Below are 56,237 nucleotides of genomic sequence, written 5' to 3'. Positions count from 1 at the left end.
GCGCCGGCCAGCGGCTGCGACGCCGCGTACTCCCGCCGGATCGACATCAGACCGGGCATCTCGTGCTCGGCCAGGGTGATCTCCTTGCGGCCGAACGCGGCCAGGGAGATGTCGGCGACCTTGAAGTCGGTGAATTCGGCGGTGGCGGTGGTGTCGGTGGACTGGCTGGGCATGGACTACTCCGGAGTGTGGGCGGCAGCGTGCAGCGTCAGTTGACGTTCAGGTTCTGGTGGATCTCTCGGGTCGCCGTGGAGCGGTTGAGGGTGATGTAGTGCAGGCCGGGCGCGCCCTCGGCCAGCAGCCGCTCGGCCATGGCGGTCGCGTACTCCACCCCGATGGCGTGGCCGGCGGCAGCGTCACCCGCCACCGCCTCCAGGCGGCTCGCGAGGTGTTCGGGGAAGTGGGCGTCGCTCAGCTCGGAGAAGCGGCTGATCTGCCGTACGTCGGTGGCGGGCATGATCTCGGGGATCACCGGGGTGAGACAGCCGACGGCGGCCAGCCGGTCGCGCAGCCGCAGGTAGTCCTCCACCTGGAAGAACATCTGCGTGATCGCGTAGTCGGCGCCCGCCCGGCACTTGGCGGCGAAGTGCCGGATGTCCTCGGTCCAGCCCGGTGAGCGCGGGTGGCGCTCGGGGAAGGCGGCCACGCCCACCGTGAAGTCGCCGAGCCTGCGGATCAGGCTGACGAGTTCGTGCGCGTGCGTGAAACCGTCCGGGTGCGGGGTCCACACCCCCTTCGGGTCGCCGGGCGGGTCACCGCGCAGGGCGAGGACGTCCCGGATCCCGGCGTCCGCGTACTGGCCGATGATGTGGCGCAGTTCGGCGACCGAGTGACCGACCGCCGTCAGGTGGGCCACCGGGCGCAGCGTGGTCTCGGCCGCGATCCGCTTGGTGACCTCGACCGTACGGTCGCGGGAGGAGCCCCCCGCGCCGTACGTGACGGAGACGAAGGACGGCGAGAGCGCCTCGATGCGCCGGATCGCCTTCCAGAGCGTGCGCTCCCCGGCCTCCGTCTTCGGCGGGAAGAACTCGAAGGAGAACGAGCGCCGTCCACTGGCCAGCAGCTCGCGCACGTCGGGACGGGCCGCGGGTACGACCGCGTTTGTGGACTGGGTCGCGGGCGGGCTCGCGGGCGCGGTCGCGGTCGCCGGGGGCGAGAGCGCCGGGTGCTGGGTGAGGACGGCTCCCATGCTCGATCCTTTCCGTTCTGTACGGGTCAGCGCGCGTTGAAGTACGAGGCTTCGGGGTGGTGGATGACGATGGCGTCGGTGGACTGCTCGGGGTGGAGCTGGAACTCCTCCGAGAGGTGCACGCCGATCCGCTCCGGCCGGAGGAGGTCGGCGATCTTCGCGCGGTCCTCCAGGTCGGGGCAGGCGGGGTAGCCGAGGGAGTAGCGGCAGCCCTGGTACTCGGTGCGGAACATGCCTGCCATGGACGTCGGATCCGATCCTGCGATGCCCAGTTCGGTACGTACGCGGGCGTGCCAGTACTCGGCGAGGGCCTCGGCGAGCTGGACGGAGAGACCGTGCAGCTCCATGTACTCGCGGTAGGCGTCGGCGGCGAAGAGCCGGGCCGTCTCCTCGCCGATCCTCGAACCGACGGTGACGACCTGGAGGCCGACGACGTCGGTCTCGCCGGAGTCCTCCGGGCGGAAGAAGTCGGCCAGGCACAGCCGGCGGCCGCGGCCCTGGCGGGGGAAGGTGAAGCGGGTCCGCTCGGAGCCGTTGTCGTCGAGGATGATCAGGTCCTCGCCCTTGGAGACGCACGGGAAGTACCCGTGCACGACGGCCGCTTCGAGCAGTCCGTCGGTGTGCAGCCGGTCGAGCCAACCGCGCAGCCGGGGCCGGCCGTCGGAATCGATGGTGTCGGCGTCCTTCAGACCCCACTGGCCCTTGAACAGGGCGGTCTCGTCGAGCCAGGACGCGTACTCCTTGAGCGGGATGCCCTTGACCACACGCGTGCCCCAGAACGGCGGGGCGGGCACCGGGTTGTCCACGACCACATCGGACCGGCCTCCCGGATCGGGCTCCGCCACCTGGAGGGCGGCCGTGTCCCGCTTGGCGACGCGGCGCTGCTTCAGAGGCGGCAGCTCGACTCCGGGGACTCCGCGCTTGACGCCCATGAGCGCGTCCATCAGGCGCAGGCCTTCGAAGGCGTCGCGGGCGTAGCGGACTTCGCCCTCATAGATCTCGTGGAGGTCCTGCTCGACGTAGGCGCGGGTGAGCGCGGCGCCGCCGAGGATGACGGGGTAGTCGGCGGCCAGCTTGCGCTGGTTCAGCTCCTCCAGGTTCTCCTTCATGATCACGGTCGACTTCACGAGGAGACCCGACATGCCGATGACGTCGGCCTTGTGCTCCTGCGCGGCCTCCAGGATCGCGGAGACCGGCTGCTTGATGCCGATGTTGACGACGTTGTAGCCGTTGTTCGTCAGGATGATGTCGACGAGGTTCTTGCCGATGTCGTGGACATCGCCTCGGACGGTGGCCAGCACGATCGTGCCCTTGCCCTCCGCGTCCGACTTCTCCATGTGCGGCTCCAGGTAAGCCACCGCGGTCTTCATGACCTCGGCCGACTGGAGCACGAACGGCAGCTGCATCTGGCCCGAGCCGAAGAGCTCACCGACGACCTTCATGCCCTCCAGCAACGTGTCATTGACGATCTCCAGAGCCGGGCGCTCGACGAGTGCTTCATCGAGGTCGGCTTCGAGACCGTTCTTCTCGCCGTCGATGATGCGGCGCTGAAGGCGCTCGTCCAGCGGCAGGGCGAGGAGTTCCTCGGCGCGGCCGGCTTTCAGGGACTTGGTGTTGACGCCCTCGAAGAGGGCCATCAGCTTCTGCAGCGGGTCGTAACCCTCGGCGCGGCGGTCGTAGATCAGGTCGAGCGCGGTGTTGACCTGCTCCTCGTCGAAGCGGGCGATCGGCAGGATCTTCGAGGCGTGGACGATCGCCGAGTCCAGGCCGGCCTTCACGCACTCGTCGAGGAAGACCGAGTTCAGCAGCACACGGGCGGCCGGGTTCAGACCGAACGAGATGTTCGACAGACCCAGCGTGGTCTGGACGTCGGGGTGGCGGCGCTTGAGTTCGCGGATCGACTCGATCGTGGCGATGCCGTCGCCCCGGGACTCCTCCTGACCGGTGCAGATCGTGAACGTCAGGGTGTCGATGAGGATGTCCGACTCGCGGATCCCCCAGTTGGTGGTGAGGTCCTCGATGAGGCGCTCGGCGATCGCGACCTTGTGCTCGACCGTCCGGGCCTGACCCTGCTCGTCGATGGTCAACGCGATCAGCGCCGCACCGTGCTCCCGCGCGAGGCGGGTCACCTTCGCGAAGCGGGATTCGGGGCCGTCGCCGTCCTCGTAGTTGACCGAGTTGATGACCGCACGGCCACCCAGCTTCTCCAGACCCGCCTGGATCACCGGGACCTCGGTGGAGTCCAGGACGATCGGCAGCGTGGAGGCGGTCGCGAACCGGCCGGCCAGCTCCTGCATGTCCGCGACGCCGTCACGACCCACGTAGTCCACGCACAGGTCGAGCATGTGCGCGCCCTCGCGGATCTGGTCCCGCGCCATCTCCACGCAGTCGTCCCAACGCGCCTCCAGCATCGCCTCGCGGAACTTCTTCGACCCGTTCGCGTTCGTCCGCTCACCGATCGCCATGTACGAGGTGTCCTGCCGGAACGGCACCGTCTGGTACAGCGACGCCGCACCCGGCTCCGGCTGCGGGGTCCGTGCGGTGACCGCCGCCCCGCGCACCCGATCGACCACCTGGCGCAGGTGCTCCGGGGTGGTACCGCAACAGCCGCCGACCAGCGAGAGCCCGTACTCGCGCACGAAGCCCTCCTGGGCATCGGCCATCTCGGAGGCCGACAGGGGGTAGTGCGCCCCGTCCTTCGTCAGCACCGGCAGGCCCGCGTTCGGCATGCAGGAGATCGGCACGCGCGCGTTGCGGGCGAGGTAGCGCAGGTGCTCGCTCATCTCCGCCGGGCCCGTCGCGCAGTTCAGACCGATCATGTCGATGCCCAACGGCTCCAGCGCGGTCAGCGCCGCACCGATCTCCGAGCCCAGCAGCATCGTGCCGGTGGTCTCCACCGTGACCGAGCAGATCAGCGGCACGGACATTCCGAGGGCGGCCATGGCGCGGTGGGCGCCGATGATGGCCGACTTCGTCTGGAGCAGGTCCTGCGTGGTCTCCACGATCAGCGCGTCGGCTCCACCCGTGAGCAGGCCCTCCGCGTTGACCTGGTAGGCGTCGCGGATCTGGTCGTACGTGATGTGGCCCAGCGTCGGCAGTTTCGTCCCCGGCCCCATGGAGCCGAGCACCCAGCGCTGCTGACCGGTCGAGGCGGTGAACTCGTCGGCGACCTCGCGGGCGATCCGGGCGCCCGCCTCGGACAGCTCGAAGTTGCGCTCCGCGATGTCGTACTCGGCCAGCGCCGCGTAGTTCGCACCGAAGGTGTTCGTCTCCACGCAGTCGACGCCCACCGAGAAGTACGCCTCGTGGACCGTGCGCACGATGTCGGGCCGCGTCACGTTCAGGACCTCGTTGCAGCCTTCGAGCTGCTGGAAGTCCTCCATCGAGGGGTCCTGCGCCTGGAGCATCGTTCCCATGGCTCCGTCGGCGACGACCACGCGCGTGGCGAACGCCTCGCGCAGTGCGTCGACCCGGTTCATGAGGTGCCTCCCCGCGGGCCCAGTACGGCTTCCAGCTGCTGCTCGGCGTCGCGCCCGTACACCGTCCGCACCGTGCGCAGCAGTTCGGCGTGGTCGGCTTCGTACGACTGCGAGCCGACGGCCCGCAGCACCAGCGCGGCCATCGCGCAGCCGAGGCGGGCGGCCGCCTCCAGCGGCAGGTCCTTGGCCGTAGCGGCGAGGAAGCCGGAGCGGAAGGCGTCCCCGACGCCGGTCGGGTCCTCGGCGGGGACGTCGGGGATGGCGTCCACGACGACGGCCGGGACGCCCTGGCGTTCGATGCGCACGCCCTTCGAGCCGAGGGTGGTCACCCAGGTGTCGACGCGGGCGAGCACCTCCTCCGCCGTCCACCCGGCGCGTTCGCGCAGCAGCGCGGACTCGTACTCGTTCGTGAAGAGCCAGCGGGCGCCCTCGACCAGGCTGCGCACCTCGTCGCCGGAGAGCCGGGCGAGCTGCTGGGAGGGGTCGGCGGCGAAGGGGATGCCCAGGGCGCGGCACTCCTGCGTATGGCGGACCATCGCCGCCGGGTCGTTGGGGGACACCAGGACCAGGTCCAGGGGGCCGCCGTCGGCGACGAGCCGCCGCAGGTCGATGTCGGCGGCCTCGGCCATGGCGCCGGCGTAGAAGGAGGCGATCTGGTTGGAGTCCTGGTCGGTCATGCACATGAAGCGGGCGGTCTGGTGGTCGGCGGAGACGTGCACCCCGCCGGTGTCCACACCGTGTTCCTTGAGCCAGACCTCGTACTCGCCGAAGTCCGGGCCCACGGCGCCGACGAGCAGCGGGGCGAGCCCGAGCACTCCGAGGCCGTAGGAGATGTTGGCCGCCACCCCGCCCCGCCGGACCTCCAGGGAGTCGACGAGGAAAGACAGCGAGACGTGTTCCAGCTGGTCGGGAAGGAGCTGGTCGACGAACCGGCCCGGAAAGGCCATGAGGTGATCCGTCGCGATGGATCCTGTCACCGCAATACGCACGGGTTCTCCTGGGGCGTGTCGGGCCGGGCTCTCGCTGTCGGCGGGGTGGGGCGGCGGCGGAAGGGGAGAAAGGGTGGACCGTCAGCGGGCGGCGGCGGCCTTGAGGGCTTCGGCGCGGTCGGTGCGCTCCCAGGTGAAGTCCGGCAGCTCGCGGCCGAAGTGGCCGTAGGCGGCGGTCTGGGCGTAGATCGGGCGCAGCAGGTCGAGGTCGCGGATGATCGCGGCCGGACGCAGGTCGAAGACCTCGGAGATCGCGGCCTGGATCTTGGTGATCTCGGTCTTCTCCGTGCCGAAGGTCTCGACGAAGAGGCCGACGGGCTCGGCCTTGCCGATGGCGTACGCGACCTGGACCTCGCAGCGCGAGGCGAGGCCGGCGGCGACCACGTTCTTGGCGACCCAGCGCATCGCGTAGGCGGCGGAACGGTCGACCTTCGACGGGTCCTTGCCGGAGAAGGCACCGCCGCCGTGGCGGGCCATGCCGCCGTAGGTGTCGATGATGATCTTGCGGCCGGTCAGGCCCGCGTCACCCATCGGGCCGCCGATCTCGAACCGGCCGGTCGGGTTGACGAGCAGGCGGTAGCCCTCGGTCTGGAGCTTGATGCCGTCCTCGGCGAGCTGGGCGAGGACGTACTCGACCACGTGCTCCTGGACGTCGGGGGCCAGCAGCCCCTCCAGGTCGATGTCGGCGGCGTGCTGCGAGGAGACGACGACGGTGTCGAGGCGGACGGCCGTGTCGCCGTCGTACTCGATGGTGACCTGGGTCTTCCCGTCCGGGCGCAGGTAGGGCAGCGTGCCGTTCTTGCGGACCTCGGAGAGCCGGCGGGAGAGCCGGTGCGCGAGGTGGATGGGGAGCGGCATCAGCTCGGGGGTCTCGTCGGTGGCGTAGCCGAACATCAGGCCCTGGTCGCCGGCGCCCTGCTTGTCGAGCTCGTCCTCATCGCCCTCCACCCGGTTCTCGTAGGCGGTGTCGACGCCCTGCGCGATGTCCGGGGACTGCGCGCCGATGGAGACGGAGACGCCGCAGGAGGCGCCGTCGAAGCCCTTCTGCGAGGAGTCGTACCCGATCTCCAGGACCTTCTCGCGGACGAGCTTGGCGATGGGCGCGTACGCCTTCGTCGTCACCTCGCCCGCTATGTGCACGAGGCCGGTGGTGATGAGGGTCTCCACCGCGACGCGCGAGGTCGGGTCCTCGGCGAGGAGCGCGTCGAGGATCGTGTCGCTGATCTGGTCGGCGATCTTGTCGGGGTGGCCCTCGGTCACGGACTCCGAGGTGAACAGACGGCGGGACATGTCACTCCTGGTGGTTGGGAACGGAGGGGACTGAGGGAGCTGAGGGGTCTGAGGGGTCCGGGGGCCGCGTCTGCGGCACGGCAGCCGAGGCGGAGGCGGCGGACGTGAAGCGCGGACTGCGCACCACGGCCGCCAGCGCACGGGCCAGCGTCCGCAGCGGGCCCGGGCCGCCGTCGGCGGCCCCGGCGATCGCGACGGGCGGTGCGGGCCAGCCGTGTGCGGCGACGCGTTCGGCGGCCTGCCGGGCGGCGTCGCCGGCTCCGGAGAAGCCGCCGAGCAGCACCGGTTCGCCCCGGGCGAGCGCGGGCCGCAGGGCCCGCAGGCACCGGACCGCGTCCTGCCCGTCGGGCGCGCTGCCCAGGGTGGCCAGGGCCTGCGGGCCGTCGTAGAGCTCGGGGAGCCCGTCGTAGCAGCCGGGCGGTGCACCCGGCGGCGGCAGCAGGCAGATCGTGCCCGCCCCGGGGCGGGCGGCCGCCCGCAGGATCCGCGCCGGAGCGGCCGGTCGGGGCCGTGCCAGGGGTACGGGCACGCCGTCGAGCAGCTCCAGCGCCCCGGCCACGTCCTGGGCGGTCCGCCCGTCGGGCAGGGAGCCGATCAGCATGGCGGCCTGGGCGAGCAGGGCGGCCGCGGCGGCGTCCGGGAGGCCGTCGCGGTCGTGGATGCCGGTGAGGAGGAGCCCGCCCCCGGAGTCGTGGTGGGCGACGAGGGTGAAGGGCACGGCGGCGTGCCCTTCGATCACCTCGGGCGCGTCGACCCGTACGCCCTCGGCGGCGAGTTCGTGCGCGACGGCGTCGAAGGCGGCGTCGGTCCCGTACCCCGGTTCGAGGACGACGAGGGATTCGACGGGCGGCGTGGCCTCCGTGCCGTCGTGCCGGCCCGCCCATTCCTCGATCTGGCCCGCGGACACCCATTCGTACGCCGCCCGGTCCAGTGCCTGCCCGCCGAGCTCCTCCAGCAGCAGCGTCAGCGGCGTCGAGGCGCGCATGCGCACCGAGAGCGGGAGCGAACTGCGCAGCGTTCCGGAGAGCAGCTCGGCGCCGGCGAGGCCGATGCCCCGGCCCGAGACGGCCGCGGAGAACGCGACGGGCACCGGGTCCGGGTGCCCGCCGTCGACGGCGGCCCGGTACAGCAGCAGCGCCCACACCGCGTGCAGGGCCGTCGACTCGCTCGCCCCCCGGCCGGCCGCCCAGGCCCGCAGCCGCTCGGCCTCGGACCGGGTGAGCCGTTCCCGGCTCCACCCGTGGCCGGACCGGTCCGGCTCTCCCGCGAGCGCGGAGCGCAGCGCGGGCAGGGTCGCGGACCCGGGCGGCGGGGCGGCCCGGGACCAGAACTCCCGGGCGGTGGAGGTGTCCTGACGGGCAAGCCAGTCAGCGTGGTCGCGTACGTCGGGACGGCGCTCGCCGCCCAGCGGGCGGCCGTCGGCGAGGTAGGCGCGCAGGAAAGCCCGCAGCAGCCCGCGCACGCTGCGCCCGTCGAGGAAGGCGTGGTGGTAGGTGAACAGGATCCGCGTGGCCCCGGGCGGCGCGGTCCCCTCCAGCAGCAGGATGCGCAGCTGCCCCGGCCGGCGCAGGTCGAACTCCCTCAGCCGCTCCTCCTGGACGAGGGTGTGCCAGTCGGCGCCGTCCGGGTGCGCGTGCGTGATCCGGGGCTCGACCCGCGGATGGACGGCCATCGCGGGCAGCCCGCCGGCGGGGTCGGCGAGCGCGGTGCGCAGGGCGGCGTCCGAGTCGTGGAGCGCCTGCCAGGCCGCGGTGAAGCGGGCCGCGTCCAGGGGCCCGTACCAGCGCACCAGCAGCTGCCCGGTGTGGACGCCGGCGCCCGGGCGGACCAGCGTGTCGAGCAGCAGGTCCCGTTGGAGGGCCGAGGCGGGGACGGGCAGCGGGCGCGGGCCGGTGCCCGTGCGGAAGCTCTGGCGAGCCGCGCTCATCGCGTTCATTCCTCCTCTCCTGTCGGGATTCCTGCCGGTTTTCCTGTCGGCGCGTGGCGATCGCGGTCTCTGGGGGGTCTCGGGGGTCTCAGCCGGCTTCGAGTTCGGCCTCCACGGCTTGCATGAAGCCCTCGTCGAACATCGTGTCGACGGCCGTGTCGCCGGCGGGGTCCAGTCCCGCGTCGGAACAGGCCGTGCTGAGCAGGTACCGCCCCAGCACGTGGTGCGTGGCGAACCACCAGGAGGCCTCCCCCGCCGCCGGCCGGCCGTCCGGCCCGAGGAACGCGCCGTCGGACAGGCCGAAGCCGAACTCCGTGAACCCCAGCCTCAGTCCCTGTCCCAGGGCCTTGGTGTAGGCCTCCTTGAGGGTCCACAGCCGCAGCATCTCGGCGGCCTGCCGGTCCGGGGGCATCCGGCCGAGTTCGGCGGCCTCGGAGGGGATGCACACGCGGTCCCGCAGCAGCTCGAAGGACATCCGCCTGCCGGCCGGTTCGACGTCCACGCCGATCCGGCCGATCCGGCTGAGCCCCACCGCGATGATGTCCTCGGTGTGGCTGAGGCTGAGGTCGATCTGGCTCATGCCGCGGATGTACGGGCGTCCGCCGATCCGGTACGACAGGTCGAGCGCGGCCGGTTCGGTGCGCAGCGCCGCGGCCGCCGTGTACTTGACGACCATGCGCGAGGTGACGAAGCGGTAGCGGACCGCCGCGTCGGGGGTGCGCCGGTAGCGCTGCCAGTCGCGGCCGAGCAGCGGGCGCAGCGAGGTGTCGGCGAGGGCCGCCGTCAGCCACTCCCCCCACGTCGCGTACACGACGACGCTGCCGCGCGACTCCAGCCCGGCGGAGACCTCTTCCCAGGGGCCGCCGGGGCCGGTGACGTGGACGGGCGGCGCCGCCGCCAGGTTGACCGGTGCCGGACCGACGAACGCCGGATCGACGAATGCCTGATCGACGAGCGCCGGATCGACGAGCGCCGGATCGGCGGGTGCGGGGTTCATCGGACGAGCTCCGTCCCGTCCAGGTCGTAGCTGCGGCCCGCGAGGTGGCGGCGGATCAGCTCGTCGAGCACCTGGGCGAGGCAGCCCTCGGGCAGGTCGGGCACGGCGATGCCGAGGCGGCTGCCGATCCGAGTGAGCGCGAGCACCGCCCACGCCGGGTCGGCGAGGAAGGCGTCGGAGCCGTCCTGCGCCTCCCAGATCCCGAGGACCGAGGCGGCCGCCAGGACCAGCGCGTACCGGTCGGCGAGCACCGCCACTCCGGGGCCGGCCTGTGTGGCCCGGCCCGACGGCAGGGCCGCGCACCGGGTGCGCAGTTCGCGCAGCTCGGCCACGAACCCGTCGGCGAGTTCGGCGAGCGCGGCCATCTGGCCGCCGAACGGCCGGGCCCCGCCGAGCCGGTCGGCGGCGCCGACGAGGGTCGCCGCCAGGAAGTCGTCGCCGCCGGCGATGCCCAGCTGCCGGTAGTCCAGGGCGGGCAGCTGCGCCCCGCCGCCGAAGAGGCCGGGCGGCGGCTCGGGCATGCGGAACCAGGAGCGTTCGGCGAGGGTGCGCAGCTGGGGCACGATGACGGCCTGGCAGGCGGCGGTCCCGGCGTGGCCGAGGCCGGCCACCGGAAGGTCGCGCACCAGCTTGTCGAGGGCCCCGTACTGGGCGTCGCCGCGCACGTATCCGTGGCCGCCGAGGACGCCGGCCAGTTCCTCCAGGTCCTCCCGGATCATGTCGGGCACGACGTACTTGACGGCCGCGGCCAGTACGTTGACGTGCTCGGGCAGCAGGCTGAGGGCGCGCAGCGACACGCCGGCCATGCTGTCGGCGGCCAGCAGGTCGGCGAACACCCCGGCGAGCGGCTTGTGCCAGCGCCGGGCCAGGGGTGCGGTGCGGCCCTCGGTGACGGCCCGTACGGCGGAGTGCAGGACGGTGTCCGCCGCGGCGACCGCCAGGGAGGGGATCAGGCAGCGGTTGACCTGGAAGGTGCGCAGTGCCAGGGCCACGCCCTGGCCCTCGGCGCCGACCAGGGCGTGCCCGGGCAGCGGGAAGTCCTCGAACCGCAGCCCGGAGAAGAGGCCCCCGCGCATGCCGTTCATGGGGACGCGCGGCAGATGGGTGAGCCGGCCCGCCGCGCGGGCGTCCGCGATGGCGTCCGTGCCGAGCAGGAAGACGGAGTGGCTGCGCGGGCCGCGGGCCGGGGCGGTGCGCGCATAGACGACGTACGCGCCGGAGCGGGCCGCGTTGAGGATGACGTCCTTGCTGCCGCCGAGCCGGTAGCCGCCGGCGGGCTCCGGTTCGGCGGTGAACTCGTCGCGCAGGATGCCGTTGGCGTGGGCGAGCTCGTGGTGCACGATCGACGCCCGGCCCCCGCCCAGCAGCACCGCCGCGAGTTCCGCGCGCTGCTCGGCGCCGCCCTCGGCCCATACGGGGGCGGCGGCGAACAGCGAGGTGATGCCGTACCCGAAACCGAGGGCCACGTCGCGCCGGAACACGGGGCGCAGCACCTGTGCGAGCAGGTCGGCGCGCGTGAGCCGGCCGCCGTCGCCGGCGGGCACGAACTCGGCGCCGAGCCGCGCCCCGGCGAGCAGTTCCTCGGTGGCGGCCGGGGGCGTGCGCCGGGCGTCGGCCTCGGCGAGGGCCGCGATCCCGTGCGGGTTGGCCGGGTCGTGCGGATCACCGAGGAGCGTTTCGAGGCGGGCGGCGCGGGCGGCCGCCTCGGGGGCGCCGAGCTGCCCGGCGAGGGTGACGGGCGGGCGGGCGTGCGGGCCGGCGGGGGCCAGGGAGGTCGTCATGTGCGGAGCTCAACTCCCCGGTCAGAGGCTGCGGACGGCGGATTCCGCGTGCTGTGCGGCGACGGCCAGCGTGGCCGTGCTGTCGCGGCCGAGCGCCCGGCGGACGTACGCACGGGCGTCGGCGAGGTTCGCGCCGGGGCCGAAGACCGCCTCGACGGCTTCCTCGCGCAGCAGGACGCTGTGCCGGGAGACGGCGGTGACGCCGGTCTCGTCGGGGAACAGCGCCCACTCGCCGGTGTGCGCGGCGAACAGCGGGGTGGCCGGGGTCTCCTTGTAGACGAGCCGGTAGGCGGCCGGGAAGCAGATCCGCACGGATTCGGTGGTCTGCCGGACGCCGTCGGCGCCGATGGTGTCCGTGGTGAGGTGCTGGATGCCGGGGGCGTCCTCGGTGACCTCGGCTCGGGTGACGTGGGACAGGTGCGCGGGCCAGGCGTCGGCGCGGTACAGGAAGTCGTAGACGAGCTCCGGCGGCGCCTGCACCTTGATCTCGTCCTCGAAGGTGAGGACGAGGTCGTCGAGGCGCTCCCAGCGCTCGGCGGCCTCCTTGATCCGGTCCAGTTCGGCGCGGCTGTTGGTGTCGGTGGCGAGCCCCACCCAGGCGGCGTCGTCGGGCCGGTCCTCCGCCACGGTGAAGTCGTGGTCGAGGGTGAGCCTCGACCGGCCGGCCCCGAGCTCCTCCACGGTCCAGCGGCCGCCCAGGCTGAGCGCGGGCGCCGCGGGGGTCTCCTGGCGGAACTCGACGCGGCGGCCCACGGGGTCCATGGCCCGGCGGGAGAACCACGACTTGACCTCGCCGTTGGCGGTGACCCACATCTGGAACCGGTCCTCGGTCCCATCGAAGTCGAGCCGTTCGACGTGCACGCTCGGAGGCATGAGCAGGGGCCACTGGGTGGTGTCGGCGATCAGTCCGTACACCACGCCGGCGGGTGCGTCCATGTCCACCGTGTAAGCCCTGTGATGTGTCCGCTCGAGTGACATCGGTCCACCTCTCTCGCCCTGGGGTCACGAATGTGCCGGAGCGCGCCGGAAGGCGGCTGGAAGGCCGCTCGAGGACCGTTCGGTGAGGGGTCGACGGCTGTCCGGGCCGACCCGGCGGTCAGACGGAGGCCCGCGAAGCGGCCAGTGCCCGGTTGACCATGTCGAGGTAGCGGCGCGGGGTGTACGCCTCGTCGAGTTCCTCCTCGTCGAGTACGACGGCGTGGTCGCGCTCGACGCGGCCGGTGGTCTCCAGCATCGCCAGCGAGTCGTAGCCGAGGTCCCCGAACGACGTGTCGAGGATGTCGCCGTCGAGGTCGGCCCCCTCGGCCTCGCCCGCGCATTCGCGCAGCAGCCTGACCAGGTCCGCCAGTTCGAACTGCTCCTGTCCCATGGAACTGCCTCTCTTCCGTTGCGTGTGTCGTGTGTCAGGCGGCGCGGACGACGGCCGCCGCGTTGAAGCCGCCCCGGCCGCGGGCCAGCACCAGCGCGGTGCGCAGCGCCTTCCCGGTGCGCGGGGTGCCGGTGACCAGGTCCACGGGGCAGTCGGCGGCGGGCCGCACGGTGCCGGTGGTCGGCGGGATCACCTGGTCGCGCAGGGCGAGCAGGGCGGCCGCGAGGTCGAGGGCGGCGCCGCCCGAGGAGAGCCGTCCGGCCATGCTCTTGGGTGCGGTGACGGGCACCGCGTACGGGCCGAACACGGCGGCGATGGCCTCGGCTTCGGCGCGGTCGGCCGCCCGTTCGCCCGCGGCGTCCGCGAAGACCAGGTCGACGTGGGCGGGTCCGATCCCGGCGTCGGCGAGCGCGAGTCGTGCGGCGTCGGCGAGGCGCGGCTCGTGCGGGGAGGCGTCGAAGGTGGCCGCGTGCCCGGCGAGGCTGCCGTACACGCGGGCGCCGCGGGCGGCGGCGCTCGCGGCGTCCTCCATGACGAGCAGCGCACCGCCCTCGCCGACGACGTGGCCGGAGGCGTCCTCGTCGAAGGGCAGGTAGGCCCGGGCGGGGTCGGCGACGGTGCTCAGGGAGCCGCCGGCGAGGTGGGCGGCCCAGCCCCAGGGGCACAGGGCGGAGTCGAGGCCGCCGGTCACCACGAGGCGGGCTCCCTTGCGGAGCTGGCGGCGGGCGTGCGCCACCGCGTCGAGGCCGCCGGCCTGTTCGGAGACGACGACGCCGGAGGCGCCGCGCAGCCCGTGCTTGATGGAGATCTGGCCGCTGTTGACGGCGTAGAACCAGGCGAAGGACTGGTACGCGCTGACGTGCTGCGGGCCCTGGCTCCACAGGGCCTGGAGTTCGCGGTGGCCGAACTCGAAGCCGCCGGAGGAGTTCGCGGTGACCACGCCCGCCGCGTACGGGGGCAGGGCGGTGATCTCGGCGCCGGAGTCGTCGATGGCTTCCTGTGCGGCGGCCAGCGACAGCCTGGTCACCCGGTCGGTCTGGGGCAGGAGCCGGCTGGAGACGTGGTCCTCGTCGACGAAGCCGGGCACTTCCCCGGCGATGCGGACGGGGTACGGGGAGGCGTCGAAGCGGGTGACGGGCCCGATGCCGCTCTCGCCGCGCAGGACGGCGGCCCACCAGGCCCGGGTGCCGAGCCCTCCGGGGGCCGCGACTCCGATCCCGGTGAAGACGGCGGTGGTCGCGGGCGCTGCGAGGACGGCGTTCATACGGCTGCCTTCAGGCTCGGGCGGGTCAGGATCATGGCGCTCTGGAAGCCGCCGAAGCCGCTGCCGACCGTCAGGACGGTGTCCGTGCGCTGTTCGCGGGCGGTGAGCGGGGTGTAGTCGAGGTCGCAGGCCGGGTCGGGTTCGTGCAGGTTCGCGGTCGGCGGGACGACGCCGTGTTCGATGGTGAGGGCGCAGGCGGCCACTTCGAGGGCGCCGACCGCGCCGAGGGAGTGCCCGATCATCGACTTGATCGAGCTGACGGGTACCTGGTGGGCGCGTTCGCCGAGGCTGCGCTTGAAGGCGTCGGTCTCGTGCCGGTCGTTCTGCTTGGTGCCGGAGCCGTGGGCGTTGACGTAGTCGACGGCGCTCGGGTCCAGCCGTGCCTCGTCGAGGGCGAGACGGATCGCCTCGGCCATCTCCGTGCCCTCGGGGCGCAGCCCGGTCATGTGGTAGGCGTTGCTGCGGGAGGCGAAACCGGCGATCTCGGCGTAGACGTGCGCGCCGCGCCGCCGGGCGTGTTCCAGCTCCTCGATGACGAGGACGGCCGCGCCCTCGCCGAGGACGAATCCGTTGCGGGTGCGGTCGAAGGGCCGTGAGGCGCCGGCCGGGTCGTCGTTGCGGGGCGTGGTCGCCTTGATCGCGTCGAAGCAGGCCAGGCTGATGGGTGAGATCGGTGCCTCGGCGGCCCCGGTGACCACCACGTCGGCGCTGCCCTCGCGGACCAGGTCGACGGCGTGCCCGATGGCGTCCAGGCCGGAGGTGCAGCCGGTGGAGACGAGGGAGACCGGCCCCCGGGCGCCCGCGGCGCGGGCGACCTCGGCCGCCATCGACGAGGGCACGAAGTAGTCGTAGAGCTGCTCGGCGGCCCGGGCGTGGTCCACGAGCCACCGTCCGCCGCGGTCGCTGACGGTGGCGTACTCGCGTTCCAGACCGGTGGTGCAACCCAGTGCGCTGCCCAGGGTCACCCCGCACCGGGTGGGGTCGAGCGTCCCCGCCACCCCGCTGTCGGCCAGCGCCTCGCGTGCGCTGACCAGGGCGAACTGCACCGCCCGGTCGAGCCGATGGACATCCGACGGTCCGAAGCCGTGCTCCAGCGGGTCGAAGTCTGCCTCGGCGGCGACCTGAGAGCGGTAGGGGGCGGGGTCGAGGAGGGTGATGGTGCGGGTCGCGGTGCGCCCGGACGTCAGCAGGGACCAGAACTCCTTGGTGCCGGGCTTGCCCGGGGCGACGACCCCGATGCCGGTGATGACCACGCGTCTCATCGCTGCCCCCCGCGAGTTGGTTGCCCGTACCGGTCTTCGAGCGTCGACGACCGCACTGGAGGACGGCTGGAGCCGCCGCCGCCCTCCGGCAACAGACCCGCTAGCGGCCCTCTGCGTACCGCTTGGCGAAATTGAGCGTGGCGGTGCTGTTGCGGCCCAGTGCCGTACGGACGTAGGCGCGCGCCGAGCGCAGGTCGGCGTCCTCCCCGAGCACGGCGGTGATGGTGTCCTCGCGCAGGACGACGCTGTGCCGGGAGGTGGCGACGGTGCCGTGCGCGTCGCCGGTCACGGTCCAGGAGCCGGTGTGGGCCTCCATGAGGGCGGGGGTGCGGGTCTGCTTGTAGACGATGCGGCCGGCCTCGGGGAAGCAGACGCGCACCGAGTCGGTGGTGTGCGCGGAGCCGTCGGCGGTCAGCGTGTCCATCGACATCACCTGCACCGGGCCGTCCTGCGTCACGTCGAGCCGGGAGACGTGCGGGAGCAGCTCGGGCCAGTCGCCGACCTTCTCCAGGAAGGCGTAGACGTCCCGGGGGGGCGCCGCCACGTGGACGGTGTCCTCGAAGGACATGACGAGGGCGTCGAGCCGCCCCCAGCGCTCCCCGAGGCGGGCGATGTTGCCCAGCTCGGCGCGGCTGTTGGTGTCGGTGGCCCGGTTCACCCAGTCCACGTCCTCGGCCCGGTCGCCCGCCACGGAGAACTCGTGGAGCAGGGTCAGCCGGGAGCGTTCGGCGCCCAGCGCCTCCACGGCCCAGGTGCCGGTCATCGCCGACAGCGGGGCGGCGGGCACCTCCTGGCGGAACTCGATCCGGCGGGCGGCCGCGTCGAGGAGGCGGCGGGAGGTCCACGACGTGGTCCGGCCGTTGGCGGTGGCCCACACGGCGAGGTGCTCGTGCACCCCGTCGAAGGCGAGCCGCTCCACGTGGACGTTGGGCGGGAAGTACAGCGGCCACTTGGCGGCGTCCGCGATCAGGCCGTAGACCACGCCCGCCGGGGCGGCGACCTCGATCGCGTGCGAGGTGCGGTGCGGGCGCCCGGTCTCCGAGAGGGAGGTGGTCATCAGAAGTTCCCCAGCCCGCCGCAGACGTTGAGCGCCTGGGCCGTGATCGATGCCGCGAGCGGCGTGGTCAGGTAGCCGACGAGGGCGGCGACCTCCTCGGGGGTCGAGTAGCGGCCCAGCGGGATCTTCGCCTCGAACTCCTCCAGGACCTCCTCCTCGGTCTTGTCCCAGACGCCCGCGTACCCGGCGCGCACCCGGGCGGCCATCGGCGTCTCGACGTATCCCGGACAGACCGCGTTGACGGTGGTGCCGGTGGTGGCGAGCTCCTTGCCGAGGGACTTGGTGAAGCCGACGACGGCGTGCTTGGAGGCCGTGTACGGAGCGCCGAGCACCACGCCCTGCTTGCCCGCGGTGGAGGCGATGTTGATGATGCGGCCGTGGGCGCCGGTGCCGAGCCCGCCGCCGCGCAGCGCCTCCCGGGTCACCAGGAACACGCTGTTGAGGTTGGTGTCGATGATGTCGTACCAGAGCTCGTCGGCGAGTTCGGCGGTGCGGCCGCCGCCGCTGCGCCCGGCGTTGTTGACGAGGACGCTGATGGGGCCGAAGGTCTCGACGGCCGCCGCGACGAGCCGTACGACGTCCTCCTTCACGCGGACGTCGGCCGCCGTGCCCTCGACCTCCAGGCCCTCCGCGCGCAGGTCCTCGACGGTCTGCTTGACGGCCACCCGGTCGCGGGCGCACAGGAACACCCGGTGGCCGCGCCGGCCCAGGTCCCGGGCCACGGCCAGGCCGATCCCGCTGGTCGCACCGGTGACCAGGGCCACGGGGGTGGCGGGCACCGCGTCGTCAGTCGTCGCCGTCATCGTCGTCCCTCCAGGACTCGGGTGGTTGTCCTGACCGTGTCCCGATCCGCTGGGGAGGCGTTCGAGGAGCGGTGGAGGAGCGCTGGACCGAGCACCGCCAGGGCGTCCTCCAGCCGCCGCGCGGTGAGGCTGCGGCCGCTGGAGGCGACGTAGCCGTCGGGGCGGATCAGCACCCAGCCGCCGGAGGCGAGGCCCAGTGCGTCGCGCAGCCTGCCGTCGGGGTCGGGCAGCGGCCAGGGCGCGCTGCCGGCGGTGGCGCCGACGGCCCGGACCGAGAGCCAGTCCCGGGCGCCGGCGGCGGCGCCGTCGGCGGCGGCGCTCGCCTCGTCGCCGTCGGGCGCGTACAGCAGGGTCCAGCGGATGTCGCGGAGTTCGGCGTGCAGCGCGGTGGCCGCCGGGCCCGCGGGGAGGGCGGCGGCGACGGCGGCGGCACGCGATCCGGCGGGCACCCGCAGCCCGTCGTCGCCGGCCGCGTTCAGGGAGGAGTCGGGGTAGCCGAGGAGCAGCCCGGACATCCCGCCGAGGACCTTGCGCTGGATCTTGCGGCGCAGCGGCGGCGCGCCGCGCACGACGGAGAAGACGGCCGGGAGCATCACCCCGGCCAGGTTGTTCTTGAGTTGGACGAGGAAGGTCGCCTGCTTGGTGGAGCCGAGGAGCCTGCGCCCGACGGGCACCCGTTCCTCCGAGTACGTGTCGAGCAGGGCCCGCCCCGCGCGGCCGTGCGCGGTCATGGCGAGCTTCCAGGCGAGGTTGTAGGCCTCCTGGATGCCGGTGTTCATGCCCTGGCCGGAGGCGGGGCTGTGGACGTGCGCGGCGTCGCCGGCGACGAAGACGCGGCCTTCGTGCATGCGGGGCACCATGCGCTGCTGGAAGGTGAAGACGGAGGTCCATTCGGGCCGGCCGACGCGCACCTCGCGGCCGAGGCCCGCGCTGAGCCGGGCGGAGAAGCGTTCGGCGCTCGCGAGGTCGTGGGCGGCTCCGGTGGTGCCGGCGCGGGCGGTGGGCGCGGTGTCGAGCAGCCGCCAGTGGCCGTCGCGCAGGTAGGGCACCATCATCAGGGCCTGGCCGCCGGTGTGCACCCAGTAGATGGTGTCGGGCGGCAGGTCGAAGTCGACCTGTGCGTCGGCCAGTTCCCAGGTCTCGCTGGATTCGCCGATCAGCTCGAGCCCGATCTCCTTGCGGACGGTGCTGTGGCCGCCGTCGCAGCCGACGAGCCAACCGGTCGCGTACTCCTCGGTCCGGCCGTCCGCGTGCTCCAGGCGGGCCCGCACCCCGTGCTCGTCCTGGCGCAGGCCGGTCAACCGCACGCCCCATTCGGGGGTGACGCCGAGCCGTCCGCAGGCCTCGCGCAGCAGTTCCTCGGTGCGGGTCTGCTCGATGACGACGGTGAACGGGAAGCGGGTGGGCATCGAGGAGTAGTCGGCTTCGAGCCGCACCAGGCGTCGCCCGCCGGCGTACATGGTGAAGGCCTTGTTGTGGCGGCCGCTCTCCAGCACCGGCCCGGCGACGCCCATCTGGTCGAAGGTCTCCAGGGTGCGCGGGTGGACCGCGACCGCCCGGCTGGTCGCGGCCGGTCCGGGCGCCGCGTCGACGAGCCGTACGCGGATGCCCCTGCGGGCCAGTTCGTGGGCGGCGGTGAGGCCCACGGGCCCCGCTCCCACGACGAGCACCGAGGTCTGGTCGGACATCACCATGGCGGTCCCTCTCTCTCCGGGCGGTGCATGCGGCTCGAAAAGCGGTACGGCTCGTACGGCGTTCAGACGGCGGCTTCGAGGGCGGCCCGGCTGTGCAGGGCCTGCCGGAGCCGGCGCCGCTCCGGCTTGCCGACGGGTGTGCGGGGCACGGCGTCGACGACCTCGACGCGGCGGATCCGCTCGAAGCGGGCGAGGCGCCGGTTGGCGCCGTCGACGATCGAGTCGAGGGTGTCGAGGAGGCGCGGTGCGTAGGGTTCGCGCAGTACGATCCCGGCCCAGGTCACGGCGCCGTGTACGGGGTCGGGCCAGCCGGTGACCACGCAGTCGGCCACCCGCGGGTCCTCGGCGAGGACGCTCTCGACGGTGGTCGGCGAGACGAGTTCGTTGTCGTACTTGAAGACGTCCCCGATCCGGTCGACGAGGAACAGCTCGCCGTGCTCGTCGACGTATCCGATGTCCCCGGTGGACAGCCAGCCCTCGCCGTCGACACCCGAGTCCTCTTCCGGATCCAGGTATCCGGCCATCAGCTGGGGTCCGCGCACCTGGACCTCGCCGGTGGCGCACGCGCCCAGCGGCTGCCGGCCCTCCAGGTCCACGACGCGGCATTCGGTGCCGGGCACGGCCCGGCCGACGGAGCCGGCCGGGCCTCCGTCGGGGCTCTGGCTGTGCGAGAGCGGCGACAGTTCGGCCATCCCGTAGCCCTGGACGACGGGTACGCCGAGCCGCGCGGAGAGCGCCGCGGCCGTGGCGGGCGCGAGCGCGGTGCCTCCGGAGAGCACCGCCGTCAGCGCGGGCCCGGCGGGCACCCCCTCGGCCCACGGGCCGGCCTGCGCGAGCTGCCCGGCGAGCCGGTGCAGTCGGGCGGGCAGCCCGTAGTAGTGGGTGGCTCCCGTACGGGCGGCCAGCGCGAGGGAGGCCAGCGGGTCGGGGCTGGTGCACAGCACCTGGGTGGCGCCCGCGAACACGGCCGAGTTCAGGTGCATGGTGTGGAAGAGCGGCAGGTGGTTGAGGGTGACCGATCCGCCGTCCAGCCGGTGCGCGGCGGCGGTCTGCGCGGCGTTCACCACCAGGTTGCGGTGGCTGAGCCGGACCCCGCGGGGCCGTCCCGTCGTACCGGTGGTGAACTGCACGCAGGCGTCCGCGTCGAGATCGGCCACCGGGAACGGGGCCGTGGACGGCCCGCCGGGAAGCCCGTCTCCCTCCGGCCCGACCACGACCACCGCGCGCAGCGCCGGCAGCCGTTCGCGCAGGGCCCCGAGCAGCGCGGCGGTCGCGGGGGGCACGAAGGCGACCTCGACGGCGGCGGCCGCGAAGACGTGCAGCAGCCCCGCCTCCTTGATCAGCGGGTTGACCAGCACGGCCGTGCCGCCGCCGCGCACGGCGCCGTAGTAGGCGGCGGGGAACTCCGGCCCGAGGGTGTTCGCCACCCCGATCCGGGCTCCCGGCCGCCCGGTCAGATGGGCGACGCACGCCGCGAACCGGTCGGTGAGGGAGTCGAGTTCGGCGAACGTGAGCGCGCCCTCGGCGGTCCTGAGGGCGCAGCCGTCCGGATCGCGCTCGGCGGCCCGGCGCAGCAGCCCGTCGAGGGGGAGCCGCGGGTACGTGATGGAATTCGGCACGGCAGGGCCCTCCTCATCCTCCTCATCGGACGTGCCCCACCCTCGGCCGGGGCGCTTGAGAAGGATTCGAAGCGGGCTCGATGTCCGCTGCAGAAGCTGTGCACCATGACCCCGACCACGACGATCGACGCGATGGACAGATCCGCGCGGGAACAGGTGGAGTTCGGCGTCCTCTATGCCGGGATCCAGCAGTTCTACGCGCACCAGATGCAGCTCTTCGATGCGTTCCGGGCCGAGCAGTGGGCCGCGACGTTCACCGAGGAGGCCGTCTTCGACGTCCCGACCCTGCCGGAGCCGGTGCGCGGGCGGACCGCGCTGGCGGCGTGCGTGCGCCACAACGAGGACGTGGCGCGGCGCACGGGCGAGCGGCTGCGGCACTGGCTCGGCATGCTCGACGTGGAGCAGCGCCCGGACGGCACGGTCCGCACCCGCGCCTACGCCCTGGTGTACATGACCCCGCTGGACGGCGTCCCGAAGGTGCACCGGGTGTGCGTCATGGAGGACACCCTGGTCCGCTCCCGCGGCCGCTGGCGCACGGCGCACCGCCTGGTCTCCCGCGACGACCTGCCGTAGCCGGTCCCGGCCCCCGTCGCGACGCCGCGGCGATGCACGTCAGCCGGTGATCCGCCGCAGCGGAACGACCACGCGCCGACCGGTGGCCTTCGCGCCGAGACGGAAGAACTTCACCTGACCCACCTTGTGCGTGAACTCCACCCACCCCTCCGCCTCCAGCTCGCGCCGGCTCCGGGAGAAGTGCGAGGCGGGAATGCCGACGATTTCAGCCAGCTCTGCGGCCGTCATCTCCACGGAGTGGTCCATCCCGCCGAAGATCGCGTACGTCATCAGCAGGTTTTGCTTGAGGTGCGACAGTCCGCTTATCCGCAGACGCAGAGCTTCGAGCTCGGGGTACGGGCTTTGGCGTGACATGGTGTTCGTCCTTCGGTGCTGCGTCGGGTCTCCCCGGGAGAGTAGGAAGGTGGTAGGCGGCGGCTGCGTCCGACTGTTCTTCCCCACTGAGGCTGGACACGATGTGGGGGCTGGCCCGGTACTTGATCGTGCGACCCACGGTCTCGGCGACGAGGAAGATCCTGTTCTCCGCCAGCTTCTTCGCGATCCTCCTGGTCCCCTGCGGTGTCAGCCCAAGGTACGCGGCGGCCTCGCCGGCCGTGGCACCGCCCCGCTCGTACGTCTGGATCGCGCAGTAGAAGAACACCCGGAAGTCGTCACCGGTCAGACCGGAGTCCTTGCCCAGCATGGCCATGATCCGGGCGAAGGAGAACTGCCCGAACCGGCCGCCGAGGTTGTAGGAGCGGCGCGAAGGCTCGTCCTCCCACAGCTCGTGCAGTTCACCGGTCTGCCTGTTGACCAGCTCCCGGCGGGTGCTGCGCGGATTCCTCGGCAATTCCGACCCCCGACCTGTGCGATCCGACCCCTTCAACATTACCCCAGGCGTCATGTCGCCAGTGGTAACTGAACGAATCCTACGGTTCCTTCGCTTACCGCTGACGACATGACCACACACGCCATGTATCGGCATCCCAGGATGCCGATATAGGCATCCCAGGATGCCTATCCTCACCACGTTTTTGCAGGTCATAGCCATGCGGGGGCTGCGTCCTCTAGGGGCGTCATCAGGAACCGATAACCGCCGAGCAGCTGGGGCTGGGATGTGGGGGCCGGCCCCGCACCTCGGCCAGGGCCACGGCCCCGGCAGGCGGCTGCTCGCCCCATCGCTCCGCGAAGGCGCTCCCAGGTGGGTCCACCGCCCGTCGGCCACCGGTGCCCGCCGGGTCGGCGCGGGAGGAGGCGAATCAATTGGCGTGGCTGGTACCGGGGCTGGCTGATGCCCACATTGCTACCGGAGGTCGCATGACGGGCATCGTCGTGGCTCGCTTTCTGTGGTTGCTGTTCGACCCGGCGCAGGGGGTGCTTTCCCAAGCTGGACCGGGCACGGTCGTCGACTTCGTGCGCCGCGCGACCGACCTGGCGGAGCGTACGGGCCGAGGCCGTGGTCGAAGGGCCGTCAGACCCGGGTCACCAGCAGCGCGCTGTGCGTGCCGCCGAAGCCGCTGCCCACCGTGAGGGCCGCCCCGACGCGCTGCTCGCGGGCGGTGACCGGGGTGTAGTCGAGGTCGCAGACCGGGTCGGGTTCGTGCAGGTTCGCCGTCGGCGGGACCACCCCGTGCTGGACGGCCAGCAGGCAGGCGGCCACGGCGAGGGCGCCGAGCGCGCCCAGCGAGTAGCCGATCATCGAGGCGACCGCGCTGACCGGGACCCGGTGGGCGTGGGCTCCGAGGGCCCGCTTGAGGGCGACCGTCTCGTGCACGTCGCCGCTGCGGGTGCCCGAGCCGTGCGCGGCCACGTGGTCGACGGCGCCCGGGTCCAGGCGCGCCTCGTCGAGGGCGGCCCGGACGGCTTCCGCGAGGTCGGCGCCGCCGGTGCGCAGCGCGGTCATGTGGAAGGCGCTGCTGCGCGAGCCGAACCCGGCGATCTCGCCGTACACGCGGGCCCCGCGGCGCCGTGCGTGTTCGAGTTCCTCCACGACGAACAAGGCCGCGCCCTCGCCCAGTACGAACCCGTCTCGGGTGCGGTCGAAGGGCCGGGCGGCGCCCGCCGGGTCGTCGTTGCGGTGGTGCGAGGCGATGCGGACGGCGTCGAAGGAGGCCAGCGTCATCGGGGAGATCGGCGCCTCGCTCGCCCCGGCGACCACCACGTCGGCGGTGCCCTCGCGGATCAGGTCGAGGGCGTGCCCGAGGGCGTCCAGGCCGGAGGTGCAGCCGGTGGAGAGCAGGGACACCGGGCCCTGCGCGCCGACGGCGCGGGCCACTTCGGCGGCCATCGAGGAGGGCACGAAGTAGTCGTAGAGCCGCTCCGCCGCGCGCGCGTGCCCGAAGGTCGTACCGGCGGCCGTCGCGGCGGTGGCGAACTCCCGGTCCAGGGAGCTCGCGCAGCCGAGGGCGCTGCCCAGCGAGACCGCGCGGCGCATCGGATCCGCGGCTCCGGCCGGCCCGCCGCCGACGAGGCCACTGCCGGCCAGTCCGCTGTCGATCAGCGCCTCCCGTGCGCCCGCCACCGCGAACTGCGCCACGCGGTCGAGCCGCAGCGCCTCCGTCAGGCTCAGCCCGCGGCCCAGTTCGTCGAACTCGGCCTCCGCGGCGACCCGGGAGCGGAACCCGGACGGGTCGAAGCGGGTCAGCGCCCCCGTGGCGGTGCGCCCGGCGGTGAGCAGGTCCCAGTAGCCCCGCACCCCGGTCCCGCCCGGGGCCACGACGCCCAGGCCGGTGACGACGGCCCGCCTCACCGGCCCCTCACCACGGCGGACGCGGGCCCCGTGACCCGCTCCACGACCCGCGCGGCCCGTCCGATCAGCCCCGGCAGGACCCGGTCGCGTACGAAGAAGTGCCCGCCGGGCACCGTGCGGTGGACGAACGGGCCCGTGGTCCAGCGGGCCCAGCCCGCCACCACCTCGGGGGTGACCAGCGGATCCTCGCGTCCCGAGACCGCGAGGACCGGCACCGGGAGCGGATCCCCGGCTTCCCTGGCGGCGGTGCGCAGCGCTCCCGCGAGCCGGAGGTCGTCGCGCAGGACGGGGAAGACCATGCGGTGCCAGATGTCTCCGGGTCCGGTGCCGTCGGGCACCGCGTCGAAGGTGTCGAGCAGCGCGAGCAGGGCCGCGTCGGGCAGGTCCGCGGAGGCCGCGAGCGCGGCGGGTCCGTCGGGCGGCGGCACGGCGCCGAGGGCCAGCAGGGCCGGCAGCGGCAGTCCGCGCTCGTGCAGGTGCCGGGTGAGGGTGTGGGCGACGATCCCGCCGAGGCTGTGCCCGTACAGCACGTACGGTTCCTCCGCCCGCGCGAGCGAGGCGACGAGCGGCTGGAGGTCCTCCAGGAGCGCGGCCCGGTCGGTGACGCGTGCCTCGCGGCGGCGCCGGTCCCGCCCGGGCAGCGGCCACGCGTCGGGCTCCACGCCCGGCCCGAGCAGCCTCGGCCAGTGGTGGAAGGCCGAGACCCCGGCCCCCGCGTGCGCGAAGCACCACACACGTACGCCCATCGTCGTGCCCCTCCCGTGCCGGATCGGGCCGCTCAGGCCGCGTACAGGTTGAAGGTCGATCCTCCCCGCGGTCCGGCGACCACGTCGAGCGCCGGGTCGACGGCGAGCATCGCGTGGTGCAGCCGCTGGAGCTGCGGCGAGGGCTCCACCCCGAGGTCTTCTATCAGCCGGGCCCGCATTCTGCGGTAGATGTCGAGTCCGGTCGCCTGGCGGCCCGAGCGGTAGAAGGCCACCATCGCCTGCGAGTGCAGCCCCTCGTGCTGCGGGTGGCGTGCGATCAACTCCTTGAGTTCGGCGAGGAGTTCGGTGTGCCGGCCCAGGCGCAGGTCGGCGTCGATGCGCCGCTCGGTGGTGACGAGCCGGCTCTCCTCCAGGCGCATGACCTCGATCTCCAGGATCGGCCCGACGCGCACGTCGACGAGCGCGTTGCCGTTCCACAGGCCGAGGGCCTGGCGCAGCAGGGTGGCCGCGGTCTCGTCGTCCCCCTGTTCGAAGGCGCTCTGGCCGCGCGTCACGAGCTGCTCGTACTCGTGGACGTCGACGGACTCGGGCGCGATCTGCAGGAGGTATCCGCCGTGGCGGGTGGCGAGCACCTCCTTGGCGTTGCCCGGGGCCCCCGGCCCCATGGCGGTGCCGAGGCGCCGGCGCAGCTGGAGTATGTAGGTCTGGAGGGTGGTGAGGGCGCTGTGCGGCAGCTGCGTCCCCCATATCTCCTCCATGAGCGTCGGTACGGGCATGACCCGGCCGGGGTACAGCGCGAGCAGTGCGAGGATCTGGCGCGGCTTGCGGGCGGTCGGAACAATCGAGCCCCCGTTGACCTCGGCGCTCAAGGGACCCAGAACCTGAATCTGCATGGTCTCCTCCGTCACTTTCGTCGAGTTCCCCTCGATTTCCAGCCTTGACCCGTGCACGGTAGCGGGACTCCGCGAATAACCTCCGGAAGCTTGAGCAGCCGTCGAGCGCGCTTCCAATTTCCCTGTCGGACAAGGGAGTTGATGCTGGCGAAGGCCGTTTACGCAAGGGCTCGCACCCCGATTCCGCATTGCCACGAGCCGTTCGAACGACGCTTGAACGCCCCTGGAACGAGGGACTGTTTCAAGTCACGCGAGCGGTGCAGGTCAGGTCAGGCGCAGCACCCGGGACGCGGGACGCGCCCACGGGAAGCCCTGCCTCAGGTGCACGGGCGGCGGGCCGCCCGCGGGCCGTTCGATGCGCACGGCGACCGCGGCGAGCGTCTCCGGCACGGGCTCGAACTCCAGGAAGCACCAGCGGTCCTTCCCGCTCTCCCCGAGCCCGTCGCCGTCCACGGTGAAGGCGAAGGCGCCGCCCTCGTCGGCGCGCGCGAAGGTGTACGTCGACGGGGACGCGGTCGGGTCCGGTGCGGCGCCGCCTTCCGCGCACGCCTTCGCGTACGCCTGCCGCAGCGTCCACAACCGCATGGCGCGGCGGGTGCGCGCGCGGCCCCGGGGCGCCGCGCCGATCCAGTCGCGCTCCGCCCGCGGGAAGCCCTCGACGATGCCGTCCAGGGCCGCCGTGCCCCGACCGAGGTGCTCCACGTCCACGCCGATGCGGTGGCCGCGGGCCACGCCGACGAGGGTGTGGCCGGGCGTACGGGCGAGGTTGAAGTCCAGAGCTGCGCCGCCGCGCGGGAGTCCGCCCGGCGGCGGCATGAGGTGGGGCCTGCCGTAGGGGGAGCGCCGCAGGACGGCCTCCGCCTCGGGGATCCCGGTCTCCATGGCCAGCACCCGGCGCAGCAGGGTGTGCGCCACGAGGTACTGGCGCCGGTCCCGTTCGAAGAGGAAGCGGGAGGCGGTCTCCCTTTCCTGCTCGTCGAGCCAGTGCGCGGCGAGGGTCGCCGAGACCGCCGGGGCGAGGTCGGCGTCGGGGCAGAACCAGAGGCTGATGCTCACCGGCCGACGCTCACCGCGCCGGCAGCCACAGCGCGGTGCGCAGCAGGGCGGACGGCGGGATCGGGACCGATACGGCAGCGGCGCCCGACGCCGCCTCCAGCGCGGCCCAGTCCACGTCCACCCCGGTCAGCCACAGGTCGCGCAGTTGCCCGAGCCGACCGCCGCGCCACAGGGCGGCGAGGTAGTCGGCGCTCTCGGGGGCCTCGCCGAGGCGCATCGGGTCCCGGCGCCCGCCGCGCAGGTCCGCGCACGGCGCTTCCGCCTCCTCCAGGAGGCGCCCGAGTTCCTCCACGCCGTGGACGACGAAGGCGATGCGGCAGTCCATGGCCGCGCGCCCGGTCCGCAGTCCGCGCGCCACCGCCGCGAGGCCGGGCACCTCACCGCCTCCCGGCACCTCACCGCCCGCCGGCACTTCGTGGCCCGGCGCCCCGTGGCCCGGCGCCCCGTGGCCCGCCCGCAGCCACTCCCCGAGCCGCCGAGCCGTGGCCCGCGCGTGCTCCGGGGTGGGTCCGGAGACCAGTACGAGTTCCGCACGGCCGGCCGGGAGCGTCCGCACCGCCGGCACCGGGGCCGCGTACTCCTCCAGCACCACCTGGGCGTCCACCCCGCCCGCGCCGCGCAGGCCCGCGACCACCCGCCGGGGTACCGCGGGGTCCGTCGGGTCGGGGCGGCCCCAGGGTTCGGCGGCCTCGCGACCCGGCCCGGGGAGCAGGACGCCGTGGCGCAGCTGGAGGACGGCCCGGGTCAGCAGTGCCAGTCCGGTGGCCGGGCCGCCCTCCCCGACGGAGGGACGCGCGCACGGCGCGGTCTCCCGCAGGCCCGGTTCCTGCTCGGCGAGCCCGGCCCGTTCCAGGGCCGCCGCGAGGGCCGCCCCGCCCCGGGCGTGGACCGCCGCGCTGCCCCGGACGACGGCGTGCACGGTGTCGCCGTCGGCGAGGGCCCGGTCCAGCGGCTTCAGCAGCAGTGCCCCCACCGCCTCGCCGGCGCCCGGCCGTCGGCTCCAGGGGTGCAGGAGCAGGTGGACGCCTCCGACGAGGGCGGCCGTGCACTCCCCGCGTTCCAGGGCGGTGAGCGCGAGGTGCAGCGCCGTCGGCACGGAGGCCTCGGCGGTGTCCACGCACTGGCTGGGGCCGGTCAGGCCGAGCACCCGGGACACCCCGTTGGCGATGTCCCACTGGCCGCCCCGCGAGTCCGCCCCCGCCTCGGCGGCGAGCAGCGGCCAGTCGCCCGCCCCCGCGCCGACGAACACCCCGACGTTGCGGGGCGTACCGTCCGGGGCGCGCAGCGCGTCGAGCCGGCTGCCGGTGCATCCGCCGTCCTCGAAGGCCTCCCAGGCGGTCTCCAGCAGCAGCCGCTCCCGGGGGTCGGTCAGCGCGGCCTCCTTCGGGTCGAGCCCGAAGAACTCCGCGTCGAACTCCCCGACCCGCTCCAGGTAGTGCCCCGGTTCACCGCCGGGCCGGCCCGGCGGCGGCGGCGCGACCGTGTCCCGACCGTCGCGCAGCACGCGCCAGAACGCCGTCAGGTCGGGGGCCCCGGGGTAGCGGCCGGCCATCCCCACGACGGCCACGGGGGCCGCCCGCAGGGGCAGTTCGCGCACCGAGGGTCCGTACGGCGCCGAAGGCTCGACCGTCACGACCATCCCGTCGGCACCGCCGAAGGCGTCGATGGCATCGACACCGTTAACGCCGTTGACGCCGTTGACGGTCCCGAGCGTGCCGACGGGGCCGACCGGGCCGACGGCCGGCGCCAGCAGGGCGACCGCCTGTCTCCGGTCCAGGGTCCCGTCCTTGAACCGGGTGAGAATCTCCCGCTCGTCCATCCCGGCCCGTCTCCCCGTCAGACCTGGGCTCGGCGCGGCAGCAGCAGGAGCGCCTCGGCGACGCTGAGCCGCCCGTCCTGCAGGGCGTCCAGCAGGAGTTCGAGCTCACGGACGGCCGGCGGGGCCGTCCGGACCCCGGTCTGCCGGGCCACGTACGCGGCGAGCGCGTCCAGCGTCTGGTACTCGTGCAGCACCACGGCCCGCTCGCTCAGCCCGAAGACGCGGTTGACGACGGAGACGAACTCCGCGCCGAGGAGCGAGTCCACCCCCAGCCTCGGGAACGGTGTGTCCGCGTCCACGTCCCAGCTGTCGCAGCACAGGATCGCGGTGAGCTGCTCGCGCAGTACGTCGACGATCTCCATGCCCGGAACCGGCGGAACCGGCGCAGCCTGCGTGACCGCCGGAATGAGGTGACCGGCCGGAACCACCTGCAGCGCCACCGGCTCGGCCGCCCGCACCACCTCCCGGGCGAAGGCCGCCGGAGTGGGGTGGTCGTAGAGGTCGCTCGGGCACAGGGAGGTCCCGTACCGGGCGTTGACCACGGCCACGAACTCCGCGATCAGCAGCGAGCCGAGGCCGAGGAACTGGAAGGTCTGCTCGGGGTCGATCTTCTGCGGGTCCACCTTCAGCACGTCGCCGAGCACCCCGATGATGTCGGGCAGCACGTCGGCGGAGCGTGGTGGAGCGGAAGAACGGTCGTTCGTCATCGGTGACTCCTCCAAACCGGCACCGCTGCGGGTCAGCCGGCGCTGCCCGAGAATCCGTGTGCGTACGCGGCCCTCGGCGCCGCCGTACGGAAGCCGCCCGCCGCGCCCTCGGGTACGAGGCCGGGCAGCAGCAGCGTCCACAGAGCGGCCACCCTGCGCTGGAGCTCCGCGCCGGGCATTCCGGTGCCCGCCATCACCTCGATCCCGCACACGGTCGCGGCGACGAGCGATTCGGCGCTCTCCCAGGAGCAGCCCTCGCGCAGTTCGCCCGCGTCCCGGGCCCGGCGCAGCAGCCCGCAGGCCGCCGAGACCCAGACGCGGTGGAAGTCGGTGAGGCTCGGCAGGGTGTCCGCGCACTCCTTGGTGAGCCGGAAACTGGCGGGCACGGCCGGCTCGTCGTGCAGGGCCCGGGCCAGCCAGTGCGTCGCGTCGACCAGCGACTGGAGCGGGGAGAGCCCGGAGGCCTCCAGGGCCCGCAGGGATTCGTCGAGCAGGGCGCGGCCCCGCTCCTGGACGGCCACGGCGAGTTCGTCCTTGGAGGCGAAGTGGAAGTACAGGGCCCCCTTGGTCACTCCGGCCGAGCCGGCGATCCCGCCGAGCGTCGCATTGGCGTAGCCGTGGCGGTGGAACCACTCCGCTCCGGCGTGCACGAGCTTGCGGCGGGTCCGCTCCGACCGCTCCTGCACGACGCTGCCCTCCCGGCCCGCGCTCCGGCCCCGAGGCCGTGCCGCGACGCGTACCGCGGTCCGGGCCGTCGTACGGGTCGTGGTCTGGGAGATCGTACGGGCTGCCGTCCGGTCGGCGGTGCGGTCCGTCGCGCGGTCCGCAGTCTGAGGTGTCGCCCTCACGCGCGCGGCCATGTCAGCCCACGCGTACCAGTCGTCCGCCACCCGCCTCCGGCACCTCTGCCAGGCCGTCGGGGCTGGCCATGAGGATGGAGCGCTGGAGCCGGCGCAGCGAGGTGGAAGGTTCGAGGCCCAGTTCCCGTACGAGCGTCGCGCGCAGCCGCTGGTAGACGTCGAGGGCCTCGCCCCGGCGGCCGGAGCGGTGCAGGGCCAGCATGAACTGGCCGTGCAGGTTCTCGTGCGTGCGGTACTGGCTGACGAGCACGGTCAGTTCGGCGAGCAGCTCGCGGTGGCGGCCGAGTCTGAGGTCCGCCTCGATGCGCTGGTCGAGGGCGCAGAGCCGGGTCTCCTCCAGCCGCCGGGTCTCCATGTCCAGCTGGATCCCGCCCTGCACGTCGGCGAAGGCGGGGCCGGACCACAGTGCCAGGGCCTCGCGCAGCTTGCGGGCCGCGCCGGGGAAGTCGCCGGCGTCCATGGCCCGGTAGCCCATTCCGGAGAGCCGTTCGAACTCGCGTATGTCACTGAGGCCGCCGCCGCTGTCGAGCAGGTAGCCGCCGGGCAGGGTGACGAGCACGTCCTTGGCCGTGCGCCGCCGGCCCCCGTCCTCGGCCTCGCCCTCGACGGGCGGGCCCTGCTCCAGGGCCGTCGCGATGAGCGTCCTCAACTGCAGTACGTAGGTCTGGAGCGTGGTCCGGGCGCTGCGCGGCGGGGTGCCCGCCCACAGCTCCTCGATGAGTGCCGACACCGGGACCACCTGGTCGGCATGGAGCGCCAGTATCGCCAGTACCTGTCGCGGCTTGGGGGCGGTCGGCGTGACGGAGATCCCCTGTTCCCGCACGGCCAGTGTGCCCAGTACTTCGATGTCCACGCCGTACTCCCCTGTCCTTGGATGAGCCGATCCCAGTTAAAAACAGGACCCACGGTTTGTCAATAGAAAACCGACCGTGCTGTTTTCAGTTCATCACCTACCTGGCGATCCCGCAAACATCCCTCTGACCTGCATATATGCCATTCATGCACCCATCGACGGCCGCCACAGAGAGACTCCAGGGGTGCTCCAGAACGGACCGATACGCTCAAAAACAAACCGGATGAGCTGTACTGACTACGCGGTTCGGGTCCCTCCGGCCACCAGCTCCCCGAGCAGCTCCGGCGCGACGAGCGTCGGCAGCAGCAGCCGCCAGAACCCGGTGACCGTGGAGCCCGAGAGCCATTCCGCGTCCCGCGCCCCGAGCACCTCGAACCCCACGGTCGCGGCCACCACGGCACCACCCGCGTCACCGGCCGCCACCTCCGGACGCAACTCGCCTCCGGTGGCGGCCCGTTCCAGCATTTCCTCGACCCAGTGCCGCCACCACCCGCGCAGGTCGACCTGGGGCGCGCGGGACACCTCACCGCTGAGCTCGAAGCCGGCCCGCAGCACGGCGTCCGCGCGCAGCGCCGCGGCCAGTCCGTGGGTGACGTCGATCAGGAGCTGCATCCCACTCACCCCGGACGGGGGCTCGACGTCGGCGACGGCCATCAGCCGGGTCAGCGCCGCCGTCTCGACCGCGTCGGCCAGTGCCGCCTTGTTCGCGAAGTGGAAATGCAGCGCTCCGTTGCTCACCCCGGCCAGCGAACTGATCGCGGTGAGCGACGCGACCGGGAAGCCCTCCCGATCGAAGATCTCGGCCGCCGACCGGATCAGGGCTTCGCGCGTACGTGCCGCGCGTTCCTGCTTGACCATGGACTGCTCCGTCACTGCGAGAGAGTGCCGCGCCCGCCGGGAGGTGGGCATGGCGTAGATGCCGCGGCGCCGCGCGGGAGTGCGGTCCCGCTCAACAGTCCAGCCTAACAAACCGCTTGTGCGGTTTTTAAGACGGGGGAGATCACTCCGTTTGGCCGGCCAGGCAGATCGACCCGCCCGGGGCGCTCGGCAGCCTCGGTGCCGACGCTCGAGGACGACTCGCACCCCGCTCGACGGGCCCGTCGGCGGAACGAAGCCCGGAGCAGGTCGGATCAAACCGGGGTGGAACGCAGGAAGGCTCTTCCGACCAGGGTCGATGGGTGAACCGAAGAAGATCGCTCCACTTCACCCGATAACGGAGGGTCGAGAACCGCTAGAAATTAAACCGGCTGGTCTGTATCTTCCCGGCTCAGAGACACCGCAGCCCTTCTAGCCACCGAAGCCCAGGGGGAGCAATGTCCACGAGCACCTTCCGCGTCGAGCGCAGCACGATGAACCACACCCGAGCCGGAAGCTCCGCGGCTCCCATGCCCCGGCCTTACGACTTCCCGTCCCTGACCGTCACCGTTCCCAAGGAACTCGTCCACCGGGCTTCCGTCGCCGAGGTCCTCCTCACCGACTGGCAGCGCATGGACGAGGACCGCTTCCTCGTGACCGCGCAGTGGCCCCGCGCCCACAGCTTCTTCACCCCGGTCGCGGGCGGCTACCACGACCCCCTCATCACGTGCGAGACGGTCCGCCAGTTCAGCATCCTCCTCGGCCACGCCGAGTTCGGGATCCCGCTCGGCCACCACTTCCTCATGCGGGAAGGCGGAGTGTCGGTACGGCCCGAGTTCCTGCACGTCGGCTGGTCGCCGGCCACGCTGCACATCGAGATCACCTGCACGGAGGTCGAGCGCCGCGGCAAGAACGTGTCGAAGCTCGGCTTCGAGTCCGTCTTCTGGCGCGACGGGGACGTCGTCGCCACCGGATGGGGCTCCTTCTCCTGCCTGGCGCCGGGGGTGTACAGACGCCTGCGCGGCGACCACACCCTCGACGGCGACTGGAACCCGCTCCCGCTGATCAGCCCGGCGGCGCCGCAGGGCGTCGGCCGCATGTCCCCCATGGACGTCGTCCTCTCCCCCACCGCCCAGCCGGACCGCTGGCAGCTGCGGGTGGACACCCGGCACCCCGTACTCTTCGATCACCCGGTGGACCACGTCCCGGGCATGGTGTTCATGGAGGCCGCCCGGCAGGCCACGGCCGCCGTGCTGGGGCGCTCCTCCTACCTCCCGCTCAGCATCTCCAGCCGGTTCAGGCGGTACGGCGAGCTGGACGCGCCCTGCATGGTCCAGGCCCGCCGCGTCGCCGGGGGCCCCGACGACGGGGGCGCGGTCCTGGTGACCGCACATCAGGACGGCGCCCTCATCTTCGACTCCGTGGTGACCGCGGGGTCACACGGCTCCTGACCCGGTGTCCGCGTCCACCGTGCCCGGATCGGACACGAACGCGCCCAGGTGATCCGCCGCCCAGTTCCGGAAGGAACCGGCCGGACGCCCCAGCAGAGCGGGAACCGTCTCCCCCACCTGGCCCTTGGCCGCCTCGCACTGACGGCTCGCCCTGTACAGCAACGCCTCCACCACCGCCTCGGGATGGCGCCGCCCCATCTCGACGCGCGCCTGCTCGGGCCCCAGTTCCTCGCAGCGCAGAGAACGCCCCAGCAACTCGGCCAGTTGAGCCGTCTGCTGAACCGCCGTCATCGGCTCCGGTCCCGTCAGGGTGTAGGTCATGCCCGCGTGCCCGTCCTCGGTGAGGGCCCGCACCGCCACTTCCGCCACGTCCCGCGGATCGACGCACGAACTCGCCGCCGAGGGGTACACGGCCCTGACCACTCCGTGCTGCCGGATGGACGACCGCCAGGAAAGGGTGTTCGACATGAACGCGCGAGGGCGCAGCAGGGTCCAGGCCATACCGGATCCCCGCACCAGTTCCTCCTGTGCGCGCTGGGCCCTGGTGACCAGATCGTCGGCTCCGCGGTCGGTGACCGCGGCGGCGGACAGCTTCACCACGTGGCGCACCCCGGCCGTCCGCGCGGCATCGATGAGGCGGGCGTCGTCCTGTCCTAACCGGTTGGTCAGGAGGAAGAAGGCCCGCACCCCGTTCAGGGCCCGCTCCAGCGACCTCGGGTCCTCGTAGTCGCCGTACACGATCCGGGCCCGCCCCGACGCCCCCGTGACGCACTCCGGACGTCTGGCCATGATGCGTACCGCCGCGCCGGCGGGGAGCCGACGGACGATTTCCCGCCCGATCGTCCCGGTGGCTCCAGTGACAAGGATCATCCGACTTCCCTTCTGCACCACATTTCCACCGGCGCCCTCGGCCGACGGCCATTACTCGCTGTAAGATACGAACTCGGCGGTTTTTTTACCGACCCCCAGTACTCGTCGACCCTGAGGAGGGAGGAAGCGGAATGGCTGAACAGGTCCGTGCCGTACGCACGCGCAAGGCGATCCTGTCCGCGGCGGCCAAAGTGTTCGAGGACCAGGGCTACCAAGCCGCCACGATCTCGCAGATCCTCACCGAGGCCGGGGTGACCAAGGGGGCCCTGTACTTCCACTTCCAGTCGAAGGAGGACCTGGCCCAGGGGGTGCTCGCCGAGCAGGACCACCGCCTCGTCCCCCCGCCCCGGGCCTCCAAGATCCAGCAGATCCTCGACGGGGTCATGATGCACGCGTACCGCCTGCAGACCGATCCCATGGTGCGGGCGGGCGTCCGGCTGTCGATGGACCAGCAGGCGCACGGCCTGGACCGCAGTGGCCCCTTCCTGCGATGGAGCGAGGTCACCGTGCCCTTCTTCCAGGAGGCACGGGAACAGGGCGAGCTGCTGCCGCACGTCGTGATCACCGAGACCGTCGACGTCATCGTGGGATCGTTCGCCGGCATCCAGGCCATGTCCCAGGCCATCTGCGACTACGGCGACCTGGCGATCAGGGTCTCCGCCCTGATGCGCCATCTGCTGCCCAGCGTGGTGGTGCCGTCCGTCCTCGCGTCGCTCGACCTCTCCGAGGGCAGGGGGGCCATGGTCTACGCCGAGGCCCTCAAGGCGGCCGACGAACTGGAGTTGGCGGGCCGGCCGGGCTGAACGGCCGTACGCGCCCCGCTCGCCGCGCCGGCGCCGTCGACGACGTACCCGGACAGGGCGGCCGACAGGCCCGTCGCACCCGGTGTCCAGGCGATGTAGCCGTCCGGCCTGACCAGGAGGGCGTCGTAGGGCACGTCGGACGCGCGCCGCGCGCGCACCACGTACAGGGTCTGCCCCCACGAGCGCGCCTCGTCCTCGAAGGCGGCACCCCGCTCGCCCAGCAGCAGCAACAACGGGCGGCCGTCCCGCAGGAGCCCGATCACATCGGTGTCGCCCGACTCGGTGTGGAGCGCCACATTGCGCAGGAACGTTCCGGCTCCGGGCGACGGCCGGCCGGCGCCCGCCGGGAGGACCGTGTCCTGCGCGCTGATCATGCCTCCGAGTAGCCTGCGGCCGCCGTCCGCGGCCAGCACCTCGGTGAACACCGAGCGCAGGGCGTCCGATTCGGGGCCCGGCCGCATCAGTGCGAGCTGGGCCCGGGTGTTCTCGACGACGCGCCCGGCGGCCGGCCGGCGCTCCGCGTCGTAGGTGTCGAGCAGCTCCGGGGCCGCCGTGCCGCGCACCGCGAGCGCCAGCTTCCAGGACAGGTTGAGGGCGTCCAGCACTCCGGTGCTGAGGCCCTGGCCGCCGATCGGGAAGTGCACGTGCGCCGCGTCCCCCGCCAGGAAGACCCGCCCCTGCCGGAAGGTGCGGGCCAGCCGGGAGACATCGCTGAACCTGCTCAGCCAGCGCCCGTCCTCCATCGCCACGTCGTGTCCGACGATCCGGGACACCTCGCGCCGCACCTCCTCCAGAGTGGGCGGCAGCTGCCGGTCGGCGTGGGCGCCGGCGCAGTCGAGCGTGCGGATGTGCATCCGGCCCTCCGCGTCCCGCTTGGCCGCGATCCAGCCCCGCTCCGTGCGCAGCCAGCCCTGCGCCAGCGAGTCCGGGTCCGTGACCGTGACCGTGCCCATCAGCGAGGCCACCGTGGCCGGCTGGGTGTCGCAGGCGATGCCGGTCCGCTCGCGGACGGTGCTGCGCGCGCCGTCCGCCCCCACCGCGTACGCGGCGGTGCAGGCGATCGTCCCCCGCGGCCCGTCGGCCGTGACCCGCACCCCGTCCGCGTCCTGGACGACCTCCGTCACCCGGTGCTCGCGCAGGATCCGCGCCCCGGCCGCCCGGGCCCGCTCCTCGAACCGCCGCTCCAGCTCCGCCTGGGGGCATTTGAGGATCGGCTGGGGCTCGGTCTCCGGAGCCTCGATGAGCAGGCCGGGCATCCCCGCGAAGTGGAAGGCGCCGCTGCCGGCCGCACCGGCGGGTGCGACCGCCGCCGTCGGCAGGTGGCCGCGCCTGGCCAGGCTCTGCACGGCCCTTGCGTGGAGCGTGGTCGCCTTGGGCCAATCGGCGACCCGGGCCTCTGGTTCGAACAGGACGACTTCGACCCCGTACGCGGCCAGCTCTGCGGCCACCAGCATGCCGACCGGCCCCCCGCCGACCACGACCACGTGCGCCTGCGTGTGATGTAACCCCTGCACAGCGGTGCCCTCCCCATCGACAACCCGTGCCCGTGTCCATCCGGAGCCGAAAATATACCGGCGGGCCCGTTTGTTTTCCAAGTGCCCAGGCCCATGCGATCCGGCGAACTCCCCTCTCTTCGACCGGAGTTCGTACACGACCGCTCAAGACGCACTGGAGGGCTGCTCGAATCCTCCGCGCCCCATGGGACCTACCCCCGTATAGTCGCCGTGCCTTGACTATTTGATGACCCGTTCCCGAAGAACCGATGACCCAGGGGGAGACCGTATGGAGACCGCACGCCTGGCCTCGCTCATCGCCGCGACCGTCACCATGGGCCTGGTCAGCGGCTTGTTCTACGGCTTTTCCGTCTCCGTGATGCCCGGTCTGAAGCGCTCCGACGACCGGACCGTCATCGAGGTCATGCAGCACATCAACAAGGCCATCCTCAACGGCTGGTTCGTCCTCGGCTACATCGGCGCGTTCCTCTTCACCGCCCTGGCCCTGGCCCTGCACGTCCCGTCCGACGGCCGTGACGTACTGCCGCCGCTGATCGCCGCCCTGGTCTGCTACATCGTCTCGATGGGCGTCACCAACAAGGTGAACATCCCGCTGAACAACGCCTTGGAGAAGGCCGGCCCGGTCGCCCGGATCGCCGACCCGGCCGCCGTCCGGCGCGCCTTCGAGGGCCCCTGGGTCCGCGCCAACGTCTGGCGCACCCTGCTGTGCACCGCCGCCGTCGGCTTCCTGGCCTGGGCCCTGTACCTGAACGGCCAGACGGTCTGAGCCGGCCGGCCCGGCCCGACCGGACGACGCCCGAACGCACGAAGTCCCCCGGTCGGGTGGGCCGGGGGACTTCGTTTCGCAGCGTGGGGGGATCAGGACCGGCGGGGTCGGTGGATCAGCGGGTGGCCCTGCCGAAGAGGATCAGGGCGCGGGCCATGGCGGTCAGGCCCAACGTGCACAGCAGGGTGCGCAGGATGTTGGTGGAGACCCAGGTGGTCTTGAACTTCTCGACGATCGAGAAGTCCGTCAGCTTCGCCGCGTCGCCGACGTCGGCGAGTTCGTTGTTGAGCGGGATGTTCACGGAGAAGGTGATCATCAGTACGACGAAGTAGGCCAGAGCCGCGGCCCCGACCCAGATCGCCACGTTGCGCCGGCCCTTGCGGAACTCGATGATCGCGGAAGCCGCGGACGCGAGCAGGGCGACGATGAACGCCATGCCGAAGAGTCCGTTGCCGTCGATCTTCGAGTTGAAGTTCTGCATGGCGGTGACGTACGTGTGCTCGTCGCCCGCGGCCAGGCCCGGCATGACCGAGACGTCGAAGGCGAAGAACAGGCCCGCCATCAGGCCGATGAGGACCGTCGAGACGATCAGCAGGGAGGTGGCGAGCCCGGAACGCTCGGCGGACGCCGGCGCGGGCTGCTGGGGCGGGGCGTAGTAGCCGCTGCCGGCCGGATTGGAGTTCATGGGACATCCTCATCTGGGGTGGTGGGAGTAGTGCTCGCCCTCGGCACGGACATCCGATCGTGGCACTCCCCGCCAATGCCCTGCCATGGGTTTCCACCAGTGCTTGAGCGGGGCTCAAGCGGCCGTACTCGTACACGTGGACTCATGCGGAGATCCGTGGGGGACACGGCCGGACATGGTCTGTTGCACAGATTCTCGCGACGCTCCCTCGGCTCGCCCTTGAGCGTTCGTCGAGCGGGGCGACGGCCCGGCCGCGCGCCCCGCCGGACGGCGGCCGCGCGGGCTCAGCGCACCCGGAAGTTCGCCATCATCCCCATCGCCGAGTGGTCCAGCAGGTGGCAGTGGTAGACGTACGTCCCCTTGTAGGTGTCGAAGGTGGCGTGGAGCTTCACCGTCTCGCCGGGGAACAGCCGGACGGTGTCCTTCAGCCCCGCCTCGGCCGGGGCCACCGGGGCGCCGTTGCGCTCCAGCACCCGGAATTGGATCAGGTGCATGTGGAAGTTGTGCGGGATGATCTTGTTCGCGTTGGTGACGGTCCAGATCTCCGACGTGCCGTGCGCGATCGTCTGGTCGATGCGCTGGTAGTCCCACTCCTGGCCGTCCATCAGGCCCCTCGGCTCCGCGCGGCCGTCCTCGTCCATGCTGAGGACGATGTTGCGCTGGACCGTGGCCGTCCGCATGGCCGGCAGGGTGCGCAGCTGGTCGGGCACCCTGCTCGGGTCGGCTGCCGTCCGCACGACGTCGAAGCGCAGCACCTTGCCCACCTGGTCGGGCGTCCCCGGGCCCAGGGTGTTCTCCAGGACGATCTTCGTGCCGACCGGGTAGCGGGAGAAGTCGATGACCACGTCGGCGCGCTCCGCCGGGGACAGCCCGACGGTGTCCGTGGTGAAGGGGCGCTCCAGCAGTCCGCCGTCCGTGCCGATCTGGATGATCTGGCCGCCGTCCGACAGGCGCAGCTGGAAGAAGCGCATGTTGGAGGAGTTGAGCAGCCGGAAGCGGTACTTGCGAGCGGCGACCTCGACATAGGGGGACGGGCGGCCGTTGGCGAGGATCGTGGTCCGGCCGAAGACGTCGTCCATCTGGTAGACGAGCTGTCCGGCCTCGTCGAAGCGGGCGTCGCGCAGCGCGATCGGGACCTCGTACTGCCCGGCCGGCAACGGCAGCGCGCGCTCGGTCTCGTCCGAGAGCAGGTACATGCCGGACAGGCCGCGGAAGACGTGCTCCGACTCCATGTGGTGCGCGTGGTCGTGGAACCAGAGCGCGGCGCCCGGCTGCTGGTTGGGGTAGCTGTAGGTGCGCGAGGTGCCCGGCCCGAAGGTGTCCATCGGGCCGCCGTCGTTCTCCGGTGAGACGCTGCCGCCGTGCAGGTGCACCGAGACCGGCATGGTCAGGTTGTTGCGGTGCCGGATGGACACCTTCCGCCCGCTGCGGGCCCGCAGCACCGGCCCCGGGAAGTGGCCGTCGTACGTGAGGACCTTCGTCTGCACCCCGGGGATGATCTCGCGCGCCACCTCCTTCATGGTGACGGCGTACGTGTCCTGGCCGCCCAGCACGGACGTCGGCGAGAGCACCGGCAGCGTGGGCATCCGCACGGTGAACGGCGCCGGGACGGCGACCGCCTCCGTGGCCTGTGCGGACCCGGCGTTGAGCAGCGGCGCCAGCCCGCCGGTGGTGAGCAGGCCGGCACCGGCCGCGCCTATGGCGCCGCCGAGCACGCTGCGTCTGGTGACCATGGGTTTCCTCCTGGGACGGGTGGGGACCGCGCGGGTGTCGCGCCGCGAGTGGAACAGAGCCGCCTCGCAGGTCGCTCGAGCCCGGATGGGGTCAGGTTGCGCGGGCCTTGCGGGGGCCGGGCAACCCTTACTCGTGCGTACGTACGACCGCGTACGCACGACTTGTGCCGCCCTGCCCGGCGGCCGCTGGGGGAGGCTCCCGTGGACCTGAACGACCTGCACGACTTACGCGGCTGGCTGCCGCGCGCCCTCGGGGTGGCCGAACGCTGGGGCGGCCAGTTCGGTCCGTACGAGACCCACGACGCCCACCGGACCGACCCCGACGCGTTCACCGAGGCGTTCGACCGCCTCGCGAAGCGGATGGACCACAACTATCCGTTCTTCCACCCGCGTTACGCCGGACAGATGGTCAAGCCCCCGCATCCGGCGGCCGTCACCGGCTACCTCACCGCGATGCTCTTCAACCCGAACAACCACGCCGCGGAGGGCGGCCCCGCGACCACCGAGATGGAACGCGAGGCGGTCGCCGAACTGGCCGCCATGTTCGGCCTCCCCGCGCACGTCGGGCACCTCACCACCAGCGGCACGATGGCCAACCTGGAGGCCCTGTACGTCGCCAGGCAGCTGCACCCGGACCGCGGCATCGCGTACAGCAGCGAGTGCCACTACACGCACGAGCGGATGTGCCACGTCCTCGGCATGGAGGGCCACCGCATCCCCGTCGACGCCCACGGCCGCATCGACCTCGACGCCCTGGAGGACGCCCTGCGCGGCGGGCGGATCGGCACGGTCGTCGTCACCACCGGCACCACCGGCCTGGGCGCGGTCGACCCGGTCCACGAAGTACTGCCCCTGGCCCGGCGCTACGGCGCCCGCGTCCACGTCGACGCGGCGTACGGCGGCTTCTACGCCATCCTGGGCCGCTCCGCCACCGGCGACATCGACCCGGCCCCCTGGCGGGCGATAGCCGAATGCGACTCGGTGGTCGTGGACCCGCACAAGCAGGGCCTGCAGCCCTACGGCTGCGGAGCGGTCCTCTTCCCGGACCCCCGGGCCGGCCGGCACTTCGCGCACGACTCCCCGTACACGTACTTCACCGACTCGGACCTGCACCTGGGCGAGATCAGCCTGGAGTGCTCACGCGCGGGCGCCGCGGCGGCGGCCCTCTGGCTGACCCTGCAACTCCTCCCCCTCACCCCGGACGGCTTCGGCCGCATCCTCGCCGCGAACCGCCGCGCCGCCCTCCAGTGGTCCGACCTCCTCGCCACCAGCGCCGACCTGACCCTCTACCAGCACCCGGACCTGGACATCGTCACCTACTTCCCGACGACCGCCGACGGTTCCCTCTCCTCCATCGACGCCGCCTCGGACCGGCTGCTGCGCGACGGCATGACCGCCGAGGCCGATCCGGTGTTCCTCAGCGTGCTGCGCGCGGACGCCGACGCGTTCGTACGACGCCACCCGCGCGTGGTGCGCGACGCGGACGCGGCCCGGGTGATCCGCAGCGTCCTGATCAAGCCGGAGCACGAGCACTACCTGCCGGTGCTCCACACCCGTGTGGCGGAACTGGCCGCGCACGGCCGTGCCTGACCGAACACGCCCTCCCATCCCATCCCACAGGAGGCCCACCTTGTCCCCGACCACCGCACTCACCCCGAACCGGCTGAGCCGGTCCCGGATCACCCACCTCTCCGCCCTCCTCGCGGACGCCTTCCACGAGGACGCGTTGACCCGCTGGATGATCCCCGACGAGCGGCTTCGAGCCGAGCTGCTGCCCGGGTTCTTCCGCGTGTTCGTCGAGCTCTCCGCCTCGTACGACGCGGTGCTCACCACCCCGGACGGCGACGCGGTGCTGCTCTTCCTGCCGCCCGGCGCCGAGCCGGACGAGGAGGCGCTGGACGCGGCGTTCGCCGAGGCCCTGGGCGAGCACGCGGACGCCCTGCGCACGATCGCCCGCCTCCAGGCCGAACGCCATCCGCACGGCCCGCCGCACTACTACGTCTCCTTCGGCGCGGTCCGCGCCGGCCGCCAGCAGGGCGGCCTGATCACCCGACTCCTGGGTGAAGTCCTGGCCCGCGCGGACGCCGAAGGCGTACCCGTCTACTCGGAAGCCAGCTCGCAGGGCGGCGAGGCCGCCTGCCGCCGCGTCGGCTTCGAGCGCGTGGGCGAGGACATCGCCCTCCCCGCGGACGGCCCACTCCTTCGACCGATGTGGAGGGACCCCCGATGAGGGGCGACGACCTGATCCAGTCGTGGACCGCGGGCGAGATCGCGCGCGGCGAGGTGCCGGCCGACGCGATCGGCCCGCTCCTGCAAGTCCTCATGTGGAGCCGGGACTTCCTGGTCTCCAGCCACCCCGAGCTGGGCCGCTCCGGCCCGGTGTGCCCGTACACGCAGCCCTCGTTGCGCAAGGAGCTGTTCCACCTGGCCCTCCCCTCGGCCGACTGCGAGGACCTCAGTCAGGCGGTGGACTCCCTCCGCACCCGCCACGCGACCCTCTCCGAGCCCCTCTCCCCGGACGACCGCGAGCTCCTCACGATCCTCCTGGTCCTCCCGGGCTTCGACCCGACGGACTCGGTGGAACTGGACGAACTCCAGCGTAAGGCCAAGGACGAGTTCGTGGCGGAGGGCCTGATGATCGGCCAGTTCCACCCGGTGTGCGAGGAGCCGGGTCTCTACAACGAGTCCTTCCGTCCCCTGCGCGCCCCGCTCCCCCTCCTGGCGGTCCGCAAGCTCCTGGTCTTCGACCTCCCCTTCCTGGTGGGCGACGACTCCCACATGGACCACTACCTCCAGCGCTTCGCCCCGGAGATCCCCTCCCGCATCCGCGACCAACTGGTGAGCCGAGTGGTCGCCGCCTGACCCCTGCCAGGACGCGACGCCTGCCACGACACGACGCCGGCCCCGGGGTGAAACACCACCGGGGCCGGGATCGTGCCCGGGGATTCCCCGAATACCGGAATGCCGGAATGCCACGAAACCCTTACACGCCCATAAGGAATCTCTCCGCGCCGTATATCGCTGTTGGCAAGAGCAATGTCCATGTTTTGATCCGGAGATCGTTGAACGTGGACCTACCGGCGGGTAACTGATCATATGGGCAGGGCGCACGGGGGACGCGTCACGGCGGCAAGCTCAGGGGGTCGCAGCCATGCGAGAGGTCTTGTTCAGTCTGTTGGGGCCACTCGACGCTCAAATCGACGGGGTGTCGGTCCACCTCGGCGGAGCCCGCCAGCGGACGGTGCTGACCATGCTGTTGCTGGCACCCGGCCGGATCGTCTCCGTGGACAGCCTGATCGACACCGTCTGGCCGTCCGGCGCTCCCACCACCGCCCGCAACCAGATAGCCATCTGCGTCGCGGGTCTGCGCAAAGTGTTCAAGGGCGCCTCGGACTCCATGCCCCTGATCACGACGTCCCACCCCGGCTACGTCCTCAATCCGCTGGAACACCGCATCGACGTGGTCGCCTTTGACGACGCCGTCCGTCAGGCCCGGGAATTGGCCCGCAGCGGAAAGAACACGGAAGCCTGCGACGCGTACGCCGAGGCACTCTCCCTCTGGCGCGGCCGCGCCCTGGAGGGGGTGACCGGCCCCCGTGTCGAACAGGAGGCCACCCGGCTGGAAGAACTGCGCCTGGACGTCCACGAGGAGTACGCCGGGCTGCGACTGCAACTCGGCCGCCACCGTGCCCTCGTTCCGGAACTCTCCGCGCTGGTCGCCGAGAACCCGCTGCGCGAACAGGCCCGCGCCCACCTGATGCTCGCCCACTACCGCTCCGGGCGCCGCGCCGAAGCACTCGCCCTCTTCCGCGAAGGCCGCCGGCTCCTCGTCGACGAACTGGGCATCGAGCCCGGCCCCATCCTCCAGGGCATGCACGACCTCGTCCTGAGCGACTCGCCCGAACTCACCCAGCCACCCGTCGACCCGGCCCCGGCCCCCGCGGCCCACGTCCCCGCCCAGATGCCGGCCGCCTCCGCCTCCTTCACCGGGCGCGCCAAAGAACTCAGCGCCCTCGACCGGATGCTCGACGAACGTCTGGGCCAGTCACCGCTGACCATGGCCGCCATCAGCGGTATCGCGGGGGTGGGCAAGACGGCCCTGGCCATCCAGTGGGCCGGCCAGATCGCCGGCCGTTTTCCCGACGGCCAGCTGTTCGCCGACCTCCGCGGCTACGACGAGACGTACGCGCCCGTCCCGCCCGCGACCACCCTCGACCGCTTCCTGCGCGACCTCGGCGTGCCCGCCCCGCAGATCCCCGCCGACCCCGGCGACCGCGCCGCCCTCTACCGCAGTGTGCTGGGCGGCAAGCGCGTCCTGATCGTCCTCGACAACGCCCGCTCCTTCCGGCAGATCCAGCCCCTCCTGCCCGGCAACGGCCGATGTTGCGTGATCATCACCGGCCGCGACCTCATGGACGACCTGATCGGCGACTACGCCGTCCTGCGCATCGGCCTGAACGTGATGTCGGCGCAGGAGGCCACCGCGCTGCTCTCCGAGGTCGCCGGGCCGGAGCAGATCGCCGCGGACCCCAGCGCCACCGAACGCCTCGGCGAGCTGTGCGACCGGCTGCCGCTCGCCCTGCGCATCGCGGGCGCCCGCCTCGCCGCCAAACCGCACTGGGGCGTGCGGAGCCTGGTCACCCGGCTGGAGAACCAGCGGCGCAGGCTGGACGAACTCAGCCCCGGCGAGGGCGGCGTGCGCGCCGGATTCAGGCTGAGCTACCGCGATCTGACACCGGCCACCAGGCAGCTCTACCGCCGGCTCGGTCTGCTCAGCGTGCCCGACTTCGCCGCCTGGGTCGGCGCGGCCCTCATCGACGCCGAACCGATCGACGCCGAAGACCTCATCGAAGAGCTCGTGGACAACCAACTCCTCGAAGTCGCCCCCTCCGCGGGGCCGGTCACCCGCTACCGCTTCCAGGATCTACTGCGGCTCTTCGCCTGGGAGTGCGCCCAGACCGAGGAGAGCGAGGAGGACCGGACGGCCGCCTTGGAGCGGGCGTACGGCGCCTGGCTCCACCTCGCCGACGCGGCGCGTGAGCGGACGTACGGAGGCAGGCACGCCGTGGCGTACGGCCGGGTGGCTCCCTACCCGCTGCCCTCCGAGCTCATCGACGAACTCCTCGCCAGCCCCCTGGAATGGTTCGAGTCCGAACGCGTCGCCCTCGGCGACATCATCAGCCAGTGCGCCGCCAGCGAGCACTTCGCCGCCTACGCCTGGGGGCTGACCCTCAACAGCACCACCCTCTTCGAGGCCCACAACTACCTGGAGGACTGGCGCACCGCCGCCGACCACGCCGTGGCCTCCGCCGCCCGCACGGGCGACACGCTCGGCGAGGCCACGATGCTGCGCTCCCTGGCCACCCTGGCGATATACCAGCACCACTACCACGACGCCCAGCCGCTGCTGGGACGTGCCCTGGCCCTCTTCGACGCGTGCGGCGACCTGCACGGCCGCGCCGTCACCCTGCGCAACCTGGCCCTGTGCGCCCGGTTCTCCGGCGACCTGGACGGGGCGACGCGAGACGCCCGCGAGGCCCTGACCGGTTTCCGGACGGTCGGCGACACCGCGGGCGAGTCCCACGCCCTGGGCCTGCTCGCGCAGCTCGAACTCGAACGCGGCCACCTCTCCGAGGGCATAAGGCTGTGCACGCAGGCCATCGCCAAGAGCCGGGAGGCCGGCAGCGTGCGCGGCGAGACCCAGAACACCTACCGACTGGCCGAGGCCCTGCTGCGACACGGCAACCCGGCCGGAGCGGAGACCGCCTGCCTGACGGTCCTGGCCCTGACCCGCGAGGACGGGGACCGGCTCGGCGAGGCCCACGCGCTGCGCGGGATCGGCGAGGCCCGCTGGCGCCAGGGCCGGCACGACCACTCCGAAAGCGTGCTCCTCCAAGCCCTGGAGGTGGCCGAGGAGGTGTCCGACCGCTTCCTCCAGGCCCGCATCGAAGCCGACCTCGGGTGCACGCTCGCCGTGCGCGGCGCGCCCGACGCGCTGCGCCGGCTGGAGTCCGCCCGGGCGGTGTTCGAGGAACTGAACGCCCCCGTATGGCGGGACCGGGTGGAGCGGGTGCTGCTCGCCGTGACGGCCGCCTGCGGCGGCCCCGTACCTCAACAGGACCTGGTCCGCGTACTGGAGAGCTGAGGAACGCCGGAGGTCCGGGCCCCGCGGAAGGCGGTGCCCGGACCTCCGGGCCCTTGCCGGGACGCTCAGACCGAGTGCGCCTCGACCCCGTCGAGCACGATCGCGGCGATCTCGCCCAGCCCGGTGATCACGGTCCCGATCGGACCGGTCCAGGGCACCTCCGGGTTCGGCACGGTCCACGGCACCTCGTCCTGGAGTCCGGTCAGGACCGCGGTGGCGGCGGGCGGCTCGCTCGCCGATGCCTGCCCCGCCGACCCCACCGCGAGAGCCACGGAGGCGGCCACGGAACAGAAGATGCCGGTCAGAGCGGTGCGGGTGCTGCGCATTCGGGGTCCCCTCGTCAAGTCCACTTCGCCGCCCCCGACCCGGGGCGACGAGGAAGAAACTACGCAGTGTCTCTGTCGGGATGATGTTGCTCCTATTTCGCCGCCGGGGCATGCCGTCGTCGATGCGCGAAATCGATCCGACATCGGCAGGACAGAGCCGGCGGCCATGGTGGTACGCGGAGAGCCTGCACCGCCCGTCGTCGACAGGAAACCATGGACCTCAAGCTGCTCGGCCCGGTCGAGGCCACCCGCGAGGGCGTGCGGATCGCGCTCTCGGGGACCAAGATGCCCACCGTTCTCGCAGCCCTGCTGCTCGCCCGGGGCCGGGTCGTTCCCGATTCCCGGCTGAGCGCTCTGCTGTGGGGAACCGACCCGCCGGCGACGATGAACGCGCAGATCCACACGTACGTCTCCAGGCTGCGGGGACTCCTGGGCCCGGAGGTCACTCTGGAGCGCCGCTCTCCCGGCTATGCCCTCAGGACCGGCGACAGCCGCGTGGACATCGTCGAATACGAGCGGCTCGACCGGCTCGGCCGGCAGGCACTCCAGGAGCACCGCCACCAGGAGGCGGAGGCGCTGCTGCGCGGTGCCCTGGAACTCTGGCAGGGCCCCCTGCTGGTGAACGTCACCGAGTTCCTCGCGGACCAAGAGGTCCCGCAGTGGGAGGAATGGCGGGCCGCCACGCTGGAGAACCGGATCGAGGCCGATCTCGCCCTCGGCCGGCACCAGCAGACCGTCGCCGAACTGACCCGGCTGGTGGCCGAGTTCCCGCTCCGCGAGCGGATGCGCGCCCAGCTCATGACGGCGCTGTACCGGTGCGGGCGACAGGCGGATGCGCTCCGCGTCTTCCAGGAGGGCCGTTCGGTGCTCGCCGACGAGCTGGGTGTGGAACCGGGCAGCGGGCTGAGGGCCGCCCATCAGGCCCTGCTGTGCGCCACGTTGGACCTCGAACCGCAGTGCGCGGAGCCCTCGCCCACATCCCTGACGGCGGTGGCACCGGCCCGCACGTACGTCGACGTCGACGTCACCGCTCCCGTCCCCGTCCCCGTACACGTCCCCGTACACGTGCCCCGTACGCGTGTCCGCCCAGGCCCGGGGGCCGGGGCGCGGCTCCCGGCAGCGGCGGCCCCCGCCCCCGGCGGATCCTCGGTCGTGCCCGCCGACGGGTCGCCCTTCATGCTGCCGCCCCCTACCGGCGCCTTCACGGGCCGCACCCGCGAACTGGCCGCCCTGCGCCGCCTGCTCGCCCCCTCGGACCGGGACTCGCGCGGCGAACCGCGCACGTGCCTGATCACCGGCATGGCGGGGATCGGCAAGACGGCCCTGGCCGTGCACGCCGCGCACGCCGCCCACCGGGAGTTCCCCGACGGCCGGCTCTACGCCGACCTGGCCGGACCGGACGGCAGCGCCAAGGACCCGCGCGGGGTACTGGTCCGGTTCCTGCGCGCGCTCGGCGAGGAACCCTCCGCATCGGCCGTACACGACACCGAGGAACTGGTGCGGGCCTACCGCACCCGCACGGCGGGCCGCCGGGTCCTGGTCCTGCTGGACAACGCGGCCGACAGCGCGGTGCTCGCCGCGCTCCTGCCGGCCGGACCGCACAGCGCGACGCTGATCACCGGGCACGTACACCTCTCCGCGGCGACCGGTCCGCACACGCTCGCCCTGAGCCCGATGAACCGCGCCGAGTCGCTCGAACTGCTCACCAGGGCGGTCGGCACGGCCCGTACCACCGCCGAACCGGCGGCCGCGGAGCGGCTCGTGGACTCCTGCGCCGGCGTACCGCTCGCCCTGCGCATCGTGGGGGCCCGGCTGGCCTCCCGCCCGCACTGGTCCGTCGGGCGGCTGGCCGAGCGGCTGGCGGACGAGCGGTCCCGGCTGGAGGAACTCTCCTTCGGCGAGCTGGACATGGCCCGATCGCTGGCGGCCTGGCTGGCGCGGACCGACACCGAGAGCCTCGAACTGCTGGTCCGTCTCTCCGTGCTCGGGAGGCGGTCGTTCTCCGCGGCCTCCGCCGCGACCGTCCTGGGCGTGCAGGTCCGGCGGGCCGAGGACCTGGTGGAGTGCCTGGCGGACGGCGCGCTCCTGGAGCCGGCCCATGCCGCGGGAGCGCTGGGCGTCCTGACGGGGGACCGTTTCCGCTTCCATCCCCTGGTGCTGCTCCACCTCCAGTCCCTGCCGGTCGAGCGCCCCGTCCGGGCCACCGGTCCGCTTTCCGTGGCGAGTCCCGCGACCCGCTTCCTCGCCGGCTGACCGCCGCCGGTCAGGATCCGTGCAGATGGAGCAGGCACTCGTAGGCCGTCGGCAGCGTGTCCAGGAGGATGCGCTGCTGGCGTTTGACCGAGGTGAACACCTCGTCCGCGGCGGCGGCCTCCTTCACGTGGTGGGCGAGCGCGGGCAGCGGGCGGGCCGGCTCGGTCCCCAGGCCCGTCAGGATGCTGTAGTAGTGGCCGTCGGTCCAGATGTTCCGGAGCTCCGCCTCGGGCCTGCCGGTCGATCCGTAGTAGGCGGCCTCGTCCGTGGCCGTCGGATTGACCGGGAGACCCGCACGGTAGAGGGCGGCCTTGCGCCGCAGCCCCTCGGGCAGTTCCCGTTCCCCGACGGCGCGCCAGAACGGTGTGTCGGCGCGCGGCGCGAAGGCCAGATGGGCCTGTACGAAGTCCCGGGACTGCGCGAACACCGCCTCGGTCTCCCGGTTGTAGCTGTCGGCCAGCGCCGGATCGAAGTCCCGGTCGGGGAAGTGCCTGACGAGCCGGTGCAGCGCGGCCACCAGGAAGTGGCTGTCGGTCGGCTGCAGGGGCCCCAGCGAGCCGGCGGCCCCGCCCAGGGAGACGACGTTGCCCACCCAGGCGCGCCGGATCCGCCCCACCCGCAGGGTCACGAGGTCGAACCGGGTCCGCGCCCGGTCCGCGCCCCACAGTGCGCACAGCTCGGCCACCGCCTCTTCCGGAGTGGTCAGCGACGTGTGGTGCGCGTGGCCGGTGAGGAACCCGGAGCGCAGCGGCACCTTCCAGACCCAGCCCGACGGCACGGCCACCGCGGAGGTGTACGGCTCGACGGTCTCGGCCCGGTCCTCGTGCGGGATCCGGGCGACCACGGCCCGGTCGCACAGCAGCTCGCCGGACAGGTCCAGGAACGGCTCGCCCAGCACCCCTCCCACGAGCGAACCGGCGGGGCCCGAACAGTCGATGAACAGGTCGGCGTCCAGGCTCATCCCGTCCGTGGTCCGTACCGCGGTGACGAAGCCGCGCTCGTCCCGGTCGGCGCCCGCGAAGCCGCTGCCGACTGCACGCACGCCGTCCCCCGCCAGCATGAGGCGGCGCAGGTATCCGGTGAGCAGGCCGCTGTCGAGGTGCCAGGCGTACCGGGTGGCGGCCCGGCCGTCGAGCCAGCGGGGCGCCAGCTTGGCGTCCATCAGCGGGGGCTCGCGGAAACACGCGTAGTCGAAGGGCTCGACGGTGCGGCCCTCCCGCGTGCGCAGCACCCAGTACGAGGACAGCGGTAGCCCCTCGCAGTCCGGGAGCAGCCCCGTGGAGTGGTAGAAGTGGTCCGGCCCGCCTCCCGGCAGCTCCCGGGGTTCCGCCGAACTTGGGCCTTCCGTACGCCAGTTGACGAACCGCGCCGCCGTCTTGAAGGTGGCACCGCACGCGCGCATCCACTCGTCCTCGTTGACGCCGAGGAGGCCGAAGAAGAACCGGTGGAAGTGCGGCAGGGTCCCGAACCCGGCGGCGCCGGGCACCGGGGCGTCACCCGGCGCCTCCAGCACGGTGATGTCGACGGTGCCGCCCAGCGCCTTCCCGAGATGGGCGGCGGTCATCCAGCCGTCGGCGCCGCCACCGAGGATGACGACCTTGCGGATGCGTCGGCTGCTCATACGGTGACACTCCTCGCGGACGGGCGGGGCTCGGAACCCAGATGCTCGCCGCTGCCCCTATGCCGCTCCTCTATCCCCTGCCCACGGCGATATGGAAAAGGGCAAGGACCGGCATGGATCCGGCATCGGGCCGGTGGAGGCTCCCGCCCGACCCTGGGGGCTGCCCGAGGGAGGGCCGAATGAAGCGCCAGTTCCGTACGAAGCCCACCGTCCGCGCATCGCCCCCGTCGGCTGCCGGCCGGCCGGAGGGGGGAGGAGACGTCTGATGACGACATACGCCCCGGCACCGCCGGCGTCGGTCGAGACCTTCGCCGACGAGCTCTTCGCCGACCTGCCCCGTGCCGACCAGCGCCGTTGGGCACGCGTCTACATGCGGGGCCTGTTGGCGGCGCCGGGGAAGAAGTCCCTGCGGCGCATCGCGTCGGCCGTCGCCGCCTCGCCGACCGCTTCGCAGTGCATGCACCAGTTCATCAACGTGAGCCCCTGGGACTGGGAGCCCGTGCGCGACGAACTCGCGCGCTGGATCTCGCGCCGGCTGGCGCCGGAGGCCCAGGTGATCGACTTCGCCTACATCCCCAAACGCGGAGACCACAGTTGCGGCGTGCACACGCGCTTCGTCCCGCACATGGGCCGGTCCGCGAGCTGCCAGGTCGGTCTCGGCGTGTTCCTCGCCGACGGGCGGGAGGCCCTGCCCACGCACTGGCGCCTGCACCTGCCCGAACGCTGGCTGACCGAGACCGAGCGGCAGCGCACGAGGATCCCGGCTTCGGACCGCGCCCAGAGCCTGGAGGAGCAGGCGACGTCCCTCGTCGCGAGCGGGGACCAGCGCCTGGCCGGCCGCCCCCTGCCGGTCGTCGCCGACGTGACCTCCCACACCGACAGCCTCCATCTGGTGCGGGCGCTGTCCCGGCTCGGGCGGCACTTCGCGGTCCGGGTACCACCCCACATGCGCCTCGTGGCGGCCGACGGTGCGGCGGGCGAGGTGCGCTTCCTGGCCGACGGCCCGGAGCGCTCGGTGTCCTTCGCCGCCGGTGACGCCGTTCGGCACGCCGTCCTGTCGTCCCCCGTGTGGGTACCGGGAGGTGCCTCGGCGGGCGGTCTCCGGCGCTGCCGGATCCTGGCCACCGACGGCGACGAGCGGGCCCGCCGCTGGTGGCTGACCAGCCTGACCGACGAGCGCATCGACAACCTGGTCGCCCTGACCGGGTCGATGGACCGTTCCGCCCGCGCTGTTTCCGAGATGCACGGAAGCCTCGGTCTGGCCGATTTCGAAGGACGGTCCTTCCCCGGCTGGCACCACCACATGACCATCATCTCCGCCGCTTACGCCTGGCACCGCCTCCAGCGCGGAGCGCCCTTCTGCTGAGCTCGCGCGCGCGTCACCATCCGACCAGCGTCACCCTTTCAGGAGAACCTCATGCCGCGTCCGCCCGCCCTCCCGTCCGAGGAAAAAGTTCGCATCGTGTTGGCCGTTCTCGCCGGAGAGATCACCGCGGCCGAGGCCGCTCGCGAGGCCGGTGTCACGGACCAGGCCATATACAACTGGAAGAGGCGCTTCGTCATGGCGGGCTGCAACGGCCTGCAGACGGGCCTCGACCAGGCCAGCCAGCGTGAGCAGAAGCTGATCGGAGAACTCAACGAGCTCAAGCAGGCACTGGGTGACTCCTACCTGCAATTGCAGGCGATCCGCGCGACCATGCGCTCACGCGCCCCCATGGTCGCCGCCGGGCGCGCACCGGCGCTCGTGCGCAGACGTGGTGCCTGAGCCCCGAAGGTGCCGGCGTCCCGCCGCTCCTCTTCCCCCCACCGTCGCGTGTGCGGCCCCGCATGAGCGGGGCCGCACACGCTTCTTCATGTCCTCTGCCGCCCGTCCACGAGGAGGGCCGGGGCGGCAGCCGGCTTTCCCGGCGCCGCGGCCCCGCGGTCCAGGAGGCGCAACAGGGGCCCGGTCATCGCGGTGGTCACCAGTGCCATGACCACGAGTGCCAGGGCGAGCGGGGCGGTGAGGACTCCGGCTGACAGGCCCACTTGCAGGATGATGAGTTCGGTCAGTCCGCGGGTGTTCATCAGCACGGCGACCTGGCGGGACCGGTGTACCGGCTCCCCGCCCGCCCGTGCCCCCAGGTAGCCGCCGAGGGTCTTGCCGGTGACGCCGAGGACCAGGGCCAGGGCGAACAGTTGCCAGGAGGCGGAGGAGAAGCCCTTGGTGAACACGTTGATGCCGGTCACGACGAAGAAGACCGGTACCACGGCCTTCCCGACCCGGGACACCGAGGCCACGGCGGGGGCCCAGGGGCTGTCCGTACCGGCCGGGATGGACGCGCCGACCGCGGCGGCGCCGACGATCGCGGTCATCCCGAGGTGCTCCACGGCCAGTGCGGCGGCGACCGCCGCGAGGCCCAGAGCCGCGGCGGCCGCGCGCGGTGAGCGTTCACACAGGCGACGGGCGGGCGCCCCGGCCATGACCACCCTGATCACCAGCCCGCAGAGGCCGGCGAAGGCGAGCGCGACCAGGGAGCGTACGAATCCGTCGACGCTGCCCGCCGAGAGGCACACCGACAGGGTCAGCAGGAGCCAGCCCAGCCCGTCGATCAGAACGGCGGAGGTGAGCGTCAGGCCGCTCACCCGGGAGTTCTGCATCCCGCGTGCGCTGATGATCCGCGCCATCACCGGCACGGCGCTGATGCTCAGGGAAACCGCCAGCATGAGGACGAACGAGGCGGTGGGCGCGTCGCCCCGTACCTCTGCCCCTCCCTGGGTGATGACCCAGACGGCCAGCAGCACCCCGCACAGCAGTGGGAGCAGCAGGGAGCCCGTCGTCACCCATGTCACCGCGCGGCGGCCCGGGTGATCGGATCCGGTCCGCAGGTGATGCGCGAGCCCGACGAGGAAGAGGATCAGACCGGCCTGGCCGAGCACTTTCAAGTCGCCCAGCACGGGCTGCGGCAGTACCGCGTCGAAGCCCGTCCGGCCCATGAGGGCGAGTGCGGCCGGTCCGGCGAGCAGACCGGCGGTCATCTCGCCGATCACTTCGGGCTGATGCAGCCACCGCGCCGCCACCCGTCCCGCGCGGGCGGCGAGGAGAACGGCTGCGAGGATGGCCGACAGGTGGACCACCTGCATCATGAGGGGAACCTTTCTCGAGGAGAGGCCATGCCCCGGCGCCGCGCGGCTCACCTGCTGCCGGCGGGGAGGGCAGGGAAGGCGGACGGGTCAGGCGGCGAGTGCCTGGCGCCAGCGCACGGTGGCACCGATCTTCAGGATGGAAGCGCGGTAGATCCGGGACGCCAGCCACATGCAGCCGCTGACGGCGAGCAGCATCACCGCCGCGGCGAGGATCTGCTCGACCACCGAGATGTTGCCGACGCCGGCCTGCAAGGGCACGAGGACTCCGGAGAACGGCGGCACGTACTGGAGGACGCCGACCCACGGCGCGCTCAGGTCGTTGGCGGCGACGGCCGCGACACCCACCGGGAGCAGGGCCGTCATCATGACCGGCATCAGGACCGACTGCAGGTCCTCCGGTCGCGAGACCAGGGATCCGGCCGCCGCGAACAGGCCCGCGAACAGCGCGAACGACAGCAGGAACCACACGAGGAGGGAGACCACGGCACCGGCGGCGGGCACCGCCGTGCTCTGGCCGCCCCCTGCCGCTCGCGCTCCGACCAGGGCCCCGACGAGCACGAGGATCTGGAGCACGGCGGCCGTGCCGATCCCCGCCACCTTTCCGACCATCAGGCGCAGCGGGGTCAGGGTGGAGAGGAGCACTTCGACGATGCGCGTCGATTTCTCTTCCACGACGCCCTGGGCGATGAGCGAGCCCTGCCCGACGATCTGCATGAACAAGACGATCACCAGGCTGACGGCGGCGCCGAGCTGCTTGCCGTCCGGGCCGTCGCCGATGGTCACGACCTGGGGCGCGGCAGTGGACAGGCTCTGCGCGAGAGCGGCCCGGTCGACGTTCTGCTCCCGGTAGGCGTTGTTCAAGGCCCAGTTGCGGCCCATGACGGCGGCCGCGTCACGGGCGCGCTGGTCACTGTCGCCGCGGACCAGCAACGACACCCGTCCCTGGTCGACGACGACGGCGGCGTCGGCGTCCTCGTCCGCGGTGGCCTCGCGCGCCTGGTCCATGCCGGAGCAGCTCCGCACCTGGACGCCCTCGGGCGCGGCACCGAACTCGCCGGCCTCGGCACCGCACACGGCGACGTGGAGGGTCTTGGGTTCGCCCATGTAGGAGAGGCCCATCACGATGGCGACCACGACCACCGCCATGAGCAGCATGCCGGCGAAGTAGCCCTTGGAGGACAGCCGTGCGGTGACTTCGCGACGGTAGACGAGCCCGATGTCCCGGAGTGCTCCGGACCGGGGGCGTGCTGCGGGCGTGTTCATCGGAGGTCGCCTTCCGCGGGGTCGATCAGGTTGCGGAACATGTCGTTGAGGGTGGGCCGCTGCCAGGTCAGGCGGCGCACCACACCGTGCTCCATGGCAGCCCTCAGGACGTCGTTCTCGTCATGTCCGGCGGCGAGTTCGACCAGCACCCCGTCGTCGTGCCGCTCGAAGCCCGCGACGGCGGCGCACCGTTGCGGCCAGTCGTCCGGAGCTCCCTCGACCTGCAGGAAGATACGGGCCGGGCCGGTCGAGCGCAGGCCGTCGAGGCTGCCACAGGCGGCGAGCCGCCCCTGGCGGATGACGGCGACGCGGTCGCACAGTTGTTCCACCAGGTCGAGTTGATGACTCGAGAAGAGGACGGGTGCGCCCTGCGCGGCCTTCTCCTTGATGACCTGGGCCATGTCCTGGACCGCGACGGGGTCGAGGCCGGAGAACGGCTCGTCGAGGATGAGCACATCGGGGTCGTGGACGAGAGCGGCGGCCAACTGGACACGCTGGCGGTTGCCCAGGCTGAGCGCGTCGATGGTCGAATCGCGGCGCTCCGCGAGGTGCAGGCGCTCGGTCCAGGTCGTCATCGCCTCGCGAGCGCCCTTGGCACTCAGGCCGTGTAACTGCGCCAGATAGACGAGGTGCTTGGCGACGGTCATCTTCGGGTACAGACCGCGTTCCTCCGGCATGTACCCGAAGCGGGTGCTGGAGTGGACGTTCACGGGTTCGCCGCCGTAGCGGACCTCGCCCTCGTCGGCCTGCAGGACGCCGACGGCGATCCGCATCGTGGTCGTCTTACCGGCTCCGTTGCTGCCGACGAATCCGAAGATCTCGCCGGGGGGCACGGTGAAGGAGAGCGCATCGAGGGCGAGTCGTTCTCCGTAGCGCTTGGTCAGCGCGTTGATCTCCAGGGGTTTCACGTCCGGTCTCACTTCCTGGCCGTGGGGCGGGCCCCTCGTGCTGTTTCCAGGAAGCTACCACTTGAAAATCAGGAAAGTACATGCGAACCTGGCAAACATGGATGCAGATAACGCCCGCCGCGATCTCGAGCAAGCCCGCCAGTCCTACGACGCCTCCGTCAAGCCCCGCCTGCCCGGATGGGCTCCCCCCGTCTGCGCCCTCCTGGTCGGTGCCGCCATCGCACTCGCCGGCACGAGCCCCACCCCCGGGTGGCTCAAGCTCGTCACGGTCACCGCGGGAATCCTGTGCGCCCTGGCCGCGGCCCAGTTGGTCCTCCGGATCCGGAGCCGGCAGGGCATCTCCGGACTGCGCGGACCCGCCCGCGAGAAGTGGCGGAGCGTGGTCATGAGCTGCGTCGTCGTCGTGCTCTGCGGCCTGGCCTCGTCCCCGGACACCCGCCTGATCTACATCGGCCTGGGCGTCGCCGTGGGCATCTACACCTGGGTCGCCCTGCAGAAGCAGGTTCGCGCATGAGAGAGGAAGACGACCTGGACGACGCCTTCCGGACGGCCAACCGCCTTCGGATGTCGGCCTTCCTGTCGGGCTGCGACGAGGCGGAGTTCCGGGCCGTGCAGGACTACTGCGGCCTCTCGCCCTCGAACCTGTCGAAGAACGTCGCCGCTCTGGAAGAACTGGGCTACTTGTCGGTCCGCAAGGGCCACGTGGGCAAGACCCCCCGCACCTGGCTGTCCCTCACCGACCGGGGCCGCAAGGCCCTGGCAGGACACCTGGGCGCCCTCCGGCACATCGCCGACACCGCCGCGCGCCACGCCTGAGGCCGCCGCGCGCGACCGGGGCGCCATGCCCACCGTTGCCGGTGGGTGACGGCGCCCCGTGCGCATCCGCACTGATCAGCAGGCGATGTCGTACGTCTTGGCCGAGGCTACGAACGACGCCACGGTCAGGGAGACGATCTCGATCGTCGCCGGTGCGCCGTCCAGGGCGTCGGAGGAGAACTCCTC

General features: G+C 72.5%; 50 protein-coding genes (1 of these 50 running past the window's edge). 14 read left to right on the top strand and 36 right to left on the bottom strand.

Going from position 1 to position 56,237, the window contains the following annotated elements:
• From ACFYZL_RS32080 to ACFYZL_RS32005, 16 genes are all read right to left on the bottom strand, one after another.
• Positions 1–173: adenosylhomocysteinase (locus tag ACFYZL_RS32080; RefSeq protein ID WP_388683846.1), on the bottom strand; the 173-nt coding region annotated here is incomplete at its 3' end.
• A 35-nt stretch (positions 174–208) separates the two neighbouring features.
• Positions 209–1,189 (bottom strand): methylenetetrahydrofolate reductase [NAD(P)H], encoded by a 981-nt coding sequence (metF, locus tag ACFYZL_RS32075; protein WP_384759380.1) that lies wholly within the window; start codon positions 1,187–1,189, stop codon positions 209–211.
• A 26-nt stretch (positions 1,190–1,215) separates the two neighbouring features.
• Entirely contained in the window at positions 1,216–4,668 is a 3,453-nt protein-coding gene (gene metH / locus ACFYZL_RS32070; protein ID WP_388683839.1) for a methionine synthase, read from the bottom strand.
• Positions 4,665–5,657 (bottom strand): carbohydrate kinase family protein, encoded by a 993-nt coding sequence (locus tag ACFYZL_RS32065; RefSeq protein WP_384759035.1) that lies wholly within the window; start codon positions 5,655–5,657, stop codon positions 4,665–4,667. The genes metH and ACFYZL_RS32065 overlap by 4 nt, the downstream gene beginning before the upstream one ends.
• A gap of 81 nt (positions 5,658–5,738) precedes the next feature.
• The gene (gene metK, locus ACFYZL_RS32060) at positions 5,739–6,947 is read right to left on the bottom strand and encodes a methionine adenosyltransferase (RefSeq protein ID WP_388683836.1); all 1,209 of its coding nucleotides are present in this window, start codon (positions 6,945–6,947) and stop codon (positions 5,739–5,741) included.
• A gap of 1 nt (position 6,948) precedes the next feature.
• A complete protein-coding gene (locus ACFYZL_RS32055; RefSeq protein ID WP_388683834.1) occupies positions 6,949–8,874 on the bottom strand; it encodes a condensation domain-containing protein in 1,926 nt (641 codons plus the stop codon).
• An 88-nt stretch (positions 8,875–8,962) separates the two neighbouring features.
• Positions 8,963–9,871: a 4'-phosphopantetheinyl transferase family protein gene (locus ACFYZL_RS32050; RefSeq protein ID WP_384755348.1), complete on the bottom strand. Its 909-nt coding sequence runs from the start codon at positions 9,869–9,871 to the stop codon at positions 8,963–8,965.
• Positions 9,868–11,652 (bottom strand): acyl-CoA dehydrogenase, encoded by a 1,785-nt coding sequence (locus ACFYZL_RS32045; protein WP_384755349.1) that lies wholly within the window; start codon positions 11,650–11,652, stop codon positions 9,868–9,870. Before ACFYZL_RS32045 ends, ACFYZL_RS32050 begins: the two co-directional genes overlap by 4 nt.
• A gap of 21 nt (positions 11,653–11,673) precedes the next feature.
• Positions 11,674–12,588, bottom strand: a complete 915-nt coding sequence (locus ACFYZL_RS32040) for an aromatase/cyclase (protein WP_384755352.1) — start codon at positions 12,586–12,588, stop codon at positions 11,674–11,676.
• A 160-nt stretch (positions 12,589–12,748) separates the two neighbouring features.
• Positions 12,749–13,021, bottom strand: a complete 273-nt coding sequence (locus ACFYZL_RS32035; RefSeq protein ID WP_384755354.1) for an acyl carrier protein — start codon at positions 13,019–13,021, stop codon at positions 12,749–12,751.
• Between the two features lie 34 nt (positions 13,022–13,055).
• Positions 13,056–14,285: a ketosynthase chain-length factor gene (locus ACFYZL_RS32030; RefSeq protein WP_384755356.1), complete on the bottom strand. Its 1,230-nt coding sequence runs from the start codon at positions 14,283–14,285 to the stop codon at positions 13,056–13,058.
• Entirely contained in the window at positions 14,282–15,547 is a 1,266-nt protein-coding gene (locus tag ACFYZL_RS32025; RefSeq protein WP_388683830.1) for a beta-ketoacyl-[acyl-carrier-protein] synthase family protein, read from the bottom strand. Before ACFYZL_RS32025 ends, ACFYZL_RS32030 begins: the two co-directional genes overlap by 4 nt.
• Positions 15,548–15,647: 100 nt before the next feature.
• A complete protein-coding gene (locus ACFYZL_RS32020; protein WP_384755362.1) occupies positions 15,648–16,604 on the bottom strand; it encodes an aromatase/cyclase in 957 nt (318 codons plus the stop codon).
• The gene (locus tag ACFYZL_RS32015; protein ID WP_384755365.1) at positions 16,604–17,407 is read right to left on the bottom strand and encodes an SDR family NAD(P)-dependent oxidoreductase; all 804 of its coding nucleotides are present in this window, start codon (positions 17,405–17,407) and stop codon (positions 16,604–16,606) included. Before ACFYZL_RS32015 ends, ACFYZL_RS32020 begins: the two co-directional genes overlap by 1 nt.
• Positions 17,404–19,095, bottom strand: coding sequence for an FAD-dependent oxidoreductase (locus tag ACFYZL_RS32010; protein WP_388683826.1), 1,692 nt, complete (start codon positions 19,093–19,095; stop codon positions 17,404–17,406). Before ACFYZL_RS32010 ends, ACFYZL_RS32015 begins: the two co-directional genes overlap by 4 nt.
• A 68-nt stretch (positions 19,096–19,163) precedes the next feature.
• Positions 19,164–20,720: a class I adenylate-forming enzyme family protein gene (locus tag ACFYZL_RS32005; RefSeq protein ID WP_388683824.1), complete on the bottom strand. Its 1,557-nt coding sequence runs from the start codon at positions 20,718–20,720 to the stop codon at positions 19,164–19,166.
• 105 nt (positions 20,721–20,825) lie between these two features.
• On the opposite strand from ACFYZL_RS32005, the gene ACFYZL_RS32000 reads away from it, so the two are divergent.
• Entirely contained in the window at positions 20,826–21,293 is a 468-nt protein-coding gene (locus tag ACFYZL_RS32000) for a nuclear transport factor 2 family protein (RefSeq protein WP_388683822.1), read from the top strand.
• Positions 21,294–21,332: 39 nt separating this feature from the next.
• On the opposite strand, the gene ACFYZL_RS31995 is transcribed toward ACFYZL_RS32000, so the two are convergent.
• Positions 21,333–21,647 carry a hypothetical protein gene (locus tag ACFYZL_RS31995; RefSeq protein ID WP_388683820.1) on the bottom strand — a complete coding sequence of 105 codons (315 nt, stop codon included), beginning with the start codon at positions 21,645–21,647 and terminating at the stop codon, positions 21,333–21,335.
• Positions 21,648–21,775: 128 nt separating this feature from the next.
• Here ACFYZL_RS31995 and ACFYZL_RS31990 point away from each other — a divergent pair, with 128 nt between their 5' ends.
• Entirely contained in the window at positions 21,776–21,925 is a 150-nt protein-coding gene (locus tag ACFYZL_RS31990; RefSeq protein ID WP_388683817.1) for a hypothetical protein, read from the top strand.
• A gap of 818 nt (positions 21,926–22,743) precedes the next feature.
• On the opposite strand, the gene ACFYZL_RS31985 is transcribed toward ACFYZL_RS31990, so the two are convergent.
• From ACFYZL_RS31985 to ACFYZL_RS31945, 9 genes are all read right to left on the bottom strand, one after another.
• Positions 22,744–24,021, bottom strand: a complete 1,278-nt coding sequence (locus ACFYZL_RS31985; protein ID WP_388683814.1) for a beta-ketoacyl-[acyl-carrier-protein] synthase family protein — start codon at positions 24,019–24,021, stop codon at positions 22,744–22,746.
• Positions 24,018–24,767, bottom strand: coding sequence for a thioesterase II family protein (locus tag ACFYZL_RS31980; RefSeq protein WP_388683812.1), 750 nt, complete (start codon positions 24,765–24,767; stop codon positions 24,018–24,020). The genes ACFYZL_RS31985 and ACFYZL_RS31980 overlap by 4 nt, the downstream gene beginning before the upstream one ends.
• A 32-nt stretch (positions 24,768–24,799) precedes the next feature.
• Entirely contained in the window at positions 24,800–25,621 is an 822-nt protein-coding gene (locus tag ACFYZL_RS31975) for a BTAD domain-containing putative transcriptional regulator (RefSeq protein ID WP_384751716.1), read from the bottom strand.
• Positions 25,622–25,885: 264 nt separating this feature from the next.
• Positions 25,886–26,677, bottom strand: a complete 792-nt coding sequence (locus tag ACFYZL_RS31970) for a 4'-phosphopantetheinyl transferase family protein (RefSeq protein WP_384751719.1) — start codon at positions 26,675–26,677, stop codon at positions 25,886–25,888.
• Positions 26,678–26,687: 10 nt separating this feature from the next.
• Complete coding sequence (locus tag ACFYZL_RS31965; RefSeq protein WP_388683809.1) at positions 26,688–28,496, bottom strand: beta-ketoacyl synthase N-terminal-like domain-containing protein; 1,809 nt, start codon at positions 28,494–28,496, stop codon at positions 26,688–26,690.
• A gap of 17 nt (positions 28,497–28,513) precedes the next feature.
• Positions 28,514–29,203, bottom strand: coding sequence for a phosphopantetheine-binding protein (locus ACFYZL_RS31960; protein ID WP_388683806.1), 690 nt, complete (start codon positions 29,201–29,203; stop codon positions 28,514–28,516).
• A 32-nt stretch (positions 29,204–29,235) separates the two neighbouring features.
• Positions 29,236–30,051 (bottom strand): ScbR family autoregulator-binding transcription factor, encoded by an 816-nt coding sequence (locus ACFYZL_RS31955; protein ID WP_388683804.1) that lies wholly within the window; start codon positions 30,049–30,051, stop codon positions 29,236–29,238.
• Between the two features lie 13 nt (positions 30,052–30,064).
• On the bottom strand, positions 30,065–30,916 hold the full coding sequence (locus ACFYZL_RS31950) for a BTAD domain-containing putative transcriptional regulator (RefSeq protein WP_384751730.1): 852 nt from the start codon (positions 30,914–30,916) through the stop codon (positions 30,065–30,067).
• A 237-nt stretch (positions 30,917–31,153) separates the two neighbouring features.
• Entirely contained in the window at positions 31,154–31,789 is a 636-nt protein-coding gene (locus ACFYZL_RS31945; RefSeq protein ID WP_384751733.1) for a ScbR family autoregulator-binding transcription factor, read from the bottom strand.
• 440 nt (positions 31,790–32,229) lie between these two features.
• Here ACFYZL_RS31945 and ACFYZL_RS31940 point away from each other — a divergent pair, with 440 nt between their 5' ends.
• Positions 32,230–33,222, top strand: coding sequence for a ScbA/BarX family gamma-butyrolactone biosynthesis protein (locus ACFYZL_RS31940; protein ID WP_384751736.1), 993 nt, complete (start codon positions 32,230–32,232; stop codon positions 33,220–33,222).
• Here the strand turns inward: ACFYZL_RS31940 and ACFYZL_RS31935 are convergent.
• Positions 33,208–34,092 carry an NAD(P)H-binding protein gene (locus tag ACFYZL_RS31935; RefSeq protein ID WP_388683800.1) on the bottom strand — a complete coding sequence of 295 codons (885 nt, stop codon included), beginning with the start codon at positions 34,090–34,092 and terminating at the stop codon, positions 33,208–33,210. The genes ACFYZL_RS31940 and ACFYZL_RS31935 overlap by 15 nt on opposite strands.
• A gap of 131 nt (positions 34,093–34,223) precedes the next feature.
• Between ACFYZL_RS31935 and ACFYZL_RS31930 the strand changes: the two genes are divergently transcribed.
• Positions 34,224–34,895 (top strand): ScbR family autoregulator-binding transcription factor, encoded by a 672-nt coding sequence (locus ACFYZL_RS31930; protein WP_384751742.1) that lies wholly within the window; start codon positions 34,224–34,226, stop codon positions 34,893–34,895.
• Here the strand turns inward: ACFYZL_RS31930 and ACFYZL_RS31925 are convergent.
• Complete coding sequence (locus tag ACFYZL_RS31925; protein ID WP_388683796.1) at positions 34,838–36,409, bottom strand: FAD-dependent monooxygenase; 1,572 nt, start codon at positions 36,407–36,409, stop codon at positions 34,838–34,840. The genes ACFYZL_RS31930 and ACFYZL_RS31925 overlap by 58 nt on opposite strands.
• Before the next feature lie 268 nt (positions 36,410–36,677).
• Between ACFYZL_RS31925 and ACFYZL_RS31920 the strand changes: the two genes are divergently transcribed.
• On the top strand, positions 36,678–37,175 hold the full coding sequence (locus ACFYZL_RS31920) for a DUF1772 domain-containing protein (RefSeq protein WP_384751747.1): 498 nt from the start codon (positions 36,678–36,680) through the stop codon (positions 37,173–37,175).
• 115 nt (positions 37,176–37,290) lie between these two features.
• Here ACFYZL_RS31920 and ACFYZL_RS31915 read toward each other — a convergent pair whose 3' ends face one another.
• Together ACFYZL_RS31915 and ACFYZL_RS31910 are read right to left on the bottom strand one after the other, a co-directional pair.
• A complete protein-coding gene (locus ACFYZL_RS31915) occupies positions 37,291–37,860 on the bottom strand; it encodes a DUF1772 domain-containing protein (protein WP_384578512.1) in 570 nt (189 codons plus the stop codon).
• A gap of 284 nt (positions 37,861–38,144) precedes the next feature.
• Positions 38,145–39,593: a multicopper oxidase family protein gene (locus ACFYZL_RS31910; protein WP_384751750.1), complete on the bottom strand. Its 1,449-nt coding sequence runs from the start codon at positions 39,591–39,593 to the stop codon at positions 38,145–38,147.
• Between the two features lie 201 nt (positions 39,594–39,794).
• Between ACFYZL_RS31910 and ACFYZL_RS31905 the strand changes: the two genes are divergently transcribed.
• The 4 genes from ACFYZL_RS31905 (at position 39,795) to ACFYZL_RS31890 (ending at position 45,738) form a co-directional block, all read left to right on the top strand.
• Positions 39,795–41,183 (top strand): pyridoxal phosphate-dependent decarboxylase family protein, encoded by a 1,389-nt coding sequence (locus tag ACFYZL_RS31905; protein ID WP_384751752.1) that lies wholly within the window; start codon positions 39,795–39,797, stop codon positions 41,181–41,183.
• A gap of 40 nt (positions 41,184–41,223) precedes the next feature.
• Complete coding sequence (locus ACFYZL_RS31900) at positions 41,224–41,823, top strand: hypothetical protein (RefSeq protein WP_388683792.1); 600 nt, start codon at positions 41,224–41,226, stop codon at positions 41,821–41,823.
• Positions 41,820–42,455 (top strand): DUF6875 domain-containing protein, encoded by a 636-nt coding sequence (locus ACFYZL_RS31895; protein WP_388683790.1) that lies wholly within the window; start codon positions 41,820–41,822, stop codon positions 42,453–42,455. Before ACFYZL_RS31900 ends, ACFYZL_RS31895 begins: the two co-directional genes overlap by 4 nt.
• 343 nt (positions 42,456–42,798) lie before the next feature.
• The gene (locus ACFYZL_RS31890; RefSeq protein WP_384751760.1) at positions 42,799–45,738 is read left to right on the top strand and encodes a BTAD domain-containing putative transcriptional regulator; all 2,940 of its coding nucleotides are present in this window, start codon (positions 42,799–42,801) and stop codon (positions 45,736–45,738) included.
• 65 nt (positions 45,739–45,803) lie between these two features.
• Here the strand turns inward: ACFYZL_RS31890 and ACFYZL_RS31885 are convergent, their stop codons facing one another.
• Positions 45,804–46,064 (bottom strand): hypothetical protein, encoded by a 261-nt coding sequence (locus tag ACFYZL_RS31885; RefSeq protein ID WP_384748694.1) that lies wholly within the window; start codon positions 46,062–46,064, stop codon positions 45,804–45,806.
• 213 nt (positions 46,065–46,277) lie between these two features.
• On the opposite strand from ACFYZL_RS31885, the gene ACFYZL_RS31880 reads away from it, so the two are divergent.
• Entirely contained in the window at positions 46,278–48,317 is a 2,040-nt protein-coding gene (locus ACFYZL_RS31880; protein ID WP_388683786.1) for a BTAD domain-containing putative transcriptional regulator, read from the top strand.
• Positions 48,318–48,327: 10 nt separating this feature from the next.
• Here the strand turns inward: ACFYZL_RS31880 and ACFYZL_RS31875 are convergent, their stop codons facing one another.
• The gene (locus tag ACFYZL_RS31875; protein WP_388683783.1) at positions 48,328–49,938 is read right to left on the bottom strand and encodes a tryptophan halogenase family protein; all 1,611 of its coding nucleotides are present in this window, start codon (positions 49,936–49,938) and stop codon (positions 48,328–48,330) included.
• 265 nt (positions 49,939–50,203) lie between these two features.
• Between ACFYZL_RS31875 and ACFYZL_RS31870 the strand changes: the two genes are divergently transcribed.
• Together ACFYZL_RS31870 and ACFYZL_RS31865 are read left to right on the top strand one after the other, a co-directional pair.
• Positions 50,204–51,304 (top strand): IS701 family transposase, encoded by a 1,101-nt coding sequence (locus tag ACFYZL_RS31870; RefSeq protein WP_384748686.1) that lies wholly within the window; start codon positions 50,204–50,206, stop codon positions 51,302–51,304.
• Positions 51,305–51,355: 51 nt separating this feature from the next.
• Complete coding sequence (locus ACFYZL_RS31865) at positions 51,356–51,703, top strand: transposase (protein WP_384748683.1); 348 nt, start codon at positions 51,356–51,358, stop codon at positions 51,701–51,703.
• A gap of 86 nt (positions 51,704–51,789) precedes the next feature.
• On the opposite strand, the gene ACFYZL_RS31860 is transcribed toward ACFYZL_RS31865, so the two are convergent.
• The 3 genes from ACFYZL_RS31860 to ACFYZL_RS31850 form a co-directional block, all read right to left on the bottom strand.
• Positions 51,790–53,064 carry a cation:proton antiporter gene (locus ACFYZL_RS31860; protein WP_384748680.1) on the bottom strand — a complete coding sequence of 425 codons (1,275 nt, stop codon included), beginning with the start codon at positions 53,062–53,064 and terminating at the stop codon, positions 51,790–51,792.
• An 87-nt stretch (positions 53,065–53,151) separates the two neighbouring features.
• On the bottom strand, positions 53,152–54,327 hold the full coding sequence (locus ACFYZL_RS31855; protein WP_384748677.1) for an ABC transporter permease: 1,176 nt from the start codon (positions 54,325–54,327) through the stop codon (positions 53,152–53,154).
• Positions 54,324–55,235, bottom strand: coding sequence for an ABC transporter ATP-binding protein (locus ACFYZL_RS31850; RefSeq protein ID WP_384748674.1), 912 nt, complete (start codon positions 55,233–55,235; stop codon positions 54,324–54,326). Before ACFYZL_RS31850 ends, ACFYZL_RS31855 begins: the two co-directional genes overlap by 4 nt.
• A gap of 97 nt (positions 55,236–55,332) precedes the next feature.
• Between ACFYZL_RS31850 and ACFYZL_RS31845 the strand changes: the two genes are divergently transcribed.
• Both ACFYZL_RS31845 and ACFYZL_RS31840 read left to right on the top strand, forming a co-directional pair.
• Positions 55,333–55,749 (top strand): hypothetical protein, encoded by a 417-nt coding sequence (locus tag ACFYZL_RS31845; RefSeq protein WP_384748671.1) that lies wholly within the window; start codon positions 55,333–55,335, stop codon positions 55,747–55,749.
• Positions 55,746–56,051, top strand: a complete 306-nt coding sequence (locus ACFYZL_RS31840; RefSeq protein WP_384748669.1) for a transcriptional regulator — start codon at positions 55,746–55,748, stop codon at positions 56,049–56,051. The genes ACFYZL_RS31845 and ACFYZL_RS31840 overlap by 4 nt, the downstream gene beginning before the upstream one ends.
• A gap of 75 nt (positions 56,052–56,126) precedes the next feature.
• Here the strand turns inward: ACFYZL_RS31840 and ACFYZL_RS31835 are convergent, their stop codons facing one another.
• Positions 56,127–56,237, bottom strand: the 3' portion of a protein-coding gene (locus tag ACFYZL_RS31835) for an LxmA leader domain family RiPP (RefSeq protein ID WP_384748666.1). It continues 45 nt past the right edge of the window; only the last 111 of its 156 coding nucleotides appear in the window; the start codon falls outside the window, past its right edge — the gene reads right to left on this strand; it ends in the stop codon at positions 56,127–56,129.

Origin of the sequence: Streptomyces sp. NPDC001717, assembly GCF_042892775.1 — a bacterium.
Lineage (GTDB): Bacteria > Actinomycetota > Actinomycetes > Streptomycetales > Streptomycetaceae > Streptomyces.
The sequence above is the reverse complement of the archived record's forward strand: the minus strand, read 5'-3'. Positions and strand labels throughout refer to the sequence as shown.

Excerpts from the sequence above, each read along its gene's own strand:
- metF (WP_384759380.1), bottom strand. The coding sequence starts at position 1,189 with ATGGGAGCCGTCCTCACCCAGCACCCGGCGCTCTCGCCCCCGGCGACC.
- metH (WP_388683839.1), bottom strand. The coding sequence starts at position 4,668 with ATGAACCGGGTCGACGCACTGCGCGAGGCGTTCGCCACGCGCGTGGTC.
- metK (WP_388683836.1), bottom strand. The coding sequence starts at position 6,947 with ATGTCCCGCCGTCTGTTCACCTCGGAGTCCGTGACCGAGGGCCACCCC.
- ACFYZL_RS32055 (WP_388683834.1), bottom strand. The coding sequence starts at position 8,874 with ATGAGCGCGGCTCGCCAGAGCTTCCGCACGGGCACCGGCCCGCGCCCG.
- ACFYZL_RS32050 (WP_384755348.1), bottom strand. The coding sequence starts at position 9,871 with ATGAACCCCGCACCCGCCGATCCGGCGCTCGTCGATCCGGCGCTCGTC.
- ACFYZL_RS32045 (WP_384755349.1), bottom strand. The coding sequence starts at position 11,652 with ATGACGACCTCCCTGGCCCCCGCCGGCCCGCACGCCCGCCCGCCCGTC.
- ACFYZL_RS32040 (WP_384755352.1), bottom strand. The coding sequence starts at position 12,588 with ATGGACGCACCCGCCGGCGTGGTGTACGGACTGATCGCCGACACCACC.
- ACFYZL_RS32035 (WP_384755354.1), bottom strand. The coding sequence starts at position 13,021 with ATGGGACAGGAGCAGTTCGAACTGGCGGACCTGGTCAGGCTGCTGCGC.
- ACFYZL_RS32030 (WP_384755356.1), bottom strand. The coding sequence starts at position 14,285 with ATGAACGCCGTCCTCGCAGCGCCCGCGACCACCGCCGTCTTCACCGGG.
- ACFYZL_RS32025 (WP_388683830.1), bottom strand. The coding sequence starts at position 15,547 with ATGAGACGCGTGGTCATCACCGGCATCGGGGTCGTCGCCCCGGGCAAG.
- ACFYZL_RS32020 (WP_384755362.1), bottom strand. The coding sequence starts at position 16,604 with ATGACCACCTCCCTCTCGGAGACCGGGCGCCCGCACCGCACCTCGCAC.
- ACFYZL_RS32015 (WP_384755365.1), bottom strand. The coding sequence starts at position 17,407 with ATGACGGCGACGACTGACGACGCGGTGCCCGCCACCCCCGTGGCCCTG.
- ACFYZL_RS32010 (WP_388683826.1), bottom strand. The coding sequence starts at position 19,095 with ATGTCCGACCAGACCTCGGTGCTCGTCGTGGGAGCGGGGCCCGTGGGC.
- ACFYZL_RS32000 (WP_388683822.1), top strand. The coding sequence starts at position 20,826 with ATGACCCCGACCACGACGATCGACGCGATGGACAGATCCGCGCGGGAA.
- ACFYZL_RS31995 (WP_388683820.1), bottom strand. The coding sequence starts at position 21,647 with ATGTCACGCCAAAGCCCGTACCCCGAGCTCGAAGCTCTGCGTCTGCGG.
- ACFYZL_RS31980 (WP_388683812.1), bottom strand. The coding sequence starts at position 24,767 with ATGGGCGTACGTGTGTGGTGCTTCGCGCACGCGGGGGCCGGGGTCTCG.
- ACFYZL_RS31975 (WP_384751716.1), bottom strand. The coding sequence starts at position 25,621 with ATGCAGATTCAGGTTCTGGGTCCCTTGAGCGCCGAGGTCAACGGGGGC.
- ACFYZL_RS31965 (WP_388683809.1), bottom strand. The coding sequence starts at position 28,496 with ATGGACGAGCGGGAGATTCTCACCCGGTTCAAGGACGGGACCCTGGAC.
- ACFYZL_RS31960 (WP_388683806.1), bottom strand. The coding sequence starts at position 29,203 with ATGACGAACGACCGTTCTTCCGCTCCACCACGCTCCGCCGACGTGCTG.
- ACFYZL_RS31940 (WP_384751736.1), top strand. The coding sequence starts at position 32,230 with ATGTCCACGAGCACCTTCCGCGTCGAGCGCAGCACGATGAACCACACC.
- ACFYZL_RS31935 (WP_388683800.1), bottom strand. The coding sequence starts at position 34,092 with ATGATCCTTGTCACTGGAGCCACCGGGACGATCGGGCGGGAAATCGTC.
- ACFYZL_RS31930 (WP_384751742.1), top strand. The coding sequence starts at position 34,224 with ATGGCTGAACAGGTCCGTGCCGTACGCACGCGCAAGGCGATCCTGTCC.
- ACFYZL_RS31920 (WP_384751747.1), top strand. The coding sequence starts at position 36,678 with ATGGAGACCGCACGCCTGGCCTCGCTCATCGCCGCGACCGTCACCATG.
- ACFYZL_RS31915 (WP_384578512.1), bottom strand. The coding sequence starts at position 37,860 with ATGAACTCCAATCCGGCCGGCAGCGGCTACTACGCCCCGCCCCAGCAG.
- ACFYZL_RS31910 (WP_384751750.1), bottom strand. The coding sequence starts at position 39,593 with ATGGTCACCAGACGCAGCGTGCTCGGCGGCGCCATAGGCGCGGCCGGT.
- ACFYZL_RS31895 (WP_388683790.1), top strand. The coding sequence starts at position 41,820 with ATGAGGGGCGACGACCTGATCCAGTCGTGGACCGCGGGCGAGATCGCG.
- ACFYZL_RS31885 (WP_384748694.1), bottom strand. The coding sequence starts at position 46,064 with ATGCGCAGCACCCGCACCGCTCTGACCGGCATCTTCTGTTCCGTGGCC.
- ACFYZL_RS31880 (WP_388683786.1), top strand. The coding sequence starts at position 46,278 with ATGGACCTCAAGCTGCTCGGCCCGGTCGAGGCCACCCGCGAGGGCGTG.
- ACFYZL_RS31875 (WP_388683783.1), bottom strand. The coding sequence starts at position 49,938 with ATGAGCAGCCGACGCATCCGCAAGGTCGTCATCCTCGGTGGCGGCGCC.
- ACFYZL_RS31870 (WP_384748686.1), top strand. The coding sequence starts at position 50,204 with ATGACGACATACGCCCCGGCACCGCCGGCGTCGGTCGAGACCTTCGCC.
- ACFYZL_RS31865 (WP_384748683.1), top strand. The coding sequence starts at position 51,356 with ATGCCGCGTCCGCCCGCCCTCCCGTCCGAGGAAAAAGTTCGCATCGTG.
- ACFYZL_RS31860 (WP_384748680.1), bottom strand. The coding sequence starts at position 53,064 with ATGATGCAGGTGGTCCACCTGTCGGCCATCCTCGCAGCCGTTCTCCTC.
- ACFYZL_RS31855 (WP_384748677.1), bottom strand. The coding sequence starts at position 54,327 with ATGAACACGCCCGCAGCACGCCCCCGGTCCGGAGCACTCCGGGACATC.
- ACFYZL_RS31845 (WP_384748671.1), top strand. The coding sequence starts at position 55,333 with ATGGATGCAGATAACGCCCGCCGCGATCTCGAGCAAGCCCGCCAGTCC.
- ACFYZL_RS31840 (WP_384748669.1), top strand. The coding sequence starts at position 55,746 with ATGAGAGAGGAAGACGACCTGGACGACGCCTTCCGGACGGCCAACCGC.